The organism is Methylomonas sp. BW4-1, from assembly GCF_052474385.1.
Genome location: NZ_CP184125.1, coordinates 4,196,046 through 4,253,716 on the forward strand (window position 1 = coordinate 4,196,046; position 57,671 = coordinate 4,253,716).

General features: G+C 47.5%; 52 protein-coding genes (2 of these 52 cut by a window edge). 26 read left to right on the forward strand and 26 right to left on the reverse strand.

The genetic code is table 11. From position 1 onward, the window contains the following. The 3 genes from hemW to ACH5Y9_RS19475 form a co-directional block, all read left to right on the forward strand. Positions 1–881, forward strand: partial view of a radical SAM family heme chaperone HemW gene (hemW, locus tag ACH5Y9_RS19465; RefSeq protein WP_445367248.1) — the 3' portion only. Its footprint begins 295 nt before the window's first position; the window shows 881 of its 1,176 coding nt (coding positions 296–1,176); its start codon lies off the left edge, out of view; it ends in the stop codon at positions 879–881. 48 nt (positions 882–929) lie between these two features. After that, on the forward strand, positions 930–1,568 hold the full coding sequence (gene pyrE / locus ACH5Y9_RS19470; RefSeq protein ID WP_445367249.1) for an orotate phosphoribosyltransferase: 639 nt from the start codon (positions 930–932) through the stop codon (positions 1,566–1,568). A gap of 102 nt (positions 1,569–1,670) precedes the next feature. Further along, on the forward strand, positions 1,671–3,602 hold the full coding sequence (locus tag ACH5Y9_RS19475; protein ID WP_101054061.1) for a dynamin family protein: 1,932 nt from the start codon (positions 1,671–1,673) through the stop codon (positions 3,600–3,602). 63 nt (positions 3,603–3,665) lie between these two features. Here ACH5Y9_RS19475 and ampD read toward each other — a convergent pair whose 3' ends face one another. Next, the gene (ampD, locus tag ACH5Y9_RS19480; RefSeq protein ID WP_205452727.1) at positions 3,666–4,217 is read right to left on the reverse strand and encodes a 1,6-anhydro-N-acetylmuramyl-L-alanine amidase AmpD; all 552 of its coding nucleotides are present in this window, start codon (positions 4,215–4,217) and stop codon (positions 3,666–3,668) included. Positions 4,218–4,368: 151 nt separating this feature from the next. On the opposite strand from ampD, the gene nadC reads away from it, so the two are divergent. Then, positions 4,369–5,196: a carboxylating nicotinate-nucleotide diphosphorylase gene (gene nadC / locus ACH5Y9_RS19485; RefSeq protein WP_205452726.1), complete on the forward strand. Its 828-nt coding sequence runs from the start codon at positions 4,369–4,371 to the stop codon at positions 5,194–5,196. A gap of 16 nt (positions 5,197–5,212) precedes the next feature. Here nadC and ACH5Y9_RS19490 read toward each other — a convergent pair whose 3' ends face one another. Next, positions 5,213–5,725: a hypothetical protein gene (locus tag ACH5Y9_RS19490; protein WP_020484362.1), complete on the reverse strand. Its 513-nt coding sequence runs from the start codon at positions 5,723–5,725 to the stop codon at positions 5,213–5,215. Positions 5,726–5,976: 251 nt separating this feature from the next. Between ACH5Y9_RS19490 and ACH5Y9_RS19495 the strand changes: the two genes are divergently transcribed. Next, complete coding sequence (locus ACH5Y9_RS19495) at positions 5,977–6,579, forward strand: peroxiredoxin (RefSeq protein WP_033158174.1); 603 nt, start codon at positions 5,977–5,979, stop codon at positions 6,577–6,579. 158 nt (positions 6,580–6,737) lie between these two features. On the opposite strand, the gene ACH5Y9_RS19500 is transcribed toward ACH5Y9_RS19495, so the two are convergent. After that, positions 6,738–6,857: an integrase core domain-containing protein gene (locus ACH5Y9_RS19500; protein ID WP_445369909.1), complete on the reverse strand. Its 120-nt coding sequence runs from the start codon at positions 6,855–6,857 to the stop codon at positions 6,738–6,740. Between ACH5Y9_RS19500 and ACH5Y9_RS19505 the strand changes: the two genes are divergently transcribed. Continuing rightward, complete coding sequence (locus ACH5Y9_RS19505) at positions 6,822–7,019, forward strand: hypothetical protein (RefSeq protein WP_445367250.1); 198 nt, start codon at positions 6,822–6,824, stop codon at positions 7,017–7,019. The genes ACH5Y9_RS19500 and ACH5Y9_RS19505 overlap by 36 nt on opposite strands. 18 nt (positions 7,020–7,037) lie before the next feature. On the opposite strand, the gene ACH5Y9_RS19510 is transcribed toward ACH5Y9_RS19505, so the two are convergent. The 6 genes from ACH5Y9_RS19510 to ACH5Y9_RS19535 form a co-directional block, all read right to left on the reverse strand. Further along, positions 7,038–8,546 (reverse strand): YifB family Mg chelatase-like AAA ATPase, encoded by a 1,509-nt coding sequence (locus ACH5Y9_RS19510; RefSeq protein ID WP_445367251.1) that lies wholly within the window; start codon positions 8,544–8,546, stop codon positions 7,038–7,040. 6 nt (positions 8,547–8,552) lie between these two features. Continuing rightward, the gene (ubiK, locus tag ACH5Y9_RS19515) at positions 8,553–8,804 is read right to left on the reverse strand and encodes a ubiquinone biosynthesis accessory factor UbiK (protein ID WP_033158177.1); all 252 of its coding nucleotides are present in this window, start codon (positions 8,802–8,804) and stop codon (positions 8,553–8,555) included. A gap of 5 nt (positions 8,805–8,809) precedes the next feature. Next, complete coding sequence (locus ACH5Y9_RS19520) at positions 8,810–9,394, reverse strand: MarR family winged helix-turn-helix transcriptional regulator (RefSeq protein ID WP_033158178.1); 585 nt, start codon at positions 9,392–9,394, stop codon at positions 8,810–8,812. Positions 9,395–9,477: 83 nt separating this feature from the next. Continuing rightward, entirely contained in the window at positions 9,478–11,052 is a 1,575-nt protein-coding gene (locus ACH5Y9_RS19525) for a hypothetical protein (protein ID WP_445367252.1), read from the reverse strand. 11 nt (positions 11,053–11,063) lie between these two features. Continuing rightward, positions 11,064–12,803, reverse strand: a complete 1,740-nt coding sequence (locus tag ACH5Y9_RS19530; RefSeq protein ID WP_445367253.1) for an alpha/beta hydrolase — start codon at positions 12,801–12,803, stop codon at positions 11,064–11,066. 23 nt (positions 12,804–12,826) lie between these two features. Then, entirely contained in the window at positions 12,827–14,584 is a 1,758-nt protein-coding gene (locus ACH5Y9_RS19535) for a GMC oxidoreductase (RefSeq protein ID WP_445367254.1), read from the reverse strand. 291 nt (positions 14,585–14,875) lie between these two features. On the opposite strand from ACH5Y9_RS19535, the gene ACH5Y9_RS19540 reads away from it, so the two are divergent. The 3 genes from ACH5Y9_RS19540 to ACH5Y9_RS19550 all read left to right on the forward strand — a co-directional run bounded on the left by ACH5Y9_RS19540 (position 14,876) and on the right by ACH5Y9_RS19550 (position 18,314). Beyond that, the gene (locus tag ACH5Y9_RS19540; RefSeq protein ID WP_319961151.1) at positions 14,876–16,108 is read left to right on the forward strand and encodes an NADP-dependent isocitrate dehydrogenase; all 1,233 of its coding nucleotides are present in this window, start codon (positions 14,876–14,878) and stop codon (positions 16,106–16,108) included. 134 nt (positions 16,109–16,242) lie between these two features. After that, positions 16,243–16,902 (forward strand): response regulator, encoded by a 660-nt coding sequence (locus tag ACH5Y9_RS19545; protein WP_319961150.1) that lies wholly within the window; start codon positions 16,243–16,245, stop codon positions 16,900–16,902. After that, entirely contained in the window at positions 16,902–18,314 is a 1,413-nt protein-coding gene (locus tag ACH5Y9_RS19550; RefSeq protein WP_445367255.1) for an ATP-binding protein, read from the forward strand. Before ACH5Y9_RS19545 ends, ACH5Y9_RS19550 begins: the two co-directional genes overlap by 1 nt. A 156-nt stretch (positions 18,315–18,470) precedes the next feature. On the opposite strand, the gene ACH5Y9_RS19555 is transcribed toward ACH5Y9_RS19550, so the two are convergent. After that, entirely contained in the window at positions 18,471–19,067 is a 597-nt protein-coding gene (locus tag ACH5Y9_RS19555) for a CHRD domain-containing protein (protein ID WP_033158184.1), read from the reverse strand. A 357-nt stretch (positions 19,068–19,424) separates the two neighbouring features. On the opposite strand from ACH5Y9_RS19555, the gene ACH5Y9_RS19560 reads away from it, so the two are divergent. From ACH5Y9_RS19560 to gltA, 5 genes are all read left to right on the forward strand, one after another. Further along, positions 19,425–20,645 carry a sialidase family protein gene (locus ACH5Y9_RS19560; RefSeq protein WP_033158185.1) on the forward strand — a complete coding sequence of 407 codons (1,221 nt, stop codon included), beginning with the start codon at positions 19,425–19,427 and terminating at the stop codon, positions 20,643–20,645. A 116-nt stretch (positions 20,646–20,761) separates the two neighbouring features. Continuing rightward, positions 20,762–21,046: a copper resistance CopC family protein gene (locus tag ACH5Y9_RS19565; protein ID WP_336643870.1), complete on the forward strand. Its 285-nt coding sequence runs from the start codon at positions 20,762–20,764 to the stop codon at positions 21,044–21,046. A 27-nt stretch (positions 21,047–21,073) separates the two neighbouring features. Then, on the forward strand, positions 21,074–21,742 hold the full coding sequence (locus tag ACH5Y9_RS19570; RefSeq protein WP_033158187.1) for a hypothetical protein: 669 nt from the start codon (positions 21,074–21,076) through the stop codon (positions 21,740–21,742). Positions 21,743–21,759: 17 nt separating this feature from the next. Further along, on the forward strand, positions 21,760–22,866 hold the full coding sequence (locus ACH5Y9_RS19575; protein WP_225892970.1) for a HupE/UreJ family protein: 1,107 nt from the start codon (positions 21,760–21,762) through the stop codon (positions 22,864–22,866). A 348-nt stretch (positions 22,867–23,214) separates the two neighbouring features. Beyond that, positions 23,215–24,510 (forward strand): citrate synthase, encoded by a 1,296-nt coding sequence (gltA, locus tag ACH5Y9_RS19580; protein WP_033158189.1) that lies wholly within the window; start codon positions 23,215–23,217, stop codon positions 24,508–24,510. Between the two features lie 262 nt (positions 24,511–24,772). Here gltA and ACH5Y9_RS19585 read toward each other — a convergent pair whose 3' ends face one another. Then, positions 24,773–25,552 carry a WecB/TagA/CpsF family glycosyltransferase gene (locus ACH5Y9_RS19585; protein ID WP_445367256.1) on the reverse strand — a complete coding sequence of 260 codons (780 nt, stop codon included), beginning with the start codon at positions 25,550–25,552 and terminating at the stop codon, positions 24,773–24,775. Positions 25,553–26,077: 525 nt separating this feature from the next. After that, on the reverse strand, positions 26,078–26,698 hold the full coding sequence (locus ACH5Y9_RS19590; RefSeq protein ID WP_033158191.1) for a hypothetical protein: 621 nt from the start codon (positions 26,696–26,698) through the stop codon (positions 26,078–26,080). 397 nt (positions 26,699–27,095) lie between these two features. Here ACH5Y9_RS19590 and ACH5Y9_RS19595 point away from each other — a divergent pair, with 397 nt between their 5' ends. The 4 genes from ACH5Y9_RS19595 (at position 27,096) to ACH5Y9_RS19610 (ending at position 32,447) form a co-directional block, all read left to right on the forward strand. Continuing rightward, positions 27,096–27,266: a hypothetical protein gene (locus ACH5Y9_RS19595; protein ID WP_445367257.1), complete on the forward strand. Its 171-nt coding sequence runs from the start codon at positions 27,096–27,098 to the stop codon at positions 27,264–27,266. A gap of 813 nt (positions 27,267–28,079) precedes the next feature. Then, positions 28,080–30,188, forward strand: a complete 2,109-nt coding sequence (locus ACH5Y9_RS19600) for a right-handed parallel beta-helix repeat-containing protein (RefSeq protein WP_445367258.1) — start codon at positions 28,080–28,082, stop codon at positions 30,186–30,188. 161 nt (positions 30,189–30,349) lie between these two features. Further along, the gene (locus tag ACH5Y9_RS19605) at positions 30,350–32,095 is read left to right on the forward strand and encodes a right-handed parallel beta-helix repeat-containing protein (RefSeq protein WP_445367259.1); all 1,746 of its coding nucleotides are present in this window, start codon (positions 30,350–30,352) and stop codon (positions 32,093–32,095) included. Then, complete coding sequence (locus tag ACH5Y9_RS19610; protein WP_445367260.1) at positions 32,085–32,447, forward strand: hypothetical protein; 363 nt, start codon at positions 32,085–32,087, stop codon at positions 32,445–32,447. Before ACH5Y9_RS19605 ends, ACH5Y9_RS19610 begins: the two co-directional genes overlap by 11 nt. A 965-nt stretch (positions 32,448–33,412) precedes the next feature. Here ACH5Y9_RS19610 and ACH5Y9_RS19615 read toward each other — a convergent pair. The 14 genes from ACH5Y9_RS19615 to ACH5Y9_RS19680 form a co-directional block, all read right to left on the reverse strand. Continuing rightward, positions 33,413–34,573, reverse strand: coding sequence for a glycosyltransferase (locus ACH5Y9_RS19615; protein ID WP_445367261.1), 1,161 nt, complete (start codon positions 34,571–34,573; stop codon positions 33,413–33,415). Positions 34,574–35,026: 453 nt separating this feature from the next. Beyond that, the gene (locus ACH5Y9_RS19620; protein ID WP_445367262.1) at positions 35,027–36,133 is read right to left on the reverse strand and encodes an acyltransferase family protein; all 1,107 of its coding nucleotides are present in this window, start codon (positions 36,131–36,133) and stop codon (positions 35,027–35,029) included. An 83-nt stretch (positions 36,134–36,216) separates the two neighbouring features. Beyond that, the gene (locus tag ACH5Y9_RS19625; RefSeq protein WP_445367263.1) at positions 36,217–36,921 is read right to left on the reverse strand and encodes a class I SAM-dependent methyltransferase; all 705 of its coding nucleotides are present in this window, start codon (positions 36,919–36,921) and stop codon (positions 36,217–36,219) included. 73 nt (positions 36,922–36,994) lie between these two features. Then, positions 36,995–38,128 (reverse strand): glycosyltransferase family 4 protein, encoded by a 1,134-nt coding sequence (locus ACH5Y9_RS19630; RefSeq protein WP_445367264.1) that lies wholly within the window; start codon positions 38,126–38,128, stop codon positions 36,995–36,997. A gap of 163 nt (positions 38,129–38,291) precedes the next feature. Next, positions 38,292–39,362, reverse strand: coding sequence for an acyltransferase family protein (locus ACH5Y9_RS19635; protein ID WP_445367265.1), 1,071 nt, complete (start codon positions 39,360–39,362; stop codon positions 38,292–38,294). A 193-nt stretch (positions 39,363–39,555) separates the two neighbouring features. Continuing rightward, positions 39,556–40,449 carry a beta-1,6-N-acetylglucosaminyltransferase gene (locus ACH5Y9_RS19640; protein ID WP_445367266.1) on the reverse strand — a complete coding sequence of 298 codons (894 nt, stop codon included), beginning with the start codon at positions 40,447–40,449 and terminating at the stop codon, positions 39,556–39,558. An 83-nt stretch (positions 40,450–40,532) separates the two neighbouring features. Beyond that, positions 40,533–41,420, reverse strand: a complete 888-nt coding sequence (locus ACH5Y9_RS19645; protein ID WP_445367267.1) for a glycosyltransferase family 2 protein — start codon at positions 41,418–41,420, stop codon at positions 40,533–40,535. Continuing rightward, the gene (locus ACH5Y9_RS19650; protein WP_445367268.1) at positions 41,417–42,184 is read right to left on the reverse strand and encodes a glycosyltransferase family 2 protein; all 768 of its coding nucleotides are present in this window, start codon (positions 42,182–42,184) and stop codon (positions 41,417–41,419) included. Before ACH5Y9_RS19650 ends, ACH5Y9_RS19645 begins: the two co-directional genes overlap by 4 nt. Positions 42,185–42,237: 53 nt before the next feature. Beyond that, positions 42,238–43,059 carry a beta-1,6-N-acetylglucosaminyltransferase gene (locus ACH5Y9_RS19655; protein ID WP_445367269.1) on the reverse strand — a complete coding sequence of 274 codons (822 nt, stop codon included), beginning with the start codon at positions 43,057–43,059 and terminating at the stop codon, positions 42,238–42,240. Positions 43,060–43,088: 29 nt separating this feature from the next. After that, positions 43,089–44,318, reverse strand: coding sequence for a glycosyltransferase family 4 protein (locus ACH5Y9_RS19660; protein ID WP_445367270.1), 1,230 nt, complete (start codon positions 44,316–44,318; stop codon positions 43,089–43,091). A gap of 22 nt (positions 44,319–44,340) precedes the next feature. Then, entirely contained in the window at positions 44,341–45,837 is a 1,497-nt protein-coding gene (locus ACH5Y9_RS19665; protein WP_445367271.1) for an oligosaccharide flippase family protein, read from the reverse strand. Then, a complete protein-coding gene (locus tag ACH5Y9_RS19670) occupies positions 45,827–47,185 on the reverse strand; it encodes an O-antigen ligase family protein (RefSeq protein ID WP_445367272.1) in 1,359 nt (452 codons plus the stop codon). Before ACH5Y9_RS19670 ends, ACH5Y9_RS19665 begins: the two co-directional genes overlap by 11 nt. A gap of 219 nt (positions 47,186–47,404) precedes the next feature. Next, the gene (locus ACH5Y9_RS19675) at positions 47,405–47,806 is read right to left on the reverse strand and encodes a VanZ family protein (protein WP_445367273.1); all 402 of its coding nucleotides are present in this window, start codon (positions 47,804–47,806) and stop codon (positions 47,405–47,407) included. A 974-nt stretch (positions 47,807–48,780) separates the two neighbouring features. Continuing rightward, on the reverse strand, positions 48,781–50,202 hold the full coding sequence (locus ACH5Y9_RS19680; RefSeq protein ID WP_445367274.1) for an undecaprenyl-phosphate glucose phosphotransferase: 1,422 nt from the start codon (positions 50,200–50,202) through the stop codon (positions 48,781–48,783). Positions 50,203–50,503: 301 nt separating this feature from the next. Between ACH5Y9_RS19680 and pyrF the strand changes: the two genes are divergently transcribed. The 8 genes from pyrF to ACH5Y9_RS19720 all read left to right on the forward strand — a co-directional run. Continuing rightward, the gene (gene pyrF / locus ACH5Y9_RS19685; RefSeq protein ID WP_445367275.1) at positions 50,504–51,229 is read left to right on the forward strand and encodes an orotidine-5'-phosphate decarboxylase; all 726 of its coding nucleotides are present in this window, start codon (positions 50,504–50,506) and stop codon (positions 51,227–51,229) included. 240 nt (positions 51,230–51,469) lie between these two features. Continuing rightward, positions 51,470–51,838: an endonuclease domain-containing protein gene (locus tag ACH5Y9_RS19690; RefSeq protein ID WP_445367276.1), complete on the forward strand. Its 369-nt coding sequence runs from the start codon at positions 51,470–51,472 to the stop codon at positions 51,836–51,838. A gap of 345 nt (positions 51,839–52,183) precedes the next feature. Then, complete coding sequence (locus ACH5Y9_RS19695) at positions 52,184–52,738, forward strand: shikimate kinase (RefSeq protein WP_445367277.1); 555 nt, start codon at positions 52,184–52,186, stop codon at positions 52,736–52,738. Further along, positions 52,710–53,792, forward strand: a complete 1,083-nt coding sequence (gene aroB, locus ACH5Y9_RS19700; RefSeq protein WP_445367278.1) for a 3-dehydroquinate synthase — start codon at positions 52,710–52,712, stop codon at positions 53,790–53,792. Before ACH5Y9_RS19695 ends, aroB begins: the two co-directional genes overlap by 29 nt. Further along, entirely contained in the window at positions 53,782–55,422 is a 1,641-nt protein-coding gene (locus tag ACH5Y9_RS19705; RefSeq protein WP_445367279.1) for an AAA family ATPase, read from the forward strand. The genes aroB and ACH5Y9_RS19705 overlap by 11 nt, the downstream gene beginning before the upstream one ends. 21 nt (positions 55,423–55,443) lie before the next feature. Beyond that, positions 55,444–56,508, forward strand: coding sequence for a uroporphyrinogen decarboxylase (hemE, locus tag ACH5Y9_RS19710; RefSeq protein ID WP_445367280.1), 1,065 nt, complete (start codon positions 55,444–55,446; stop codon positions 56,506–56,508). 275 nt (positions 56,509–56,783) lie between these two features. Beyond that, the gene (locus ACH5Y9_RS19715) at positions 56,784–57,203 is read left to right on the forward strand and encodes a secondary thiamine-phosphate synthase enzyme YjbQ (RefSeq protein ID WP_033158212.1); all 420 of its coding nucleotides are present in this window, start codon (positions 56,784–56,786) and stop codon (positions 57,201–57,203) included. A gap of 10 nt (positions 57,204–57,213) precedes the next feature. After that, positions 57,214–57,671, forward strand: partial view of a DUF411 domain-containing protein gene (locus ACH5Y9_RS19720; RefSeq protein WP_033158213.1) — the 5' portion only. The gene runs 1 nt beyond the window's last position; only the first 458 of its 459 coding nucleotides appear in the window; it begins with the start codon at positions 57,214–57,216; only part of the stop codon is in view: it crosses the right edge, with 2 bases visible at positions 57,670–57,671.

Genomic DNA, 57,671 nt, shown 5'->3' on the forward strand with positions numbered 1-57,671 from the left:
AGTCAGTGCCTGTTGCCGAACATTGCGAAATCACTTTGGAAGCCAATCCCGGCACCTTCGAAAGCGCAAAATTTCATGAGTTTCGGGCATTGGGGATTAATCGCCTGTCGATAGGCATTCAAAGCTTTCAGGACCGGCATTTGCGGACATTAGGGCGGGTGCATTCCGCCGCCGAAGCCAAGGCCGCGGTGGAAATTGCCGTTACGGCCGGGTTCGATAATTTCAACCTGGATTTGATGTTTGGTTTGCCGAATCAGAGCGAGCGCGAGGCCTTAGATGATGTGGAAACAGCAATCAGCTTGGCCCCAACCCATATTTCCTTTTACCAACTGACGCTGGAACCCAATACATATTTTTATAAGTTTCCGCCGAAATTGCCGGAAGACGACCTGATATTTGCCGCTCAAAAGCGCTGTCAGCGGCTATTGGCGGAGAACGGCTTTCAGCAGTACGAAGTGTCTGCGTATGCAAAACCCGGCAAGCAATCCCGGCATAATCGCAATTACTGGCAATTTGGCGATTATCTGGGGATAGGCGCTGGCGCGCACGGCAAAATCAGCCTTGCCTTGCCGGATAAGATTATGCGCACGGTCAAGCCGAGAAGCCCGGAACAATATTTATCCCAACCCGGTCGATCACAATGTGAAGCGATTGAGGTCGGACAATTGCCGTTAGAGTTTCTGATGAACCAGTTGCGACTAAAAACGGGCTTTAGCCTGAAGGATTTTGAACTGGCTACCGGATTAGCGGCAGACAGCTTGGAGCCGAATTTATCGCGCTGTCTGGCTGAAGGCCTGTTGTGTCGGGATGGCTTGGTCTATCGCTGTAGCGAAAAAGGTTGGGATTTTCTGGACGTGGTCCTAGAAAAATTCATCGATTAAATACGCGCGGGTATAATTGCTTTCATTTTAGATTTGTAACACTCCACGATGCTCGATTACCAAAAACAGTTTATTCAGTACGCTTTGGATTGCGGCGTATTAAAATTTGGCGAATTTCATTTAAAGTCCGGACGTGTCAGTCCTTATTTCTTTAATACCGGCCTATTCAACAGCGGCGCTCAGTTGGATAAATTGGGGCAATTTTATGCGCAGACGCTGATTAGCGCCGGTGTCGAGGTCGATATATTGTACGGGCCGGCCTATAAAGGCATCCCGTTGGTCAGCACCACCTCGATTGCCTATTCCCGCTTGCAACGCGATATTCCGTTTGCGTTTAACCGCAAAGAAGCCAAGGATCATGGCGAGGGCGGCGTATTGGTCGGCGCGCCCTTGCAAGGCAAAGTCTGGATTTTGGATGATGTGATTACCGCCGGTACGTCGGTGCGCGAGTCGGTAGAGATTATCAATGCCGCCGGCGCGACAGTCGCTGGTGTCGTGATAGCGCTGGACCGCCAAGAAAAAGGTCAGAACGAATTGTCGGCCGTGCAGGAAGTGTCGGCACAATTCGGTATTCCGGTGCTGGCGATAATCTGCTTGGCGGATATCATCGAATTTATTTCCCAACAGAGCGGTTCGGCGGATAAGTTGGCCATTATTCAAGCCTATCGACAGCAGTACGGAATTTGAGTATCCATGCGTGCCCGAGGCTTTTGCTTATGGATTATTGGTCTACACTTAGCCGTTACAATTTGCCCCTTATATTGAGTACAGTCGGAACAAAGGCGAGCCATGAGAAATCTGGAATTTAAAGAACAGTTGCACGAATACACGCAGTGGCGCGAACAACTGATTCAGGGTATCGAATTGTATCGGGACTGGCGTAACCGTTATCGCTTCAGTGACCCGCAAAGCACAGATACCTTGCTGAATATATTGCAAGGCTTGCAAAATGATCGCGTCACCTTGGCGTTTGTAGCGGAGTTTTCCCGAGGTAAAACCGAACTGATCAACTCGCTGTTTTTTGCGGAAACCGGCGTGCGCTTGTTGCCTTCTTCGCCGGGCCGGACCACGATGTCGCCCACCGAGCTATTCTGGGATGAAAAAGGCGGCAGTTACATTCGGCTACTCAACATTGAGAGCCGCCTGGAAGATATATCCTTGATGGATTACAAGCGCAATCCGGATCGTTGGACGCAAATCGAGCTGAATTGCGAATCGCCTACGCAAATGCAGGAAGCGTTTAGAGAGTTGGTTGCCACGAAGAAGGTTTCTCGGGAAATGGCCGATAAACTGGGACTGTGGAACGAACGCGAAGCGGCCGAGCAAGGCATTATCAATCCGGAAACCGTGGAAGTGCCATGTTGGCGACATGCGATGATCAGCTTTCCGCATCCTTTGTTAAAAGAAGGTTTGTGCATTCTGGATACGCCGGGCCTAAATGCCTTGGGTACCGAGCCGGAGTTAACCTTGAGCATGTTGCCCAGCGCTCAAGCCATTATTTTCGTGTTGGCGGCCGATACCGGCGTGACCAAAAGCGACCTCGAAATGTGGAAAAGCCACGTTTGTAGCTCCAGAGGTAACCGCCGCCAGGGCTTAGCCGTGGTGATGAATAAAATCGACTCGATGTGGGACGATTTGGCCGGCGAGACTGGGTACGAAGCTTCGATCCAAAAGCAAATCGACACCTGCGCCATGATTCTGAATCTGGAGAAGGAAGTTATTTTCCCGGTCTCCGCGAAGCAAGCTTTACTGGCCAAGGTGAAGGGCGACGATGCTTTACTGCAAAAAAGCCGTCTCAATCTGTTGGAAAGCTATCTGTCGGACGACATTCTCGATCAGCGCCGCGATATTCTAAAGGGTGTTGTCGATAAAGAAATCGGGTTTTTAGTTAGCGAGTCGGTCAAGTTGATGGAATCAAAAATCGCTAACGCCCAAAAGCAGCTCGACGAATTCAAACAAGTCGATTTCGAGAACCAGGAATTGACCGGCAAATTGATGGCCGAAACCCGCGACCGGCAAAATGCCTATATGGCTAATATCGAAAACTTTCAGGCCAGCCGTAAAGTGTTTGCGGTGCAGGCCAAGATGTTGATCGATTCGTTTGCCAAAGAAAAAATCGACGACATTATCCGCCGTACCAAGGAGGATATGAGCAAAAGCCTGACGACTTACGGCATGAAACAGAATATGCGTAGGTTGTTTGACGAGTTGCGGGATCTGCTGCAAGACTCGGTGGATATGACCGAAGAAACCCGGCGCTTGATTAAAGCGATTCATAAGAAGTTTCAGGATGAATACGGTTTTAAGGAAATCGAGCCACAGTTGTTTTCTATAAAACAACACCAGTTTGAGCTGGAGCAGATTTTTGAAGAAGGCGAAGCGTTTCGCAATAGCGCTAAAACCACGATGACTGAGCAAAGCATAGTGGTTAACAAGCTCTATGGTACGTTGATAGCCAAAGCAAGGAATATTCTGCAGCAAGCCCAACGGGATGCGGTTACCTGGAGTAATAGCGTACTGTCGCCGCTTATGCACCAGATCAAAGATCACAAAAAGCAAATCGAAAGCCGCTTGATCATGCTCAGGAAGATCAATGAATCCAAAGGTAATGTCAATGAAAGCATTGCGCAGTTGGAGGGCGAATTGGGACCACTACAAGTCCAGTATCAAGAGTTGCTAGAGATACTTAAAGCCGTGCATCTTGAAATTAAAACCGATTAGTGCCGATTTTTGCTCCGTTGTCGCAGGTTACGGCAACCCTTTTGTTGTTTGCCCCGCAGGACTTTAAGCGCTAGAACTCAGCAATTCGTTAAAGCGGCACCAGTCAAAAAATGGCCCGGGGTCGGTTTTTCGGCCTGGGGCAATATCGCTATGACCGGCAATACGCTGGCTCGACAGTTTCGGATAATTTGCCAGTAGTGCTCTACACACATCGTTAAGGCACTGATATTGCGCGTCAGTGTAAGCCACATTGATGGCTCCCTCGAGTTCAATGCCAATAGAAAAATCGTTACAACGTTCCCTGTCTTGATATTTTGACACGCCTGCATGCCAAGCCCTGCGATTGAACGGCACATATTGCCGAATGCTGCCATCCCGGCGAATCAGTAAATGCGCGGACACCTTAAGTTGGTGTATGTCTTGGAAGTAAGGATGGTCGTTTGGGTCGAGGCAGTTGCAAAACAATTGGTCGATATAGTCGCCCGCGAATTGCTCAGGCGGCAGGCTGATGCAATGGATAACCAATAGCGAAACATCTTCGGGGTCCGGTCTGTCGTCGCAGTTCGGCGAAGCGACCTGGCAGGCGCTAGTCAAGTAGTGATCGCGAATTATCATGATTTTCAAGCTTTGTCAGTGATGCGGTATTTTATAAGCTTTGCCAACCACCCCTATACTTTTACTTGCCTCACATTGGTCAGAGTTTGGCACGGCTGTCACCGCATGCGGTTTATAATTACTCTCCCTGTTCATCGTCCATCACACGCCCATGCAACCAAATTCCACAGAAATCTCGCTTTATCTGGCTGAAGATATCGGTAGCGGCGATATTACCGCCAGCATCGTTTCAGCCGAGACTCAAGCCAATGCCGCAGTGATAACTCGCGAACCCATAGTGCTGTGCGGTAGAGCTTGGTTCGATGAGGTGTTTCGACAATTAAGCCCCCAGGTAATGGTCGATTGGCAATGCAATGAGGGCGAACGTGTCGCAGCGAACACCGTACTTTGCAAGTTGCGCGGTCCCGCTCGGGCCTTGCTGACGGGCGAGCGCACGGCGTTGAATCTGCTGCAAACCTTATCCGCGACGGCGACCATCGCCCGCCGCTATGCGGATGCCGTGGCGGGTACCGGCTGCAAGGTGTTGGATACCCGTAAAACCCTACCCGGTTTACGTTTGGCGCAAAAATATGCAGTCAAATGCGGAGGTTGTTTCAATCATCGCATCGGTTTATTCGACGCCATGTTGATCAAGGAAAACCATATTATCGCGGCAGGCTCAATTGCCAATGCAGTCAAGCTGGCTAGAGACTATGGGAATGTGACGGTCGAAGTGGAGGTGGAAACTCTTGACGAGTTTGCCCAAGCATTTGCCGCGCAGCCGGATCGCATCATGCTGGATAATTTTTCACTCACCGATATGCGCACAGCGGTACAACAAAACCAGGGACTACTCGAACTGGAAGCATCGGGCAATATTACTTTGGACAATATCCGAACCGTGGCCGAAACCGGGGTGGACTTTATCTCGATAGGCGCGTTAACGAAGAATGTTGCTGCAGTCGATCTGTCGATGCGCATTGAGATGCGCATCGATTAAGCTCATGCTGGTACGCTCAGTTGACAGCGTTCAGCATCTCGTTTTCGTATAAGCGTAGTTTTTTCCAGTTGGCGAATTTGCTGTCGTCGAACGGCGCATCGTGGTCGATGGCATGCTCGTAGCAGCTCCGAAATAGGCGCGCAGTGCGAAAGGCATGCAATTCGTCGTCGGCGGTTACCGTGTCTACATTGCCCACTTGGAAGGTTTTATTCCGGGACTTTCCATCTTTCACCCAAAACACCGTGTAGCAAAGATAGCTTTTGTCTTTGCGGTGATCAAACTTGATGGTTCTGGACACACCGGTTACGCCGGTAGTCGTTTTGTTTTTGGGTGGTTTCAGGAAGCGAGTCTTGCTGCCTTTTAATACCACCAGCATCTGATCGCGCCAAGTAATCGCGGCTTTCAGCGACTTGGTTTTGCTGCCCCAGAGCTTGTGAGAAAAATAACGGCTGCTCTCCTTGCCCCGCCGAACAATACGAACTTGAAAACCGAAAGTATCGGGTTCTGTAATGTGTTTTACTTTTGCCATTTGACGTACCCTAAAAAATTCACCAAAGGTCTGCATAGTGAATTTAAGCATCGCGAAGCACGCAGACCGCCTGTTAATTGTGTAAGCTATGGATTACAAATTAGCGCGAAATCAGCCGTCTTGCAAGCGGAATTTAAGGGGATTATTGGGCAAATACCAACTAAATTCGTGTAGAATAAGCGCCAGCCTTCTCGCAGAGGCGCAAACATGCTCTTAACCTTTTGTTTTATAAAAAATTTTGGAGAAAATTGATGAGCGTTTTAGTAGGTAAGCAAGCCCCTGACTTTACAGTTCCTGCGGTATTAGGCGATGGCCAAATTGTTGATTCATTCAGTTTCTCAGCGGCCACTAGCGGCAAATACGCAGTACTTTTCTTTTATCCATTGGATTTTACATTCGTTTGCCCGAGCGAATTGATTGCCTTGGATCATCGGATCGACGAATTTAAAAGCCGCGGCGTTGAAGTGATTGGTGTTTCTATTGACTCACACTTTACCCACAACGCTTGGCGTAACACGCCTGTCAACCAAGGCGGTATCGGTCCTGTCCGTTATACTCTGGCTGCCGACCTGAAACACACTATTGCCCAAGATTACGACGTAGAGTCCGCTGGTGGCGTAGCTTTCCGCGGTAGTTTCTTGATCGACAAAGCCGGTGTCGTCCGCCATCAAGTTGTCAACGACTTGCCACTGGGTCGTAACTTTGACGAAATGCTGCGCATGGTCGACGCACTGCAATTCCACGAAGAGCATGGTGAAGTTTGCCCAGCCGGTTGGAACAAAGGTGATGCGGGTATGAATGCCAACCCAGCGGGCGTGGCTGAATATCTGAGCAAAAATGCTGACAAACTGTAAGCATTAGCTTTACTCTGAGACAAGGCGCATTGTCTAGACAATGCGCCTTTTTTATTGCCTGAATTTTCTCTGTTTCTCGCCCCATGACTGCGAATTCAGTGTGGCGCTAATTCCATTAATCGCCGCTCGGCATTTTTTATATCCGTTACCGCTATGGTTTAGGCGGCCAACTTGAGTGTTGGCAGCCCCTCGTTATACGCCTGATGCGGCGTTTTGCGTTTCAGACTGGAATGTGGTCGTTCGTGGTTGTACCACTCGAAATTGCCGAAGATGCCTATCGTTTAGGGCAAACCGGTCTGATTGAATTATTGGATTCATCGCGCACCCGTACCGAAATCAAGTTGAATCATTTGGAGTTGATTCAAAATGAAATCGAAGCGGAATTGGATGTCATGAATGCCTCGGGATTGTTGGCGGTTTATTTCGAAAACCCGGCATGACGCGGCCGGTTTTGCATGCTATCGGGTTCTATCAAGCTTGCGGTAGCCTATGGCTTCGCTGAGGTGGGAGATTTCGATATTCTTTGAATTCGCCAGATCGGCAATCGTGCGCGCCAGTTTCAAAATACGGTGGTAAGCCCGGTGCGACAGGCCGAATTTTTCCAGCGCTTGTTCCAGTAACTGATGGCCGGCTTCGGACAAAGTGCAAATAACCTTCACCTCGGCGGCGGTTAACGCAGCATTGGCTTTGCCTTGGCGGCGGTAAGCAATGTCGCGGGCTACGACGACGCGCTGCCGAATCGTTTCGCTGGTTTCTTCACCCGCCGCCGAGCCCTTGCGCAATACTTCCAGGGCGACGCGCGGCACTTCCATATGCATGTCTATTCTGTCCAGCAAAGGCCCGGAAACTCTGGCCCGATAGCGGGCCACTTGTTCGGAGGTGCAGCGGCAACGGCCGGAAGCATCGCCCAGGTAACCACAGGGACACGGATTCATCGCCGCGATCAACTGAAAACTGGCCGGAAAATCGGCTTGGCGGTTGGCCCGGGAAATGGTGATGTGGCCGGTTTCCAAGGGTTCGCGCAACACTTCCAGGACTTTTCTATCGAACTCTGGCAGTTCGTCCAAAAATAGCGCACCGTTGTGCGACAGGGATATTTCGCCAGGTTTTGGATTGCTGCCGCCGCCAACCAAGGCAGCAGCTGAGGCGGTATGATGCGGTGCTCTGTAAGGTGGCTGCCGCCAGCGGCTGACGTCCAGGCCGTGATCGCTGATCGAGGCCAGCGCGGCTGTTTCCTGGGCTTGTTGTTCGCTGAGTTCCGGCAGAATCGTCGGCAAACGTGCCGCCAACATCGATTTGCCGGTGCCGGGCGGACCCAGCATCAGTAGATTATGCTTCCCGGCGGCGGCGATTTCCATGGCCCGTTTGACGTGAAATTGGCCGTGCACATCGGCAAAATCGACCGTGTGAACCGCTTGTTCGAAGCTGAGATCAATGTCGGGTGGCGCGATGGCTTGCCGGCCCGCCAAATGGGCACAGACTTCCAGCAGTGTCCTGGCCGGCAGCAGTTGCGCATCTTTGATCAACGACGCCTCCGCCGCGCAACCAGCAGGCAGAATCAGTTGCCTAAAAGCATTGCGGCAATGAATCGCTACCGGCAACGCGCCGGGAATCGGCCGCAACTCACCGCCTAGCGATAACTCGCCGATGCATTCGTACTCGTGCAAGGCATCCTTGGGGATTTGCCCGGAGGCGGCCAGGATGCCTAATGCAATCGCCAAATCGAAGCGGCCGCCTTCCTTGGGCAGGTCGGCTGGGGCCAGATTGATGGTAATGCGCTGGAACGGAAATTCGAAGTGCGAATTAATGATCGCCCCGCGCACCCTATCCTTGCTTTCCTTCACCGCCGTCTCGGGCAGACCGACGATATTTAAAGCCGGTAGGCCGCTACTGACATGCACTTCCACCGTCACTTGCGGGGCGTCTATGCCGGAGCGGCCCCGGCTGTAAACGACGGCCAGCGACATGGCTTTTTAGGCTTGCGGAATCCGTTGTTCCAGTTCGGCGACGCGCTTTTCCAGTTCTTCCAAACGGGCGCGAGTTTTCGCCAATACGGCTTTTTGCACTTCAAATTCTTCGCGGCTAACCAGATCCAGTTTGGACAGGCCGCTTTGCAGCAAGGCGTGGACGTTCTTTTCCACATCGTCTTTCAGATTGGTCAAACCGGGAGGGATTGCGCCGGCGATACGCTCGGCAAGATTGTCTATGGCTTTGGGATCAAACATGGTGGCTACTCTTGGTCTATGAATGAATTGGGAACGGGTAAATGGTCACGACATATTTTATCAGTATCCTCGCGATCCAAGGGTTGTTCGGTTAAGCCGCATTGATAGTGATGCTGTTCCACCGAAAAATAATGGCAGGAACGACACAAACCAAAACTCTTCGAGTCATTGACTTTTTGCAGCACGCCCAACGTGGTTTGCAGCGCCTGGCCTATGGTATCGAACTCCTGGCGGCTGACTTTGGATTCGGCCTGCTTAAAAACATCCAGCGGCTTTAACTCTTCGATCAACCGCTTGCCGGCCTCGGTCAGGCTCAGATGGACCACCCGGCCGTCCAAAATGGACGTGGTCTTATCCAGATAGTGCTTACGCTCCAAAATCTGGATAGTCTGGGACACCGTGCCTTTGGTCAAACCCAGATACTCGGCCACCGCTGCATGGGTGTTGCTGTATTTATTACACTTGGCCAGATACTCCAGCACCTGACCATGTACCGGTTGCAAACCGATTGCTGCGTATTTTTTGCGTTCTTCCGAACGTAGCAAGGCGCTGATCCGCTCGATCAGCTTGAATGTGTCTAGTTCATGCATTGGACCGATTCTACCACAGGCCGGCCAATTCCAAGCGTGGCGGCTGCCGGACGCAACTATCCGGCCACCGTCGCCAAAAAAAGCTACAGTCGATCCATGTTGTCGCTCCAGGACAAATTATCGTTTACGAAAAAACGATAGCCCGGCTGTGGGCCCGTAACCTTGTTCAGCACATACAGACTACGGCCGACGCCGCGACGGCGGTAGCCTTTTTTCTCTTTGCTTACCAACTGGTCGCGCCAGGTGCCGAAGTTGATGTAGGTAAAGTTTCGGCTTGGTGCGCCGTCCTCGGTGTGCTTGATATCCGCTTCGGTTTGCAGCGGGATATGGGTATGGCCTTCGCCGTGCAGCCGAAATCCTTGTTGCAGGAATAAATCCTGAAATGTCGGAAACACCTGCAAATTTTTGAAACTGGCACCGTCTTCTCGATACACCGAACTGGGTCCCAGCAAGTCAAGCAGTGTTTGTACTTGGTCATAAAGCCATAACACGCCGCGTACCAAGTGCAATTGCACCCGGAACATATGCAGCGGGCCGGTGACCATCAACCACACCCTGGCAACGCGAAACGCCAAGCGCCGCCAAGCCGGAGAGCTGCTCAGCGTGTAATCCCAACTCAGCCACAGGCACAGGGTTTCGTATAACTCGTTCTCGATAATGTCCCGCAGTTCGTTGCCGGTTTTTTTGTCACGGGTTTCTTGCAGAATCCGGGCAATTGCCGCCGAGGTGGGCCGGTACAAATCCAATTCGTCCAGAATGCGTTTGATACGGCTGACATTGGCTTGATCCGGGTCCTGATCGTTCAGCTTGAGTTTGCAACGGTAGATAAACGTGGACAGCGCACCGGCCGCAACCGTATCGCCGAAACAGGCCTCGATGAACGGCGCGTAATGGAGTTGCTGCCAAACCTTAGCTCGCCAACCGTCCCCTGTACTCCAGCCCGGTAAATTGCTGCCCGGCGTAAATACCAAGCTGTTTTCCCGATCCCGCCATTGGCCGTGGGTAATAAACACCCGCAGTTCGGCATCTCCCCAATAAAACGGCAGCCACGGTACGCTGTTTCGGTCGGCAAAATGTTGTTCGTCATCGAAATACATCTTGCCGACCCACTGCCGATACTCGGCTGACAAATTAGCCAGCTTAGGCCCCAAGCACTCGTCGTAATACATCCGCAGGGTGACCGGATCGGTGAAAATTTCCTTATCGTGATTGCCCAGCAAGGTAATCACTTCCAGCCGGGTATTTTTCAGATCGTCGGGAAGCCGTTGTAGATGATTGAAAAAACCGTCCGCGTTGGTGGCGTGCAAGCTCACAATCTCGGCCATGATTTCACGCAGGCATAAGACAAATTCCGGTTTGTCGCGCTCCCACGGATAGACACCGTGCTTGGCCCACACCGCGCTTCGAATCATATCCACGACGTCGCCGTCCAGGATCAGCGTCAATTCGTCGACTTGCTGAGTTTTGCAAGTACTGGCGATGTCGGCGAAGAATTCGGCCCAGACAATTTCCTCACTGCTTTGATTGCCGACCGTGTTATCGGTGAAATGCAGGTCGCTGATACTGATGCACAGCCGGTTCAACCCGGTGGTTGGTCGGGTTTTGGTCGGTTGCAGCGTATCCAGCGTTAGTTGTAAATCTTCTTGGGTACTTGTCATGACTGCATTCCTCAATTGCGATGTTTATTCAAAAATTCCACGAAACGCGGAAAGATGTCCTGCGCGGCATTTTTGCCCATGATCACGTCCGCATGCCCGTAATCCGGAATCACCGCCAGTTCATGGCGGCCGGGGACGATTTGTTCCAGGCGTTGGTGGCAGACGATATTGGAGTTGCGGAACAAGGCATTGTCCTGGCCGGCGACGAATAGGCACGGCGTGTCAATTTCGGCGGCATGTTGGAAATAATTGTCCGGCAAGCTGCGGTAACGCGGTTCGTTGGGCTGATATTTCACGGCGGTGTTATTAGCATTGACCATTTTCAACACATGCCGGTAGTAATTGACGCTACAGCCGCCGAACAAATCGCCGCAGCGGCGATGTGTCACATCGTGCAGATTCTCGTGTTTGTACAGCACCGGAAAACCCCAGCCCCACATGAAACTGAGCATATGGCATTCCGGCGAGTCGCACTCATGATGAAACGCCGAAATCGCCGTCGCCAGCAATTTACCCGCCCCCCAACCCGGCTCGCGCCGCCAATAAGGGTTCAGATAATCCACGCCCAAAATATAATCGGCGGCCAGCGGGCCCAGATATAGCTTGATCTTGGCCGGCAGCGGCACGCAAGGCGTCAGCGCCACGCCGTTGGCGATCAAACTGCGCACGCCGGTCACCGCTTTGCCGAACAAACCCATGGTAAACGCCAACGCCCCAAAGCAGTGGCTGATGACATGAATGCGGGCGGAAGGGCCGACCGCCGCGCGCACGGTGGCGATGGCCGCCGGCATGTCGTATAGCGCCAGATCGTCAACATTGAAGTTGTGTCTGTGCAGATTATAGGAATAGCGGTTACTGATCCGACCGTCCAGCGTCCAGACGTCGCCAAAACCGTGATCCAGCAGATAACTGGTCAGGTTGTAATGCTCCGGCATGATGAACATATCGCTGGCTGCAGTCAGGCCCGGCACCAGCACTACCACATCGTCGCTAACCGCGCGCTTGAAGCGCAATAAGCTCAGGCCCAGCCGGTCGGCGGTCGTGAACTGATGGGTGCTGACCTCCGCATCCTTGACGCCTTCCAAGGTATACAGTGGGATTTCCCGCTCGAAGCTGCCCATCTTTGGCAACATGGATGGTTTGTAGACTTCCCACAACGCGCCTAAAAAGAAGCCGCCGAAGCGTTCGATGGCATGCAGACGGTCTTTCAAGGTGTCGCCGCTGGCTTTGATCGTCGTCAGCTGTTTGGCAAAGTCCATCACTTCGATATATAACAAGCCGGTGGCATAAACCTTGGCTTTGGCTTCCTTGTCGGCTTCCACATGGCCCTTGAACAAATTGGTGAACAAGGTGGTAGTGTCGGCCCACAGGTCCGGGCCGACGTTGTTTTGAATCTGTTTGCGACCGCTCAAGGTCATGGCCTGACCATTAGCATCGGTAAAAAACAGCCGGTAGAGCATTTGTTTGCGGTCGGCGTCGGCGCTGTCGACGAACAGATTGAACACGCCTTTATCGACGTTACGCCGGCCACCGATCAAATCGCCTTCCACATAGCCGATGGCCGCCGATTGGTGCGCTTCGGACTCCAAAAAGGTATCCAGATCGTCGCTTTGGATAGTCAGATGAAACATGAAGTAATGGTTATCTTCTTTGCCTTGCTTATAGCCGTCTTCGAAAGCGGTTTGGCCCAGGCTGAGATAGCCTTTCATTTCTTCGGTAAATTCGAACGAGGTTTTGTTGGTATTTGTCATGACATTATTCCTGTGAATTAGGTTTACACGCCCAGGCTGGCGTCGGGTTTGATACCGGTGATACCTTCGGCTATCCATTCCGCGGTCGCGGAAATGGTGGCCACCGGGTTGGCACCGACCGCGCTCGGCAAGATCGAGCCGTCCACCACATATAAGCCTTGGTAACCGAAGGCTTGGCCGCGCTGCTCGGGATGTCCGCTGACCACGCCTTTGTCCGGCGAGTCGGCCAGAATGCAGCCGCCCAGAGGATGCACGGTCACGTTGTGGCGGATCGGCAAGTCCCAGGTCGGCAGCGGGAAAAACCAATTGGATTTGACAAATTTTTTGAAGCGCTCGCCAACCGCGAGTATGGCTTGATACAAGCTCATGCTGGTATCTTGCGGCCAATCCAAATCGATGCGGCCATCCCTATTCAAGGTCAGCGTGCCGTCGCCATGATCCAGGCCCATGCACAACATCACCACGGATTTGGAAGATAAATCGTCCTTTAATATTTCGTGTAGCGAGAACCCCAACGTGCCGTTCCAGACGCCGTTGCTCACGTATTTCTTCAGCCACTCGATTAACGCTTTCACGGCGCGAATCAGTTTGCGCAAAGTGCTGGTCGGGAAAACGCCTTCGATATACCAGGCCAGTGAAGCCGGATAAGAAGCGTCTTCCAGCACAAAGGCTTGCTGTCTGTTGAAGCGGTCGAACAGGTTGTAATCGGTGTATTGGGTGATTACCGGGCCGTAGTTGGGGTCGGCGTCTTTTTTGCCTTCAATCGCGAACGATAAAAAGTCGCCGTTGCCGGAGAACCAGCGTCCCAGTTGCTCGCTGAGTTTGGGCAGGCTGCGATGCACATCGCGGCAGCGCAGCAATAGCTCGTTGCTGCCGAAGGTGCCGGCCGACACCACGACGCGGCGGGTTTTCAGGCTTTCCAGTTTTCCCGTGGCAAAGTTTTGAAATTCAACCCGATAACCGAATTCGCCGCTGGCGGAGCTGTCGTCGTCGCCATGCTGATTGAGCGGGATGATATTTTCGGCTTGGCAGTCGGTAAATACCTGGCCGCCATGCTGGTGTTGGCCGGCGTGAATGTAGTTCAGATCCAGCGTGTTTTTCGAGTGAGTGTTACAGCCGATATCGCATTCTCCGCAATAGGTACACGAGGTTTGCGTGGCGCCGTAACGGTTTTTTTCCTGCAAACCGATGGGGATCGGCGAATCCGAAGCGTTATAGTTGTAATCGTTACCAAAGAACACGCAGATGTCGGCCAGCTTGCTGCTGCGGTTTTCGTGGGCGGCAAACTCTTGAAACAGTTCGGTGCGGACGATTTTTCGGCGCTCTTCGTTTTGCCAGGATGGAACCGGGCGGGCGCCCAATACTTGTTTGGCAACTTGATAATACGGGGCCAGGGTGGCTTTATCCAGGCCGGTTGGCCAGCCCTGCTCGAAGACCTGTTCGGGCGGTTCGAGGAAGACGTTGGCGTAAATCAACGATCCGCCGCCCAGGCCCGCCGAAATCACTGCATCCATTTTTTTGTAATTGCGGACGTCAAACAAGCCGCGCAGTTTTTTGTTTTGAATGTGGCGTGGTCGGTCTATCGCCACGCCTTCCACGCTCCAAAAACTGTCGGAAATTTGTTTGGGCGAGCGGGCGAAAGAGCCCATTGGATAATGCCTCCCGCGTTCCAACAGCAAGACTTTGGAACCCCACTTCTGCGCGAGCCGGCAAAAGCTGATGGAACCGCCGAAACCGCTACCGATGACTATCGCTTCGTAATCGAAGTGCTGACTAGCCATTTACACCTCCTCAAGAATGATTTTTTATTATTATTGGCTCATTGTCCTGCTATCGGATGTTGAAGAAAAACGGTGTTGCCGGGTAAAGGCTATTGCTAAAACCCTGTACAGAACAATGTCTTACGGCAGCATGCGTAGACGCCGCCTGGGCAGTATAGCCTAGTTTTTGCCGTGATTCGATTAATGCGAGACGCGCTGCAGACAGAGCCGAGCAAGCCGTTAAACATTCCGTGTTTCAGGGGTAGGCAGGCTATACTGAAGGCCTCTTTTAGCGATAGGTGAGGAGCCGTTATGAAGAAAATATCCGTCAAAAATCCGGTGGTGGAGATCGACGGCGATGAAATGACCCGCATTATCTGGCATTTCATTAAAGACAAATTGATTCTGCCTTACCTGGATCTGCAAATCGATTATTACGACTTAGGCATCGAGCAGCGCGACGCCACCGACGACCAAGTTACCATCGATGCGGCCCACGCCATTCAAAAGCACGGCGTTGGCATCAAATGCGCGACCATCACCCCGGACGAAGCGCGGGTGGTAGAGTTTGGATTGAAAAAAATGTACAAATCACCGAACGGCACGATTCGTAACATCCTGGACGGCACCGTGTTCCGCGAACCGATCATTTGCAAAAACGTGCCGCGCTTGGTGCCGAATTGGACCCAGCCGATCTGCATCGGCCGGCATGCCTTCGGCGACCAGTACCGGGCCACCGACTTCGTCACCAAAGGCAAGGGCAAATTGAAGATCAGCTTCACGCCCGACGATGGCGGTCCGGAGCAAAGCTTCGAGGTTTATCACTTCGACGGCGACGGCGTGGCTTTGGCGATGTACAACACCGACGAATCGATCGCCGGTTTTGCCCGCAGTTGCTTTAACGTAGCGCTGGATAGAGGCTGGCCGCTGTATCTGTCCACCAAAAACACCATCCTGAAAAAATACGATGGCCGCTTCAAAGACATCTTCGAAGAAATCTACCAAGTGGAATACAAAGCTTTATACGAGGCCAAAGGCATTGTCTACGAACATAAACTGATCGACGACATGGTGGCCTCGGCTCTGAAATGGAACGGTGCCTTTGTCTGGGCTTGCAAAAACTACGATGGCGATGTGCAATCCGACACGGTGGCCCAAGGTTTTGGTTCACTGGGTTTGATGACCTCCACCTTAGTCACGCCAGATGGCAAAACCATGGAAGCCGAAGCAGCTCACGGCACCGTCACCCGGCATTACCGGATGCACCAGCAAGGTAAAAAGACCTCCACCAATCCGATTGCCTCGATCTTTGCCTGGACGCGCGGTTTGGCGTTTCGCGGCAAACTGGACGGCAACGCCGAGTTGATCAACTTCTGCGAAACCTTGGAAAAAGTCTGTGTCGATACCGTCGAGGCCGGGCAAATGACCAAGGATTTGGCCTTGTGTATCTACGGCGACGATTTAAACGACTCGCATTATTTAACGACCGAGGATTTTCTGGAGGCACTGCGAGCCAATCTGGAACGCAGCCTTTCGGCGTCATGAGGCTTTTGCCGTTCGCTGGGTTTACTCGCAATTCCAGCGAACTTTTAAGTTGCTTACTCGCTCACAGAACACTGAGAAATCATTGCTACAATCCAGGCTAAGTTAATCACTCAGCCCATAGGTACACAAACATCATGCGCTTATTATTGGTAGAAGATGACGCCATCCTTGGTGATGGTTTAAAAGCCGGCTTGACGATGGAAGGTTATGCGGTGGATTGGTTAATCGACGGCGCCCAGGCCGACGAAGCGCTGAAACTGAACCACTATGATCTGGTGGTGTTGGACCTGAACTTACCGCGCATGGACGGGATGAGCGTGTTGAAGAATCTGCGCCGCCGCAAGGACAGCACCCCGGTTTTGGTCTTAACCGCGCGTGAAGGTGTCGCCGAAAGAGTGGCCGGTCTGGACAATGGCGCCGACGACTTTGTCACCAAACCTTTCGACCTAGCGGAAATTTGCGCCCGTTTGCGCGCGTTGGCCCGCCGCCACGATGGTCATAGCCTGCCAGTGATCGAACATAAAGGCGTTACCATCGATCCCGCCGCACACCAAGTGTATTTCAATGGCAAACCGGTTGATCTGGCGCAAAAAGAATTTGAAGTGCTGAGTTATTTAATGGGACATATCGGCCAGGTTATTTCCCGGGCTCGTCTGGAAGAGTCGCTCTACGCCTGGGGCTCAGAAGTGGAGAGCAATGCGGTGGAAGTACATATTCATCACCTGCGTAAAAAACTGGATAGCAACCTGATTCGCACCATCCGCGGGGTTGGTTACATCATCGACGAGAACTGATGGCCAAACATTTTCGTCTGGCGCCACGCTCCCTGAAAAAGCAGCTGCTGCTGTCGCTCCTAACCTCGCTGTTGTTGGTTTGGGGCGTTACCGCCTATTTCAGTTACAAACAAACCCGCGACGAAGTCACCGAACTATTCAACGCTGAATTAGCTCAATCGGCACGGGTGGTACACGCCTTTGTCGAGAATATGGTCCGGCAACGAGCACTGACCAAGCTTTGGGAACGCGATAAAGCTCCAGAGCTGTTCGACACGCCCATCCTCGGCCACAAATACGAACGCAAAATTGCCTTTCAGTTACGCTCAGTCAAAGAGGGACTGGTGTTGCGCTCGGAAAGCGCGCCTGAATTCGCTTTGTCCTTGACGCGAAATGGCTACAGCGAAACCATGCTGGATGGTCAGCTTTGGCATGTATTTAGTCTGAGTACCGAAAACGGCAACTATGTAATTCATGTCGGTCAGCGTGACGACATCCGCCGGGAATTGGTGGAAGGCATCGCCGGCCAGCAAGTGATTGGTTTCCTGATAGCCTTGCCAATATTGGGCATGATGATTTGGTGGATTGTCAGCCGCACCTTGTCGCCGGTCAACCAGGTCAAGGAGCAATTGGCCAGCCGGGCAGCCGGCTTTCTGCAACCGCTGTCGGTGGATAATCTGCCGGACGAAGTATTACCGGTGGTCACGCAAATCAACAGCTTGTTTGCGATGCTGGAACAGGCTTTTGCCAACGAGCGCAATTTTACCTCCGACGCTTCCCACGAACTGCGCACGCCCTTGGCTGGTCTGTTGACGCAAATTCAAGTGGCGCAAAAAACCACCGATACACAGATGCGCGATCAGGCTTTGCAAAAAGCCCAGCAAGCGGTATCGCGGATGACGCATACGGTGCAACAATTGCTGACTTTGTCGCGAGTGCAGCATCAGCAGGCCGGGATTGCCAAGCAGTCCGTTGATGTTAACCAGGCCTTGATAGAGGTGATTTCCGATCTGGATCACGCCGCCCGCGATAAGCGTATCGATATTGAATTGCAAGGAGAGCCGGCTCTAGTGATCGTCGCCAATCCTCAGTTATTTCAAGTGTTGTTACGCAACTTGATCGATAACGCCATTAAATATTCTCCGATTGAAGGGCATATCAAAGTAGCTTGTCGCCGCGAAAACAAGCGCTTGCAGCTGACTGTGGACGACAGCGGCCCCGGTGTTGCCGACGACGATTATCAGCGCATCACGCAGCGCTTTTACCGTTGCGTGGAAACCGCCAATAGCGTTGAAGGCAGCGGCTTGGGTTTGTCCATCGTGCAGCGGATTGTGGCGTTACATGCGGCGGATATTGATTTTGCCAAGTCGGAGCTGGGTGGTTTGCAAGCACGGTTACACATGGATTTGGCCGGTTCTGCGCCTGTGAAATAGAGGCAAATTTATTCGAATCAACTGACGCCCAAGAATATGCTTGCAGCAAGACGAATGCAGTTTTGAAGAGCCAGCAGATTATCTTGCGGTCTCGTAAGTCGGGTTAGCTCGATAGCGCGTAACCCGACATTTCAACTAATGCCTAATCGGTTGCTTTTAAACTTGTCTACGACAGCGGCTTAACGAGAACACACCGACTACGCTGCCAAATAACCAAATTGCAGCCGGCAACGGTACTGCGGCCGGTTGCAAAAATCCGCGAATCTCGCCGCCGGGAAATAACGAAGTATGAATGTTGAGATAGGCTTTGCCCGCCTCCGCGCCAACTAGTAGCGCATTCAGGGCACTGCTGACGGTACCGCCGTTATTGGTGATGAATGTCGCGTTATAGCTGCTGGCAAGGCTAAGATCGAATGTTTGGTCCATACTGCCGGATGTTACGCCCAAAGGAAATCCAACAAAGCTTGGCGTTTGACTAGCGACCCCGGCAGTCGCCGCGCCCGCAACGGAAGTGCAGCAATGAATGTGAGCGGCTGTGGTATTGCCCTGCAACCCACTGAAAGAAAAATTAACCCGCATGGTGACCAAGTCCAGATCGAAAGTGACTGTACCGCTGCCAAAACCTAAAGAGCTATTGGGCGGCGCTTCGTTTGGCCCGGATAAAACGACGGCATAACTAAGTTCGTGAGCTGCCACGCCAATACTGGTTAAACTTGCCGATAGTAACGCTAGTAACAACATAATGCTTTTCATGTAAATCTCCCTAAATACCAATGCAAAATTAAAAGATTTTGTGTCAAAAAAACGTCTGCCAAATATCTCAGCCCGCTACCTTCCCCCGACAAGGCGATGGGATTGTCACTTGCTTTAATAGGTACGGTCAATCATACAATTTTTAAGTTTTTCAATGGCTAGCCATTAAACCAAGTGGGCTGGCGGCAATGCCGGGATAGGGCGATTTGGCCTTCAAACGGCGGACCGAAATTTGATCGACGCGGCTGCTATCCATTGGACTCCTGCATTGCTCGAAGTTGCGGGTGTTTCCCGGTTCTGATTTGCGCGCCAATATGATCTAATCATCGCCTTTTTTGTCAGAGAGGCGTCATACCCATGCCGAACTTGAAGGCTATATACTTGAGCGTTGCCGTGCTCACCAGCTTGGCGTCGTTTGGTTGTGGCGAGCAAAAACTTGTTACGGCGAAGCTGGCTTTAGATCAAAGTGTTCTCAGTCCTATCGACGCCAAAACGCTAGGTTTACAAAATTTGGTCAGTTTCGATGTGTATGTCGACAGGCAGACCGTGCATGCCGCCTTCGTCGCGACACCAACCGGCAGTAAGCAACCTTATATAGGCTATCTGCATTCCGAAGACGGCGGATTGCATTGGTCGCAGCCCAGCGCTTTGAGTCCGCAATTTAACCAGCCCGTAGAGGCGAAAGTCGGTAACGATATACAAATTGCTGCCGCCGGCGACAAATTGCTAATCGTCTGGCAAACTACCGGCGAATTGCCGGGCATGGGGCCGTTATTTGCGATTTATTCCAATGACGCCGGCAAAACTTGGCAGCAAGGTGTCAAGCCGACCGGCAGCGATGCGGATCAGTCCCATCATGAATTGCTGGCAGATCAGGAAGGTCGTTTTCATGCTGTCTGGTTGGATGATAGGGACGAAAACGGTTATCAGGGGGTGCGGTATGCGCGCAGTAGCGATGTCGGTAAGAGTTGGGAATTGGCACAGACTATCGACGATTCCAGTTGCTCGTGCTGTTGGAACCGCATGATTCTGGGTGCAGACGGTAAATTGAATACGTTGTATCGGGATATGAAGCCGCGCGACATGGCGCTGGCGCAAAGCGCCGATGGCGGCGCCAGCTGGCAACGGCTGAGCACCGTGGGTGAGTTCAACTGGATTTTCGACGGTTGTCCGCATAACGGTGGCGGCCTGGCTGTGGCCGGCGATGGTTCCTTGCATAGCCTGGTGTGGACCGGCGCGGAAAATCAGGTGGGGCTGTATCATATGCAGTCCGCCGATGGCGGCAAAAGCTGGGCGCCACCGCAACGCTTAGGCGAGGCCGGCGCGTTTCATGCGGACATCGCGTTCGGCGCCGGGCGCTTAGTCGCGGTGTGGGATGCACTGGGGCCGGAAGGCTCTAAAGTGTTTGTCTCGGAATCCGTCGATAATGGCGAACATTGGTCGGCAAGTAAGTTGCTATCATCCGCCGGCGCTTCGGCGACCTTCCCGCGCATCGTCGCCACGCCGACGGGCTTGTTGGCAATGTGGTTAGAGCAAACGCCCACCGGCAAGCAATGGTCGGCGGCGGTTTTACAATGATTTTTATACTTTAAGAGGTGGTCATGCCCAAGTTAGACATAACAAAAATAATAAAACCCGGCTTGTTGGCGCTCGCGTTATTCAGCCCGGTCTCAGTATTTGCGCACGCGATTCTAGTGAAATCGCAACCCGCCAAGGACGAGACCGTCACCGAATCGCCCAAGCAAATCGACCTGTGGTTTAACGACGCAGTCCGCAGCGAATACAAAGCCCTGGCCGTCATCGACAGCACCGGCAAGCGGGTGGATAACCACGACGTCGCGCAAAGTCTGACCAATGGTGCCAATATCTACGCCACTGTGCCAACACTGGCGCCGGGCACCTACACTATTCGCTACCGCGTGGTTTCCGAGGACACTCACATAGTCACCGGTAAATTCGAATTTACCGTCAAACCCTAGTCTGCATTCTTCCATCGGTTTATTTCTATGAATATTCAGCGACTTCCCGTCTTTTTTATCGCCGGGCTCGTGGCCTGCGTGGTTTTACTCAGCGGTTGCGACAAACTTGGCTTCGGTACCAAACAATCTAATGCACTGGGCAATCGTCCGGATTTGGATTGCATCATCGCCAACGATTTTTACGCGGTGCACTTCAGCGCTTATCTGCAGCCGGATAAAAACGATAAAAATCCTGATCCTAAAGCTGCTTTTGTGCCGTTTTGTCAGAAAATCCCCAGAGCCGGCAAGATGTTTTTCACCGCCGATTTGATCGACCGCGATATTCGCGCCACGCCGATTGGCATTAAATTGGTGGAAGTGGAAAAAACCGGCCAGAAAGCGCCGGATGATGTGCGCGAAATCCGCACAGTCGCCGAAATCCCGTCCAAACTTTATCCGAAAGGCGCGGTAGAAGCGCAAGCCGATGTGGATAAAACCGGCGATTATGTGCTGTATCTGTTGATCGGCGAAGCGATGGAAGACGATGATAAATTCCGCATTGCGCTGGAAGTGGGTGTCGATCCCCAGGGCGCCGATTTACCACTAGTGGCAATAGGTGGCGTGGTGGCCTTGGTGCTGCTGGTGCTGGGATTTTTGGTTTACCTGCACAAACGTAGAAAAGCCGCGCAAATCAATGGTAATGGGGAACAGCCCTAATGACGAGCGGATGGAAAATGCTTAGGCTGTTTGCCTGCTGGCAATGCCTGCTGCTGGTTTGTTTGCTGCTGCCATCGGGCTGGGCAGCGGCGCACGCCCCTGGCCTTAGCTCAATCGATGTGACTGTCAAATCCGACCAAGTTATCGCTAAATTGACCTTTGCCCTGCAAGACATCGAAGCCTTTGCGCCGATGGACAGCGACCTGGATGCGGAAGTCAGCGCCGCGGAGCGCGAAGCGGCCAAGCCGGACATCGCCAAAATGCTGGCTGCGCAGTTGCGGGTTAATATTGATAGCGTTGATGTGCAAGCCGTGGCGCCGGGGGCTGTCGTTTACGACGAACAGAACAACGCCCATGTCGAATTTATTTTTCAATCTGTGCCGCACCAACAGTTACAGGTGCAATCCAAGTTATTGGCCTGGCTACCTGACGGGCATCAGCAGTATGTCACGGTGCGCGACGCCGCCGGTAAAACGCTAAGCGAGAAAATGCTAAGCAGGGCCGACGACCAGTTGCAATGGGCATTGTCTCCTGCCGATCAATCCGTGGCGCAAAACGATTCCCGATTTTCCGCGTTTGCCGATTTTTTGAAGCTGGGCATCGAGCACATCCTCACCGGTTACGACCACCTGTTATTCCTGTTTGCCTTGCTGGCAGTCACGCATAGTTTCTGGCCGGCGATCAAGATCGTCACCTTCTTTACCATCGCCCATTCCATCACCTTGGCGTGTGCAGGGCTGAACATCATTGAGCTACCCAGCAGCTTCGTCGAACCGGTGATTGCGTTGACCATTATTTACGTGGCAGTGGAAAACATCATGCGCGGCGACCACCCCAAGGGCCGGCAATGGCTGACCTTCGGCTTTGGCTTGATCCATGGCTTTGGCTTTGCCAGTGTGCTGCGGGAAATGAATATTTCCAGCGGCGACACCGGCATCTTATTGCCCTTGCTGTCGTTTAACCTAGGCATAGAAACCGGCCAAATCGCGGTGGCATCGGTGGTGTTGCCTATCATCTGGTGGCTAAACAACAAGCCTGCATTTGCCGAGAAATTCTTGAAAGGTTGTTCGGCCATGGTAGCCTTGATGGGGGCCTATTGGCTGTTGGAGCGGACGGTTTTGTAAACCGCCCTTGAGGGGGGGGGCCTAGCATCAGAAGAGGCAAACACCGAGTTGCCCCAGAATTTTAGCGATTCCGGGACGTCTTGAATAGCCAAGACCATTGACGTCTGCAAAGACGCCTGCGCCCTCAACTGTGACAGCGCAGGCAACGGGTTTCGCATTGCGCTACCCATCCTCGAAATTTGCCATCCCAGTCCCTTAGGCCGGGTAGCGCAACGCGAAATCCATCAATCAGGCCCTCGTTTTTCGTTAAATTGTAAACAATCCCGATCTAAAGCTGTGTTTATTCGCTATTTGCAATAGAATACAAACCATCCCCTTCTCAACAGCTAGCTCTCCGGAGAATTTGACATGACTGATAAAAAAGTGACGTTAAAACAGGAAGACCAAGACCGCGTAATCGAATTACCGGTCACACCCGGCACCATGGGTCCGTCCGTCATCGATATTCGGTCTTTATACGCACAGACCGGCCATTTTACTTACGACCCCGGCTTTACCTCCACCGCCAGCTGTACGTCAAAAATCACCTTCATCGACGGCGACGCCGGCGTACTGTTGTATCGGGGCTATCCCATCGAACAACTGGCGGAAAAATGCGATTTTTTGGAAGTCTGTTATCTGCTGCTGAACGGCGACCTGCCCAACGGCTCGGAAATGAAAGGCTTCGTCACTACCATTAGCCAGCATGTGATGGTGCACGAACAGCTGATCAAATTCTACAGCGGCTTCCGCCGTGACGCACACCCGATGGCGGTATTGGTGGGTGTAGTCGGCGCACTGTCGGCGTTCTATCACGAAGTGATGGACATCAACTGCAAGGAAGACCGGTACATCTCCGCCATCCGCCTGATCGCAAAAATGCCGACCATGGTAGCGATGTGCTACAAATACAGCATCGGCATGCCGTTTATCTATCCCAAACGCAAACTGGGCTATGCGGAAAACTTTATGCGCATGATGCACGGCGACCCCGGCGAAGATTATCTGGCCAATCCGGTGTTGGTCAGAGCGTTGGATAGAATCCTGATCCTGCACGCCGACCACGAACAAAACGCATCTACCTCCACCGTGCGACTGGCCGGCTCCAGCGGCGCCAATCCTTACGCTTGCGTCGCGGCCGGTATAGCTTGCCTGTGGGGTGCGGCACACGGCGGCGCTAACGAGGCGGTGTTGAATATGCTGGAAGAAATCGGCGATGTGTCGAAAATTGGCGAATATGTCGCCAGAGCCAAGGACAAAAACGACCCATTCCGCTTGATGGGTTTTGGTCACCGGGTTTACAAAAACTACGACCCGCGCGCCAAACTGATGCGGCAAACCTGCCACGAAGTGCTGGACGAATTGAATCTGAACGACGACCGGCTGTTCAAACTGGCGATGGAACTGGAACGGATTGCCCTGGAAGACCCTTACTTTGTAGAGAAAAAACTCTACCCCAACGTGGATTTTTATTCCGGCATCGTGTTGCGGGCCTTGGGCATCCCCACCGAGATGTTTACCGCCATCTTCGCCTTGGCCCGCTCGGTGGGTTGGATCGCGCAATGGGACGAAATGATCTCCGATCCCGAATTGAAAATCGGCCGCCCGCGCCAGTTATATAAAGGCGTGACAACTAGGGATGTGAAATCGATTTCTAATCGGTGATAAAACAAATAGTTAAGTCCCCTATCCTTCTGGACGACTGCACCTAACTTAAAGACGGGCAGCCCCTTCTCCCTCAGTACCCACTGGGCATAAAGGAGAAGGCTGGAATGAGGGGATCAATAAAGTTCTTTGCCTTATTTATTCTCCTCACCCCAACCCTCTCCAGCAGGAGAGGGGGCTTAACTTAACGGTATTAACTCTAGCTCTCTCCCTTAGTAAGGGGGATTTTTGGGAGGTTATTTAGCGCATTGGTTGATGACCTTTAAGAAGTAACCGCCGAACGCTTCAACACTCTAATCTGCAAAAAATCCCAGGCAAAACGTAGTAGAAACACCGGGTTGGTGGAAAAATAACGTTTAACCAGCCGCCTATCCTTAGCCATCCGATAGCACCATTCCAACCCACTTTTTTGCATCCACAGCGGCGCCCGCTTGATGTGTCCGGAGTGAAAATCAAAAGCCGCGCCCACCCCCAATTGCACCGGCGCATGCACTCTATCCAGATGCGCCGCAATCCATTTTTCCTGCTTGGGCGCGCCTAAGCCTACCCAGAGAAAATCCGGCTTGGCAGCATTGATCAAATCGACCAGTTGTTGATCTTCTTCTGCGGACAAGGGCCGAAACGGCGGAGAATGCCAGCCCACAAGCTCGGCTTGCGGATAGCGCTTTTGAATATTGGTAACCAAATCTGCCAACACCTCATCCTTGCCGCCCAGAAAAAAATGCCGCCAGCCCAACTGCTGCCCTTGATCCAGACATTTCAACATCAAGTCCGGCCCGCAAACCCGCGTCTTAATCTCTGCTTGATGCACCAGTTTGGCGTACCAAACCAAAGGCAGACCATCCATGGTGGACAAGGCTCTATTGGAAATATCACGTAACTCATGATCGGTAAGACAGGCCACGGTGGTATGCACATTGGCGATACAGACCTGATGAGCTTGGCCGCTGGCGATCCACTCTTGAAATAGTTGTAACGTAAGCTCGTAATCCAGGATAGGGAAGCGAATTCCGAAAATATCTACTGACTTGATTGACTGCATTCCGTGCTCCATCGGGCGGTTAATTGAAAAGTGATGTTTTTAATTTTGTCACCCCTAGCATCGCTATATTTGCCTCCGGAGTCAATTCAGAGCAGACCAATTCGACTAAATAAAGGGATACCAATCAAGCGTGCTCGCATTCCCGCCTGCGTGCAATACCGTTAAGTTAAGGATAACCAACTCCTTCTCCCTCAGCACCCGGGGTATAAAGGAGAACGCTGGGATAAGTATTCTCCTCACCCCTATCCTCTACAGTAGGATAGGGGGGCTTAACTTAACGATATTGACCAACCCTATGGTTTAGCCCAGTAGATACGCGAGAACTTCCGATAGCTATAGGGAACCTCTAAAAATCCCCTCTCCCTATGGGAGAGGGCTAGGGTGAGGGGGTAAATAATGATTTTAACCCCCTCATCCCAACTTTCTCCTTTGTGCCCTGCTGATAAGAGATTTTTAAATTTTTAGCAGTCTCCTATAAGTTTAAGGAGCGCTGCCATAGCTAAAGCGTTCAGAAAACCAGCGCGGTCAAGGTGCACAATTAACCACCAGCTCATCACTATATTGACCAACCTCGGCGTCCTTCAAGATATAAACCGCTGTATAGCGGCGCAGTTCCGGCTTGCCGGCAACCAGTAAAGGCCGGTTATCGATATAAGGCGGTATCGTATCCCTGGCTAAAAACACAAACTCCGCCTCCCCCTCGCGCTGACAATAGATATTGATACCGTCGCTCTTGGATTTAACAAAATTGAGAACCACCACGCCGCCCGTTTGATCTACACCGGTCAAAACCGGTTTAGCGTCGTTAAGCTTGGTGGTATCTTCCGAGCCTATAATGCCGAGCAAATTACCCAAAGCATCGGAATAAGCCGGATGCGCCTTGATGCGTCTGACTAGGGCTCTCACTCGGCTTTCGATATTATTGCGACTGGCAGTTTTAGCCGCCGTGGCATGCCTTGCTGCCGCAGAAGCGGCATTTACTTCGCTGATCTTGGTATGTAACTCCTGATTATCGCTATCGACACTAGCAATATCCTCGGCGGATAAACCAAATTCCGCCTGACGCGCGGCGAGATTGACCTTAAAACGATCATGCCAAATCAATAAATCGCTATCAGGGTGCGGAAAATAATCGGATTTAGCCATTTTGAATTCTCCATATTGTTATCAGAGGAAACCTCAAAAAATTAAGAAACCGCCTTCTCACTCTGGGGTATGTCGTAAAAAACGAAATAGTCCCTTCTCCCCAGTACCCGCAGCTCATAAAGGAGAAGGTTAGGATGAGGGTATATAAAACACTAGTTTATTGCCTTCTCACTCTAGCCCGCTCCGTTATGCCCAGTGGGAGCAGGAGGAGAAGGGATTTTTAGACGCTTAAAATACGCAATACCGCACAGACATCGGCGCGGCAGACTTCACCGTAGAGCTAACCAAAATCGACGGCGAAACTCTAACGGCTTAATTAATTCTATATACATTATAAGAAGCTCTACAAGCCTTTGGTGGTGCGGCTAAATGTCGCGTCCCCACCCACGACTAGCTCATGGTTGCCGACAAACTAATTGGCGGCAACCATAAAAAGTTCATCGGCACCCACAAAACACCTGGAGGTACCCACAGAAGGCTCAGCGGCGCCAACCACGCTCCTGGCGGTAACCCCAGACGCTTCATCAGTGCCGATAAAGCCTCCGGCGTTGCCAATCAAGGCCTGTAGCGTGCCTCCTAGCCCCTGTGAATACTCCCAAGTCGTCCAGATCAGACCAGAAAGCAGGCTTCGGCACACCATTAAGATTTAATTAAAATTAAAAAATGGCTTGGTTATCAAGCCATTATGTTTTAGCCTTTACCTAACCCCCAATATCATCCGCTTATAATTCGACACACCAGGCAAGGCTAGAACAGTTAGCTTGATGCACGCATCAACAACGTCACTCTCGCCAAACCTGACGAATGTACTCATTGGTGGCACATAGTTATAGGGAACCTTTAAAAATTAAAAAAGCTCCTTCTTCCATCGGGAGAAGGTTGGGATGAGGGAATTAAATATGAAATATGTTCATCCCTCACCCTCTCCTTTATGCCCTGCGGTTAAGTAGGAAAAGGGATTTTTAGAGGCTGCCGATATAAGCTTGGATGGGCACATAAAAAGCCATTATCGACACATGCAATCGAGATAGGCTGTTACCAACACATTTCAACAGCATGTCAGAACGGTGCGCTTTAGTTCAGATGCTAGCCCAGCGCACCAATTTGGCTCGTCAAAATTTATTACACCCTGACTGCGGTTGAAAAAGCGGTATTCGTGAGGTTACGTATTTCGTTATTGAAAAGAGCTGCTAGTATTGATTCCGTGTTGGCGATGCAGACTGAATGGACTAGCCCGCAGTTGACCCAATTCTGAAACAATTTCCAAGTATCTTCGTAACCAAGGACCGGAACACTACCCCTCAAATATTAACTGAATTAGCTGACTGTATTCCGTGGTCTGTCAGGCTATTGGAGCATGAGTTAATAAAAGGAGAAAACTATGTTTATTAAACTTGTCATTACCCTAACCTTAGCGGCGTTCTGCTCGGCAGCGGCGGCAAAGGATTTCTACGTATCACCCTCGGGCAGCGACAGCCTGAATGGCCTGTCCCCCAGCGTCAATTTCTGGACCAAAACCGGCCCTTTCAAAACCCTAACCCGTGCAAGAAACGCAATTCGGCAATTAAAAGCAACTGGGAAATTTAATGAAGCGATTACGGTCCATGTCGGCAAGGGAACTTACCAACTTCAGTCTGCGCTGGAATTCGACGAAAGAGACTCAGGCTTACCTGGCCAGGAAATTATCTGGCAAGGGGAAAATGGTATTAGCACTATTTCTGGCGGCCTTACAATTAAAAATTGCCAAAAATACGGAAGTATCAATTCTAACCAAATTTTAAGTTGCGTTCTAAGCGCCGATACCGTAGCTAATATCGAAGGCGAGACAAATGGTCGTATTTTAGGCAACACACCAGCGCTAGATGTTTTTGTCGATGAACGCCGCATGCATATGGCCCGATGGCCAAATTCTGACTGGGCTCATATAAAAACCCCCCTCGATAAATACACTCAATTTAGTGTATTTGAAAAAATGCCATCATTTTCAGGTGATGTAAGCGACGCCCAAGTTCATATTTTTCCAGGCAATGATATTTTTGACCAATATCTAGGCGCATCCGCAATCGATCTAGCTAACAATCGAATCACTGTGTCGGATAAAACTTTCTATCCGCTTGATGGCGGCAGACGTTTTTATTTACAAAATATCGAATCGGCACTTGATGCCCCAGAAGAATGGTATTACGACAAGACCAATAACAGATTATTATTGATACCCCCTAAAGGCATAATTCCAACCAATATTTTAATTTCTTCGGCTAAGAATCTAATTACTATCAAAGATGCTAGCCACATTGACATTAATAACCTAGTTCTTAGATATAGTGCGGGAGATGCAATCAAAATCGACGGGGGCGATTCCTTAGTACTAGACAATTTGGAATTAAACAATATTGGTGGTAAAGCGGTACGTGTTCTAAATAGCACTAATATAACCACTTCAAATAGTCACATCCACGACACCGGCCAAGGTGGTATTTTATTTTCTGGAGGGGATAGACCAACACTGACGGCGTCTGGAAATATCGTCGAAAACAACCATATCCACCACTATGACAACATTTTATTCAATTACTCCCCTGCAATAGAGACTGAAGGTGTTGCATCAATAGTCACTCACAATCTTATTGAAAATGGCAACGGCAAAGCCATCACACTTTATGGAAATGATCATGTAATTGAGAAAAACGAAATATCGCAGATTTGTCAACAATCCGGTGATTGTGGCGCAATCTATTCAGGAAGAGACTGGACTTATCGCGGCAATATTATTCGTTATAATTATATTCATGATTTTTATGGCTATGAGCTTGACACTACCTTATATAGCACCAAAGGGACTATATTATATAAACCCATAGGCGCTCGCGGCATTTATCTCGACGATGCCGTTAGTGGTTTTCTCGTATTCGGCAATATATTGGACAATATAGGCACTTTTTCAATTCAGATCGGTGGCGGACGTGACAATCGCATAGAAAACAATATTATCAAAACCAATGACCGGGCAATATGGTTGGACCAGCGATTTCCCGGCTTCAATTGGGATTACTTGAGAAGCACATTAAAGAGCATGCCCATAACCAGCAGTCTTTGGCTGAAAAAATACCCTGAGCTGGGCACACCCATGACGAATGACACTTGGCCCGAAGGTACTAAAATTCAGCGAAATATAATAATTTCTACCGAACCACGTGGCAATGCATTTCGCTATATATTGCCTAGGGAAACCAGCATTATAGGAAATAATATAGTTTGGAATGCAACTACCAATATTAGAGTTGATTACAAGTTTCTGGATTTAGTATCAAATGAGCCGCCCAAAAACCTATGGAGCGAATGGGTTGACAAAAAAGTAGAACAAAACAGTTTTTTTGCAGATCCGTGCCTAAGAATATCTGGGGGCAAAATCAGCTTAACTTGTTCAAACTCCCCAATCTCTAAAATAAGCTTCCAAACCTTGCCAACTGATATTGGACTTATCAAATAGTAAAGTACACGCCCTATAATCCAGCCGATTGATACCAACCTATTTCGGCTGGACTATAATTACCTCTCCACAAATAAATATATTTATTATTTCGAAATAATCAACAACGAAATAATTTAATATTATCCATTAAAATTTATTAATTATTATTTAAAATTAATATGTTATGCAATAATTTTTCAAAAATTGCCTTGCTTTGCTTCTCTACAACAGCGATGAGCCAGGATTTTTACATTGATCCTGCGGGTAGCGATCAGGCAAATGGCTTATCCCCCGAACTTTCTCATTCGGAAGCATCAGGTCCTTTTCTGACCTTTAGCCGCGCGCAACAAGCTATCCGGGACTTAAAAAAAGATGGGTTATTCAGAGAACCGGTTACTGTTCATATTCAAACCGGCGACTACACGTTACAAAAACCGTTAGAGTTTGACCTTAGAGATTCGGGCTTTACTGACCGTAAAATCCGTTGGCAAGCTGAAAACGGTCCAGTGTTAATTAGTGGGGGTACTACTCTACAAAACTGCAAACAAGGAAATAATAAAATTTGGGACTGCCCTACTTCGACACTAAAACTGGATGGCATTAAATATTCCAATACATACCGAAAAAAAGGCAATATTCCAGGATTTCAGCTATTTGTGGACCAACAATCCATGCATCTCGCTCGCTGGCCAAATACGGATTGGGCTCATATTAAACTACCTATTAATGAAAACACTAAGTTCAGCAGCATGGAAAACTTACCGACATTGGGTAACGAGACAAATCATGCACAAATACACATAATGGCGGGAAATGACTGGTTCGATGAATATATAGGAATAGCTATGTTAGATCAAGGCCAAAATAATATTAGCCTTTCCAGCAATACAAAATATCCGCTAACTAGCGGACGAAGATTCTACCTGCAAAATATTCAATCAGAGCTAGACGCGCCAGGCGAATGGTTTTACGACCAAACAAATAATAAAATATTATTTATTCCACACGACAGCTCAAAACCAAATAAAGCCATTGTCTCGCAACTGAAAAACATCTTATCCATAAATGGAGCAAACTATATAAGTTTCAATAACTTAGTATTTAGACACAGCACTGAGACGGCAATTAATATAGACAAGGCCAGCCATATCTTATTTGATGGAATTGAAATTAGTCATATAGGCGGAACAGCAATAGAAGTAAAAAATTGCGACCATATCAATATTTCAAACAGCCAAATAAACGATACCGGCGAAGCGGGAGTCTTAATTAGCGGTGGAGATAGAGCTACATTGGTGCCGGCCAACAATATTGTCCACAACAACCACATTTATAATTTCGGTGTAATACTCATGACCTATACACCCGGGATCGAAGTATCTGGGGTGGGCACACACATTACGCATAATCTTATTGAGCATAGCCCTGGAGCAGGCATATTAATAAATGGGAATGACCATTTAATTGAGAAAAATGAAGTACAGCATGTCTGCGAACAAGCATCCGATTGCGGAGCAATTTATTCCGGCCGAAACTGGACCTTTCATGGAAATGTTATCCGTTATAACAGTATTCACGATTTGCTAGGCTATGGCCTAAAAAGTGTCGATATTGCTAATAACAAAGTTGTGTATGCCAAACCTGACGGTGCTCGTGGAGTATATCTTGACGATGCAGTGAGTGGCTTCAGCATAATCGGTAACATCTTCAACAAGGCTGGTTCTATGGCGATCCAACTGGGTGGCGGGCGAGACAATATTATAGAAAACAATGTTATTCTCACCGACAGTAATGCATTGTGGATTGACAATCGCTGGCCAGGCTATTCTTGGTCGGAAAATAAAAAAGGACTATTACAAGTGCCGTACCAAAGTGCAATTTGGCGGACTAAATACCCGAAACTAAGCGAGACCTATGTTCAATGAAACCTGGCCCGAAGGCAACAGTTTGCAACGCAATATTATTGTTACCAGCAATCCAGGAGGCTCATCCTTACGCTACTTCATGCCCAAACAAAGTAACATCTTGGCTAATAGTTTAGTATGGAGTACCAATGGCCAATTTAAGCTCGACTTTAATGTGCTGGACGGCTTAGCAAAACGTAGCAACGCCTCCTGGCAAGAATGGCTTGACGCCGGGGTGGAACACGGAAGTAATTATGCTGACCCATGTGTCACGATAGCCGGCAATCAGGTTTCATTCTGCCCCCAATCTCCCGCCGAAAAAATCGGGTTTCAAAACATACCCGCAGATATAGGCCTAATTTATCCCCACTGAGAAAATCAGGCCATTTAATTAATAGCGATACTAGCCGCAGAATGTTTAAACTTAATCGCAATCTTACACCAGCTGTTGCAATAGTTTTAAGTACCAGTCTAAGTTCTCCTGCCGATGCTGAGTTGATAAGATATAGTTACGTCGGAAATCCGTTTACTAATATTTCTTCAGGCTTTCCAGTATTTCGTGTATCAATATGGTTTACGGTCGACAGCAGTATAATATTCGAAAACAGCCATATAGTTCTCGACAGCTATAATTCGAAAACAATAAACGACTTTTACTTTAGCAATGGTTACCAAAACCTTTCCAACAACCCTAATCTGGAGCCAAATTTTTGGATTTACACGTCCTCAAACATATCATTCGATACCGATAGTAGCGGCAATATCAGTGGAAATTGGGCGGCAAATAGCTCGCGCGCGCATGGCAATCAATATGGACTTTCATTATACGATGCTATAAGTTCGACAAACTCGCTGGACGGGACATCGTCACTGGGAGGCTACGAGGCTATTGTCTCTAACAACCCAGGCACGTGGACCCGCAGTACTAGCAGTGTAATACCGCTCCCTGGCGGCTTTACATTATTTGGTAGCGCTTTTGGAGGATTACTATTTAGCGCTTTATGCAGCAGAGGTAAAAGGCGCTTACATGAAAATACAGTTTAAATCGGAGCCGCTTACCATGCGTCGAAGCGGGATGTTTTTAGGAAACCCCTAAAAATTCCCTCTCCCACCCGGAGAGAGCTAGGGTGAGGGATGTAAATAATTGATTTTAACACCCTCATCCCCCAACCTCCTCCTTTATGCCCTACGGGTACGGAGGAAGAAGGAATTTGTTTTATTTATAGAGCCCCCCTTAAATAATAAACTTTTCTTCCAGGGCCGCTAAGTCAAGGCGCCTTCTTTTCCACCGACTCCGTAGCCAAAGGACTTTAAAGTGAACGGCCAGAATAATATTAATTATTTAGCGGATTCGTAAATTGCCATAAGTTCCGCATAATTTCGCTCCGCTGTATATTTTTCAAGAAACGCTCTTCTGGCATTTTCACCGAGTTTTTGCGTATGCTGGGGATTTTCCAGCAACCATCTGGCTTTAATGGCCAAATCATTTGCATCGCCGGGATTAAATAACAAACCGGTTTCCCCATCTTGAATAATATCGGCCATACTGCCTAATCTTGATGCCAACACCGGCAAGCCATGAGCGAACGCTTCCACTAGTACAAGCGGGAATCCTTCGTACCATACGGAAGGCAAAATCAGAAAGCTTGCCTTCCGCATCAAATCACTAACCTCTACGGCATTTTGTATCCCTAATGCAGCGATATTAGCTGTATTTTGTAGTAAACCTTCAAGTGGTCCAGAGCCTGCAACTTTCAGCAAGGCTATACCCCCTAAGTTTGACCAGGCGTGTAGCATGGTTTTGATTCCCTTTTCAGCGCTAATACGACCGACAAACAACCCAAACCCGGCTCCTTCCCGATCAGCGCAAGGCGCGCCCTTTAGAGGATCTTCCAGAAAATTAGATTTAACCGAAATTTTGTCCGCCGGGAATCCAGCCTGAACAAACTTGCTCTTGGCGAAATCGGTCAAGGCTATAAAGCGGTTGACCTTATGCCGCCAAGTGTCCTTTCGGCGAAGTTCAGCGACCATATGTGCAACTACCAAACTGCCTAATTTGGAATCGCGATAACAACCATATAAGACAGCGTGATAAGGCGAACCTGTAATGCACTGCTCGCAGACCATACCATCCCGCATCAGCATAGCCCCAGGACATATCAACCGATAATTGTGCAATGTCTGGACCACCGGCACTCCTTCATCCAGACAGGCATCGTAAATAGAAGGGCTGATTTGTGGGAAAAAATTATGTACGTGTACAACATCAGGCTTAAAACTTCTGAGCTTCTCGGAAGCAACTGCTCGACTATTTGAAGAGTAACGGGTTGCTAGAGCAGTTTTAATTTTACCGACGCTCCCTTTTAGAATATCTTTATTATCGACACACCATAATTCAACATCATTACCGTGTTCTGTAAGCAACTTGATTTCGGCATTAACGACGCCATCTTCCCCACCTGCTTGTTGATAGCGATTATGTGCAAACAAGACTTTCATTACATTACCCAATGTACTTCAAATAATAGCTAGATATAACAAAGAAAGCTTAAGTTTCGAACCTCATATATAGCTGATTCATATTCCATCCTAAAAAAGTAGTACATATCAGAAATAAGCAATAAATCACAATATAGAAAAACACCGGGGAGTCGCGATTTTTGCCGAAAGATTTTTTCGGGCATCCTGCTGAAAAAAATCGGCAAAAATTACGCGACCGCTTATGCCTTCGGCGCCCCGATTCGTCCGCGTCACCTCGTTCCGACCCAACAAGGGGTCGAAACATCGGCTCTCGCATGACTTAACGCCGTGTCGCGATGCCTTGCAGGTTTTCTCCGCTTCGCTGCGAAAACCCGCCCGGCGCTACGGCTATCGGGGACTAAAAATCTTCACTTCGCTGGCGCTCCGTTTCCAAGATTTTCAGCGTAGGCTAGGCAAAAAAAAGCATATTTACTACCTAGAAGAATACGAAGGAAATATCTTCTCGCGCAAAGCTAAAAATGGGTGTTCTATTATTTTTGTGAGCATAACAGCCAAGACAATTGTACCAACATATCTTACAAATAAATCAAACACCACTGACTCATACGTTATGTGATATTTTTTGAAAAAAGCCTCTACCAGTCTCATCATAACAAACTGATAAACATACATAGCATATGAATACACTCCAATCCATGCAACCCATCGAACCACAAAGTTTCGAGCTGTAATAATTTCATTGCCATAACAGCATAATAGCAGTAGCGCTCCAGCCAAATAACTTGCGGAGTATCCAATGGTCGCTTTAAAAAACTTATATTCTTGAAAAGAAATAAGCATAGCTACTAAAAAAGCAAATAAAATCAACATAAGCTTCTTTTTACTCGCAATATCTTGAAATTTATCTTGATAAAAAGTCTTCAGATAAGCCAAACAGACACCAGAAGCTAGGGCATCAATCCTGAATTGTGTCTGAATCTGAATATGATGCAAATCTACCGAATAAAAATAAGCAAATATTCTAAATAAAAATGCAGCCACCAGAACAATAGGCAAGATTATTTCTAATACCTTGATGTCTGTGTTTTTTGACCTTTTTAGTAACACAAGGCCAATAGCGAAGACTAAATAGAAATGCTCCTCTACCGCCAAACTCCAAAGATGAGAAAGTGGCGTCAAGAAATAGTTTTGGATATGCAGAAGGTTTTGCCATAGAAAGACTTCCCACTGATACCGACCAGAAACTATCAATAGAAATAAATACAAATATAAAATAGGCCATATTTTAAAGACTCGCCTTATTAAAAAACGACCTACTTTAAAGCCACCGGTTTTTTTATATTCACCAAATATTAGCCCACCTATAAGAAAACCACTGAGCACAAAAAATAAATCAACACCCGCCCACCCAAGCATCCGCCCAGGTATCAACAAAAAATCTAAAACCAGAATGCCTGTATCAGAACCGTTAAAATGCCATCCCATAGCAAGTAAGATGGCAATACCTCTAACAAAATCAAGATAAATCTCACGAGGTTTTATGGATGCCGAAGGACTTTCTTTATGTTTTGTTATCATAATTAATCAAAACTTTAATATTCGATCATTGCCAGAAACTAGTCTAAATGATATTTAAGACACCCATTTATCATATAACACAATCAAATTCTCTGTGGCTTCCTGGCAACCCACTGAACTCCTTCACTTAATAACGATGGATATATATTATGTATTTTACCGAACCTTCCATAGCCTATTTTATTAACCATTTCAAATCCCACTCGCTCTAATATTATTCGAAGCGATCTATAAGTAAAATAGTGCAAATGCCCACCATCGAAGAGTATGTCATCACCAACCCCTTCGTTAGGCTGTGACGTAGAGGGAAAACGGCCTAACATCAATAAAACTCTTTTTTTAATAAATGCAATATTCGGTGTATTTACAATCAGATCGCCCCCCGGCCTAAGAACTCTAAACATTTCAGCGCAGGTCGCATAGACATCGGGAATATGCTCAATGGTATCTGCGGAAACAATCCTGTCTATACTTCCCGAATCTATACTACTCATATCCTCAGCACTTCCCTGCAACCCTAAAAAGTTTAAATCCTGTAAATTGATTTTTGCTTGCCGCAAACGATGCGCTGAAAACTCCAGACCGATTAACTGCGCATAAGAGTCTTTAAATTGATAAATTAAATAACCATTACCACAACCTATATCCAGAACTCTGGTTCCAGCACCCTTGACAGCAACAATTGCCTCGGCTCTGTTTCTCGGCCAACCCCCATATGAGTTTATTTTGAGCTGTTCCTTGGCTAAATCTGATGCATAAAACTGGTCATATTTATTACTAGCCTTCACAATCGCCAACCTATGTAATTTATTTAAATAAAATAGTTCCGGTCAAACGTACTCAACCTTATTAATTAGAATATTAATAACCTGAATTAAAATAATTTAGTATACCTTCCACAAAATTCTGCGCCATGTTTTCTATAGAAAACATATTACCACTTGCTAAAGCATTATTTTGTAATTTTTCTAGTTCACTTGGTTTGTCTAAAACGTCAACAATGGCCTGAGCGTATTCTTCTTGAATCGGCGCAGTCATCACCCCATTTAATCCTTGTTTTAGATATTCGATTTCAGGACTATGATTTTGAATATCACTAGTAAACAATGGTAAAGCGGCAGTAAAAGCGTCCAAAATAGCCAAGCCAACTAATCCAGGACATAGAAACAACTCTGCCGACTTAAATGCCAAGGCTTTTTTCTCACCAAACAAGGCCCCCAGATATTTAATAAATAGATGCTGTTTGGCAAAATCCTCAACCATTTTTTGATCTTTGCCATTACCCACTATCAACAGCACAAACTTCGAATTCTTCTTGTGTATACTCAGAGCCGTTTCCAGTAAAAAATCAATTTTCTTCTCAGAATACAGACTTCCGCAAAAAAGCCCAATTCTGGCATCTGAATCAATCCCTTCCTGTCGTTTAAATTCGGCCACGTTATCTGGAGTTTGTTTACTGAGAAGTCGTTTAAACTCAGAAGTATCAATGCTATTATTAAGTACAGTTATTCTTGAACTCGGATACCCCAAACTAACTATGTAGTCAGCCACACCTTGCGTATACGCAAACCACCAACTACATTGCAGCGAAAGTTTCCTTTTGAATTTTTCTCGAAAACTATGCCGGTAGCCTTGTCTATTCTTGCCATGCCCCCAATAAGCAAATGGCTTAAACCCGGCCATTCGAAAAATCATTAATATATAATTATGCACATGTTTATTGGCTTGCTCAGTAACGATCAGATCAGCCCAAAAAACATGCGAAATCGCATTGCGTAAAAAATGTACTTTTCCATCGAGAAGCCAAATGCTTTTCTCAACAATACAATAACCAGTACTTGAAATAACATTATCACCTTTACTTAACTCGTTAGGCGGTGGATAGCCACAAACCACCCGCAGTTGATGCCCTTGTTTTTCTAAAAGCCCTCCCATCATCTCAAATAATGGCACACGGTACTGTTTCAGCATGGGCTGGAAAATAACTATTTTCATATTCTTCCACTAAGCCATTTTTACAATTTTGGCCAACATTAATTTCTTGCAAATATAATTGAAATACAAAAGTTTTATTTATATCGCCATATAAATACATGAACAGCATATTCGAATAAATAATCCAGTATTTTTCATTATCAATCGCACCTAATAGATAGTCCTAGGCAACTCTTTTCTGCAATGCTCTTAGCAAGGGCTTTTCAAAGTGATCATAGAACCAAATAGCACCTATAATCACCGTCAAAACAGTTGTTATCCTAACTCCTTCGGCAGCAAACCATGGCATATCTGGATAACGACTTAAGATTTGCCTGAAACCTACAAAAAATAATTGATGTGACAAATAAATTGTAAACGAGGCGTCACCCACTTTAATAAGAAACTTGGAAAGGTATGACGTGAAATATCCAAGCCCTTCAAGTTGCAAAGCAGCAACTAACAACATCCCGCATGAAATAGCTGTTCCAAAAATATCAACAAATGATGAAATATCCCCAGCTATATAAATTGACCCAACACCCTCCGGAAAAACAAATTTATACCATTTGGTAAGTGATAATAAAGCTACCGCCACAATCAATAGTATAATAGGTAAAAAGACCGTCTTCGCTCTCCATAGTAGCTTGTATTGATATACAAATATTCCTATTAAGAACTGAAAATGAAGTAGTGAAAAAACATGATAATCCCAAAACTCAATTGGCCCATTCCATCGGCACCACATACCAACTAAGCCCAACGCACCGATCAGCCAAAATATTTTCTGTTGGAGACGCAGGGACAACATGATTGCAAAAAGACCATAAAATATAATCTCATGCTCAAGCGTCCACCCCACCCCAAGGACTGGAAATCCAGCTTGCGGGAGTATTAAAAAAGACTGTATTACCGTATTTAGATCACTCGATTGCTTAGCAATTGCAGAGCTAGGCTTTATAACAAACAATAAAATTATCGCAATGGTAAACACCCAGTAAATAGGTACAATGCGAACAACCCTGCGCATGATGAATTTTTTGACGGTCATCCCGTCGGCTAATCCAATATAACAAATAATAAATCCACTGATAGCAAAAAAAAGACTAACTCCCGGAAATTCAAAATTTGTAAAATCCAAACGGTCTTTAACCGAAAATATTACTGCGTCAGAATGCCAAAAAACTACTGCCAATACAGCTATAGCACGTAATATTTGTATAGCGTCTAATTTTGCATGTTGTATCTGTTTCATAAAACGCTCCATCTTAGCCCAAAGGCAATCCTACATAGCAGGCAATAAACAACTATTATCAGTTAACTTAAGATATTTAGCTTAGCAAGCGATAACTACCAACCGACTTATTCGCATAAAAAACTGCAAACTACTATATAGCTTGGCGCATAAATCAAAAATAATGCTTATCACAACTTTAAAAGCAGGAGCTTTAATTTAATAGCTCCCTATCAATTCTATCTAGCAATTCTTTGCTTTTTGAAGAATTTACTTTCCTGACGAATAATTTATCTGAAGCGGCAACTTCATCCCAATCGGCTAAGTCATACCATTTAGCTAATGATGGATGAATAATATGGAAATTAGCTAGTTTTGACGTACCTCTACCTTCATAAGTTTGCAACCCATCCGACTTTAGCGCATAGACAGAGTTGCCAACCAAGGTATGAAAAAAGTGCTCGTCGGGTGCAAAACTAAATTTGTTGATCTCATAATATGTTCTGTTATTGTTTATGTATTCCAATATAAATTTGCAGCACTCAGGAGTCAAAGCCCACCAATTTGAGCCATAATATGGAACAAGTGTCTCATCCCAACTATTCTGCAGCCTTAAAGAGTTGGCGAATCTACGAATTACCTTATCTAATAATACCATTGCCTTATAAGATCCTCGATAAAACGGCTCTTTAAACCATTTAAATTTTAATTGCTTCATATAATGTTGCGGGCTTTCTCGCATATCAATAAAACGGATAATTTCCCGCCCAGAGTTCTGATTAAAAAAACCATTGATATATTCAATTTTTTTTATAGGGTAATCGGTACCTGACAACAAAACCAAATGGCTGTAATCATTTCCACTATTCAGCGCAACTTTTATTAATCGCAATGTCGCATCCACTTGCGATATTCCAGCCCAGGAAACTATGACTCTATTTTCTAAAAACACTACACTTTTAGATGTTACCGCCTGCTTAAATTGCTGTATATCTGATTTTGCATCTATATGGATATAGATGTCGGAATTGTAGTCTATTGCGTTAACTAGCCTATTCAACTGCTGGGGGTCCGCATGAGCCGCTATTAAATATCCTATTTTCTTCATAAAATTTTATTTTCTGGCGGGCATTAAGTAATTTTTAAAATTTCAAGATTTTATTAAACAATTCAAACTAAAACCATCAACCTTTAATCAAACAAATTATTATCGAGATGACTACTCCATGAATTTATACCGCTCCCATATTTTCTCCGCCATTCCAGCCATCCCTCGAACCTACCTATTGATTGCTGCACCCCTCTAAGCGTATTTGATGCTGAATAAGGTGGTAAAATACTTTTAATTATAGGAGCTATAAATCCGCGCAATATAGTTTTTGTAGGCAATTTAAGCTTCGCATATAAGGCTCCAGTACCTCTAGAATATGATCTAACCCTATGAGCAGGCTGTTTCGTAGTATTGAAATAAGGATGATGTATTTTGATTTCAGGAAAATAATAAATCTGTTTATTTTTTATTGCTAAGCGAAAAACAAAGTCAGTTTCCTCTCCCGCACCAAACCACTGCCCGGTTCCTAGCCTAGGATCAAAACCTCCCAACTCATGGAGCGTTCTACGCCTGACAAACAATGTATTAGAGTTGATTCTTGCACCTTTAAAATCTAATAACTCCTTTGGCAATATAATACCCTCAGGTAGGTTTTGAGCAGGGGCCTCTAGCCATAAGCCACTTATAGCATCAATACTAGGATTTTTAGTAAAACACTCCTCCACCAACTCTATTACCTCAGGTTCGTACCAACAATCATCGTCTGGAAAACCAATAATTTCGCCTGTGGATTTATAAATACCTATATTCCGAGCATGCGCCAAGTTTTTAATTGACTCTTTAATTCTATGCGTTGGAATATTTAACTCTGTAGCCTTTGTGTCGACAGGGGCAAGACGTTCATCCTCATTTTGATCAATGATCAACAACTCGAGTGCAGGTACGCTCTGCCGAGATAAGCTTTCGATAAATCTTATCGGTTCTTCCGCACGGCCCATTGTGCCCATGACTAGAGATACTTTACTCATGATTCCGCTCTTAGCCGTTTATGAATTCTACGTTTCCTTACGATATGACGCGCATGATGAAGTAACCAATCTATTGTCGAAATTCCGGATTGGCTCATACGTATTTTAAACCCCTCCTCCAAGCCCGCTAACGGATTAGCTGTCGATAAACTTCCAGTATGGCGTCTGAATGCTGCAAACGGGGTATCCAATTGAATTGGCTCCGAGAGCTTAGCCAATCTTAGCCACAAATCATAATCCATGGCATAGCGATAGTTGGTGTCAAATAATCCCGACTTTTCTAGTAATGTACGCTTAATAAAAGTTGCAGGATGAGAAATAAAATTACCTTGAACCAAGCGCTTATAAGAATACACTGGCATTTTGTAATTTAATGGCTCAAGCTTTCCATTTACTTCATTCATATGGCTACCAAATAGCCAGTCCACACCTGTATCGACGAATGTCTGTGCAACTTCATTAAGCACGTTTGGCGTTAGGTAATAGTCGTCTGAATGTAAATGCGCAATAACATCGCCAGCAGCTACTTCTATCCCAGCGTTCATCGCACGACTAATACCACCGCGAATATTATTTAAGACTTTTATATTCCCAGGAACCTTACTAATTAATTCCAGCGTACCATCAGTTGAGCCACCATCAACAAATATAATTTCTACAGGCGCATAAGTTTGACTAAGAATAGAGTCAATACACTGCGGCAAATACTCTATACTATTCCACGTACATGTTATAATTGAGATACTAGGAAAGGGGTTGGACATATTTATTCCTAAAAAATTTAATTAGATTGATAATAAAACTAAAAGACGGTTAGCTACTGTCTCAACTCCGAATCAATTGCATCCAAAAAAGCATCATCCCCATTATTAAATTTCCTCGCAAACAGCGAGGCACTGACTTTCAATGATTCAAAATCCTCACTATAAATCAATGTTTTTGGGTGACTCCCCCCCTTGGACCAATCAAGATACCTAAACTCTTTTTGTATTTTTTCAAAGAAACTGGAGTTACATAAAATTGTTTGAAACATCATTTCATCCGGTGATGAACAATATCTAAAAAAGCTTACCAAGCTAGGGTCGCTATTCAGCACATTTAATATGTACTCAATTGCGTAATTGCTTAAAGTCCACCAACTTGACCCCCAATGCGGTGCGTATCCGGCTGGAAACCTTCTATCAGGGAGTATCTTTCTAACGCCAACATCTAAAATTCTTTTTATAGGATAGCATTCATAATAATAGTATTTCTTATACCTATCGTGCCATTTGCTATCATCACTTTTAAAGAAATCAAGGTATTCAAAATTGCCATCTTGAGTTATATAATTAAATATATCTTTATTACTCTTGATCGGATAATCCGTACCACTCAACAGACAATAATATTGATATTTTCCGCCATCATATGCATAACTAACAAGATTAAGCGTAGCCTGTACCATAGAAAAGCCACCCCAGGATACAGAAACCCTTTCATCAATAAAATTAGCTTTAGGATGCAAAAACTCGGTTATATTTGATTTTTTATCAATGTGCACATAAATATCAAAGAGATCGAATGAAAGCGCATCTATCAATCTTTTCAGTTGACGAGGATTTGTATGGGCTAATATCAAAAAACAAATTTTATTCATGCTTTAACTATGTATATTAAAGGCCAGAACTATATTGGATGGGATGGAGCCTGATAAATACTCAAAAGGTGGCGAATAGCTTGGTCTACACCACCACGCTCATCTAACTCAAAACAAGTAATTTTATTAGGCTTGAAACCTATTAGCGAGTTGACTAGCGAATCTATATCCTTATGCAAGCGCAATTGCCCTGGATACCTCTCGTATACTTTAAGTTCTGGAGTACCACCTCTTTCCAACGCATAGGTAGGCTTACCCAGCAGTAGCCCTTCTAATGTAGTTGCACCAAAAGGCTCTTCCCAAATTGATGGAACAATCATTGCATCGCACAAAGCCGCCTTTTGTAACACGGTGGGGTAATCGCACCAACCTAAGAAGATTACTCGATCACTTTCAAATTGCTCTCTAAATACCGCTTCAATGGGGCTGGTTCCGGCAATGATCAAAGACATGTTTTCTGGCATCACAGGTACCAGTTTTTGCAAGAACGAATCTATTCCTTTGTGTGGATATAATGTACCAGCAAAGAATAATTTGATCGACTGGTTTCCTTTATCTGCCGGTATTGATTTATCATTCGATATTGCTTTGAGTTTGTCGAGATCGATAAAATGATGCAATACAACTCCCCAATCCTCATTTCCCGCAACTCTGGAAAAATTGCGCCTTAACATATCCGAAACAAAAATAGTCTTATGTCGCCGAAAAGCCTCCGCAACATCACGCCGATAATTGCGCACAGCAAATTTAGAAATTAAGCGCTGTAAACCATTCGGTCGTGCTGTAATACACCCTGCACAGTCTGCTGGATCGAGAAAATTACACATTGCGCCGTTACGAAAACGGGTGTTCTTAACACAATCTCCGCCCTGATCATGGCGTGTTTGAACAAAATTGATATTTAAGGGAATGTATTTAGCAATATTGGGGTAGTGTCCGTGATAATGAACGACATCATAATCTGCGGCATAATTCATAATGCGTTGCGCCAATTTTTTTGCTATCCAACCTCTTTTGGGTGGCAAGAACAAGCCAAGTTTACTTTCTTTCCATCCAACGGTATGTGCATATAATTCCGCAAAGAATTGACCTCCAAATTGTCCCTCATCACCAACAACCCCAAGTGGATATTCGTTGTTGCCAATAATATCAACATGGTGTCCAGCTTTAATCAGGGCCGAGGCCAATGTCAACACATGTTTTGCCAACCCCCCCATACTGGGGTGAGGTACATGTTCACTAACAAGTAAAATACGCATCGCTTTATTAATAAAAATACATTTATCGAATTGATAATCGAATGAAAACAGTTTGTTTATGCTCAGGTGTTAGAATAAAAAAAACTGCAGATAATATATAAAGTGCTAATATCAAAAGCCCATGAATTAATAGATCAAAAAAATGTGCTGGGTAGACGGGCTTGGTGAACCAGGCGGCAGAAAATGTGAAAACTGCGACAAGCAAGACCGGGATATAGGCCTTACGGATCAGCTCAAATAACGATGCAGGTACTGAACGCCCATGCACATAAAACATAAATGCTGAAGTTGCTAGAACAGATGCAACTAAATGTGATAGAGCAGTGCCAATAATACCTCCTTTTTGAGTTCCAACAATAAGCGCTCCTATGCCAAACACCGCTCTAGCAACTGCGAATAATCCGGTTGTCTTGGGATGTCCAATAGCATTGTTTACTAATGAAGGCAAGTTGGTCATGGAATCGATGAATATTCCAAGTGCGATTATCACCAACACAGGGTAGCCCTGCTCAACAAATTGTGGTCCGACCCATAAATTCAGCAAGTCTTGGCCATAAACAGTAAGCATCAAAATTAACAGGCTGTTTATTGCGGTCATATATCGAGATGTCAGCAAATAAACACTCCTTACACCATCCCGATCTCCCAAAGCCGCGAGCTTGCTTGCCGCAGGATAAATTACACTCCCCAAACGGTAAGTCATGCCGAACAATCGGTTGACCAAAGTTGTTGGTACTGTATATAACGTAATCTCCCCAAGCCCTAACAGTATGCCCAATATCAGGCGATCGGATTGAGCATAAGAAATTCCAGTTATGGTACTTAAATAAGAAAAGGCACTAAATGACAGGAGACGTCTACGAATGCTTTTGCCTGCTTTCGAAATTTTAAAATCAGGTCTTATTCTTAGGATACAAATTGACAATACGCCAACGTTAATTACACTTAGTCCAAGGCGTGCTGCGACAACGTCTTCGATACTACCCGTTAAAAGAGCAACACCCATACTTATTATCGGGGCTGCAGAACCAAAAATAGCCTCTGTGGTTGCCGATATCGCATAACGCTGCATCGCTTGAGGCACACTGATTAAATAAGATTGCACTTGCGAAAAAAGAAATGCCACCGCTGCCAATTTAAGTGTAGCTAATGCAGTGTCTATATTTTCCGCAGGTATTTCAAATACATTTTTTATCAGCAGAGGAGCTCCAAAATAAATCAGAGTCATGCCACATAGCCCTATTACCAAATAAATGATGAGGCCAAAACTAATGACCTCATTGGCTTGCCTTGGCTGTCCAAGGCTATCATATTCAGCAATAAACCGGGTAGAGCCTTGAGTGGCACTTATGTCCAACAATCCAAAATAACCTACTACCGCCAAAACAAGCGATAGCAAACCATAATTTGCATCTCCCAAGCTATTAACAAGAACAGGCACAGCAATAAGGTTTGCTAGAGCGGGCGTAGCAGCCCCCATAAAGTTGAAAATTGAGTTTCGAGCAAATTTATGCTGCATTGGACATGGATTTTGTCATTGACGAAGGTGACTTTAAAGCAAAAGGAGATCGTTTAGGCTCCGCTATTACCGCCTTAATTCCGTAGACTATATATGGCAAAATTAACAATACTCCCAATAACTGTGTTGTTCTGAATTCAATAAAAGGGGTACCAAATAAAATGTTTGGCATACTGAATAGCAGTCCCGCGAATGCTGCTTCCGCCAAGCCTCGATCTTGCGCCGGAATCTCTCGCCTTACTTTTCTAGTAAAAAGAACATAATTCCATAAGATTAAACAGAAAAGCACTAACGCAAATATCCCACCTTTTAACCACAAATGTACCAAACCACTATGCACAAAATCATGGGTACCCCCTAGTCCAATTCCACCCCAAGGCATAACGCCGGTAAAGGGACTTTCTGAAATATAGTGCCAAGCTAGATTGAGTTCAGAAAACCGCCCTTCAGATGTGGCTATATCACCTTTTTTTGAGGTGATGTCGTACAGAAGTCCTCCATGCCCTCCACTACCCTTGAGATTTGCAAAGCGTTCCGCAATCAAGACTGGCAGAGCTAAGGTACCAATTAGCCCGATTATTAGGCCTACTTGCAGACGCTTTCTAAGGGGTTGTAGCCAAACAAGCCAAGATCCTGCCAAAACTAATCCACCCCAAGCAGTACGACGGTACGATAAAAGAACAACAGCAAGCCCAATTCCAATAGTTAGGTAGTAAAACAATTTACGAGATGCCGTTAGGCCTGGCTTTTGATATAGCAAGTACCACGCAGCCAAAAAAACACCTATCGTTGCGATAAGGCTATCGTTAATATCAAAAAATGTAAGCCTGACTGCAATTTTTTGAGAGGTTGCATAGATATTAGCTGGGTCACCTCCTAAAAATGCCCATCGAATCAATCCCCAGATGCCCCTGGTTAACGCGCAAAAAACAATCAAATCAGTTAACTTTTCAAGTTTATTTGGCGTAGAAATTATTTTTAATAAAACCAACATAAGCAAATACATGTTAACAACAGGAATCAAACCTCTTGTAGTAATAACTTTTTGATAAGGCTCGCCTATAACAACACCAAAAAATACAAATACAAAAAATAAGAAAACAAACCCCAAAAAATAAGGCCTTAGATTAAAATAAACAGAAGGATTACGCTGCTGATAACCTAGAAATGCAGTACATAAATACAGAAAGTATAATACGGCTGTTATAAGTGAAAATGGAAGAACACCAGTACCTCTATCATAAATATTGCTTACATCGACACCTGCTGCAAGCCCCCATGTAGAGCTTTGAAAGTAAAGAAGCACTCCGAGATAACAGGTAACAATAAAAGAAAGGATTTTTCTCATAACTTATAATATGACGCTATCGTAAAAATATAATCTTTAATAGATTTATCCATAGCGGCCGAGTCTATTTTTACCAAACAGCTACGCAAAATTAAGCAACACTCTGAAGCTTCACTGGAACACGTCAAGCTAGTTTTATACTAAACATTCTTAGCTTTAAAGCGAATTTACCAATGCCTTTAACTGCTACAATTGAGAGCTTTCTAATTATTACAGACATCATTGCTGCGACTTGGTTTTATGCAAAAGTAGTAGTCGATTAGCTACGGCTATAGCAAAAAAAGCCCCACAAATATCGATTAAAAGATCCAGCAAACTTGCAGTTCTACCAGGAATCGTCATCTGGTAACCTTCTTCAATTATGCCGAACAAGATCGTAAATAACAAAGGCATTGATAGTATCGGAATATAGGGCTTTCCACTGAAACCAAAAGCCGCAGCACAAATTAGCAACGCCAGCACGCTAAACGCAACAAAGTGAGCCACTTTATCCAGCCCGAAAATCTCACTCATAATTTTAGCAGGAGGCTGTGATGATTCCATTAATAGGATTCCTATCCAAACAATACTCAATAACACAAATAGTATTGCCACCTTGCGATTTCCTTTAGAATTAACCATCGATTCATTGTTTTAGGGTAAATATTTTTGCACTATCTGTTTATATCACAAGATGCCGGAGATTGAAGGTTAGCATTTCGCGGGCTTATGGAAGCTTCGTGCGCTGTTGATTAAGTAATTTTTCAAGAACAACCAATCCTTCAAGGTAAGAGGGACACCGATTTTTTGTGCCTTATCATCATGTCAGATAAAGCCTCACTTTCGCGCCATTCTCTTGATATTTGCCGAATAGCCGGCAGTTGCGTTAATCGCATGGTTCATGTCCGTGTGTTGCGGCGCCGTAACTTGGCCTTGGATGTCCTTGGTTCATTATTTGGCCCCCACACTCCAGCTACCGATTTCTGTTGGGCGCTCTTAATTCTACTTGGTCAGAGTCCGTCATATCCGCCGGGACACCAAAAGGTCACAAGAGCTGGTGTCCAGTGCCATGAATGGCGGGCTTCTAACCATCCATGAAGCCTAGGTTCCGGCAATCCATGCCGGAATAACGACCTTCGGCAATGTGATACCCCAAATCTGACAAAGTCGAATTAAAGCTTATGAAAAGGTCCGCTTAAAAATTAAAGTAACCTTTTCTCCCTTCATACTAAATGCCGCTAAGTTAAAACTTGTAGGTGCCAATTTATTCTCGCTATGGGCGCCAAAGGGCGAATAAATTCGACCCTACAGCATATTCAACTCTTAACTTAACTACATTGCCTTCATACATACCCAAAGGGCACAAAATGGAAATTGGGGTTAGGGAATCAAAACGAGTAATTCGCCTTAGGACGCTCTAAACAAGTTGGTTCCGATCAGACCCTCAGAGTACAGGTGGTTCGACAGGCTACCCCGACCGGAATTAATAAAATACTGTTCGTGATTAGCCTGTCTAAGGACTTAGTCATAGCTTCCTTTTTAATTCCCCTCGCCCCAAGCAAGGAGAGGGGGCTAAACTTAATAGCTTTCTTTTTTCAAAAGAGAGGAGCTTTTAGTCAGTAAGCCTGCTGCCCCACAAACCCTTTAAAAACAGTCAATACCACAATCTTTAAATCTAAAATGACTGACCACTGGCGAATGTATTCCAGGTCGTGATGAATCCGCCTTTCCATTTTGTCGATGGTTTCGGTTTCGCCTCGGCAACCGCTGATTTGCGCCAGACCGGTGATGCCGGGTTTCATTTTGTGCCGCAGCATGTAGCCCTGGATCTGCTTGCGGTAGTATTCATTGTGCGCCACTGCATGGGGCCTTGGGCCGACCACGGACATAGTGCCGCTCAGTACGTTTAGAAACTGCGGCAATTCATCTAACGAGGTACGCCGCAAAAAGTTGCCTAGCGGCGTCACCCGGCTGTCGTTGGCGGTGGCTTGTTTGATGCTGTCGCCATTTTCACACACCGACATCGACCGAAATTTCCAAACTTCAATCTGCTCACCCTTCACGCCATAACGCATCTGTTTAAAAATGACCGGCCCCGGCGAGGTAAGCTTGATCGCAATGGCAATGATCAGCATCGGGATAGCGATAATCGGCAAAATGATCGCACACAGCAACAGATCCTCAAGGCGTTTGGCGAAGCCATCCAGTGACGAGTTTAAGGGCGTATCGAAGACGCTGACCACCGGGATGCCCTTTACGCTGCTGAGCTTGGACTGCATCAGGTTAAAGGTAAAAAAATCGGGGACTATGTTTACCGACACCGTACTATCAGCCAATTCTCGGATCAGTTGGTTAATCCGCTTTTCTGCACGTAACGGCAATGTAATGTAGATATGATCGATTTCTCCGCGCTGCGCTCTTTCCAGTAGCTCTTTAAAGTCGCCAACTATGACATCGACCATGTCTTCATCCTGCCTGCGCTGCTTGTTCTCGATGCGGTCGTCAAAAAAACCAACAAAGCTATAGCCCAGCCAAGGCATTTCAGTCAGCGCGGCATTTAGGCGTTTGCCTAGCGAATTGCCGCCCAAAATCGCGTAGTTACGGGTGTTAAGGCCGTGCATCCGCAAATAAGACAATGTCGAGCGGCGAAGCGAGTGCAGCATGATGATGCTGAGCGGCGCCAGCGGCAGCCACAATTCCAACACTTGCCGCGAATATTCAAAGCCAAGGTCAAATACGAAAAAACTGCTGGCAATCAGTGCAAAGGCCACTATCCACGATAATAATATCCGCACTGCATCGTCAAATAAGGGATCACCGCGCCAGCCGTGATAGATCTCTTGATGCTCGGCAAAAATACCGAACAACACGGTACAGACAATAAATAAGCCCAGGTATTCACGGTCGAACGGCTCGCCATAGATGTGTAGCGAGACATATAGCGTGATAAAAATCAACGCGGTATCCATGGCCCGCTTAATGCTCTGCAATTCCGGCTGTAGCGGCCTGATAAATCCTTTTGGGCGAAACTGATTCATATCAAATATACTGGTTAGCTTAATGAGTTGATCATTTGCCTGCCTGATTATAGGACTTTAAGCCAAGATTATTTCAGCTTAATGAAAGTTTAATGCTACACCGGCGGTGGCATGTAATCCGTTCGGCGCCTACAAGTTTTTCACGCATGCCGCTTCTTAGTGACATCGCAGGCGCAACAATTGTTAATTAAACACCAACTGAAAAATCAACGTTGCTTGTAAACCACTTTAGCAGGTCTTGCCAAGCTCACCAATAAAAACGCTACCCTTAACCCAGTAAACAGACTATTTCATAATCCTTATGACAGAATCTTTCATATCAAATAAAGCCATTCCCGTCCGCGAACGCCTGATCATGGCGCTGGATGTTTCCAGCATTGCAGAAGCGCAAGCTTTGGTTGAAGAACTAGGTGAAGCTGTGATTTTTTACAAAGTGGGCATGGAGCTATTCATGTCGGGTGATTATTTCGGATTTATCGAATGGCTGAAGGCCCGTGACAAAAAAGTGTTTGTCGATCTTAAATTCTTCGACATTCCAGCCACGGTGGGCAGGGCAATTAAAGCGCTGAGTAACAAAGGCGTGGATCTGGCCACTATCCACGGTAACGATTCCATTATGGAAGCAGCGGCAGCAGCGAAAGGCGACTTAAAAGTGTTGGCCGTCACCGCATTAACCAGCCTGGATCGCGGCGATTTGGACGACTTGGGCTTTCAATGCGATGTGCGCGAGTTGGTGTTGTCCCGCGCTAAGCGGGCGTTGCAAATTGGTTGCGACGGTATCGTCTCATCAGGCCTGGAAGTAGCAATGATTAGGCAACAACTGGGCGAAAAACTGCTGGTAATCACTCCCGGTATCCGGCCGGTGGATAACCGCGAAGACGATGATCAAAAACGCGCGGTCAGTGTCGAGCAAGCGATTCAAAACGGCGCGGATTACATAGTAGTCGGCAGGCCTATCCGCGACGCGACTGACCGTAAAGCCATGGCGGAAAACATCCAGGGACAGATTGCGGCGCAGTTTGCTTGAGTATTTGCGCCAAAGCTTTCTGGAATTTTATTCTCGGTATTTTTGCTTGAAGGGCAAAAAATTAAATTTGCCAGGGCTTTTAACTCCCCTCACCCCAGCCCTCTCCCAAGGGGAGAGGGGGGAATACCGGTATTTTTGTTAGCTAGACTAAATTAGGATCGCCTCATCTAGCTCGGAAATATAACTCCCTCTCCCCCCGGGAGAGGGCAGGGGTGAGGGAATCCAAAAAAGGCTTTTGCAATGAAAGATTTGGCCCGTTCATTACGCAAAAATCAAACCGAAGCAGAACGAGTGATTTGGCAACAGCTGAGGAATCGGCAATTGTTGGGCTGTAAATTTCGTAGACAGCAGGTTATCGGCCCATTCATCGTTGATTTTGTTTGCCTGGAACCCAAGTTGATAATTGAAGTTGATGGCGGGCAGCATGCCGAGCAACAAGAATACGATCAAAACAGAAGCCAATATTTACAGCGGCTGGGGTATCGGGTGCTGCGATTTTGGAATCATGAGGTTTTACAAAACACGCCTGCCGTGATGGAAGCCATTCATCTGATTATTCTTCAGTTAAAAACTGAGCCCCCTCTCCCTCAGGGAGAAGACTGGGATTAGGGAGTTAAAATAGTTGATACCCCCTCACCCTAGCCCTCTCCCTGATGGAGAGGGGATACTCCAAAGTTAATAGCACTCGCCTGTGGAAAGTAATAACTCCCTCTCCTAATGGAGAGGGTTGGGGTGAGGAGAATTCAATAAGGGAGCGCTCTAAAAGCCTCTTGGGGCGAGGGATGTAAATAATGGGTTTTACCCCCACTCATCCCAACCTTCTCCCTCAGGGAGAAGGGGACTTGTGTAATTTTTATAGCCCCTCAAAAGCTAACGCCCAACATCTAAAATTTAACTCCCTGCAAAAAGTGGGCATAATGCTTCGGTTTTTAATGCGCGCAACCAGCCAATGCAATGAAACCAGCGGCAAACATCTACTTGATCGGCCTGATGGGTGTGGGTAAAACCACGATAGGCAAACAGCTTGCTAAAGCCTTGCAATGGCCGTTCTACGACAGCGATAGAGTCATTGAGGAATGCACGGGCGTGGACATTCCGACTATCTTCTCCTACGAAGGCGAAGAGGGCTTCCGGATGCGCGAGCAAACCGTGATCCGTCATTTATCGGCATTGCAAGGCGTAGTGATGGCTACCGGCGGCGGCGCCGTACTAAAGCCGGAGAATCGGGCCGCATTAAAGGAAAACGGTTTTGTGGTTTATCTGCATTGCTCTATCGACAAAATCCTGCACCGCACCAAACACGATACGCAACGCCCGCTATTGCGTACCGACAACCCCAGGCAACGCCTGCAAACCTTGCTGGCGCAGCGCGACCCGCTGTATACGGAATGCGCCGATTTTAAAATCGACTCCGGCGTCCTGCCCACTAAAACCGTGGTTAAAACCATTTTGCAGCAATATCAGGCTGCTTTAGAAGATCATGAAAGAATTGCAAGTTGCACTAAATAACGACAGAAGTTACCCGATTTACATTGGCGCCGGCTTACTGGCCCAAGCGGCACTGTTGGCCAAGCATATTCGCTCCAAGCAGGTATTGATCGTTACCAACGAGACTATCGCCCCGCTTTACTTAGCCCAATTGCAAACGGCATTGGGCGATTATCAAGTCGAAACGGTGATCCTGCCGGACGGCGAGCAATACAAAACGCTCCAATATTTGGAGAAAGTCTTCGATCAATTGCTCGCCAAAAAATTTAGCCGCAACGCCACTTTGATTGCATTGGGCGGAGGTGTGATCGGCGACATGGGCGGCTTTGCGGCGGCTTGCTATCAACGCGGCATCGCCTTTATCCAGATCCCCACGACTTTATTGGCCCAAGTCGATTCCTCCGTCGGCGGCAAAACCGGCGTGAACCATCCGTTGGGTAAAAACATGATAGGTGCGTTTTATCAACCGCAATGCGTCATCGCCGACGCCGATGTGCTGGATACTCTTGACGACAGGCAGTTGTCGGCTGGCCTAGCGGAAGTCATTAAATACGGTCTGATCCGCGACCCCGGCTTTTTAGAATGGCTGGAAGCGAATATGCCGAAATTGCTGGCGCGCGATAAAGATGCCTTGGCTTATGCCATAGAGCGTTCCTGCATCAATAAAGCCGAAGTGGTCGGCGAAGACGAGTTCGAATCCGGCGTGCGCGCTACGCTAAATCTCGGTCACACCTTCGGCCACGCCATCGAAACCGGCAGCGGCTACGGCCACTATCTGCACGGCGAGGCGGTAGCTATCGGCACCTGCTTTGCAGCCGATTTATCGCGGCGCCTGGGCTGGCTGAACGATGCCGACGTTAAGCGAATTATCGACGTTTTCCAGGCCGCCAATTTGCCTGTCACTCCGCCTAAGGAAATGACGACCGAGCAATATGTGGATTTGATGGCCGTGGATAAGAAAAATGTCGACGGCAAAATTCGGGTCATTTTATTGGAAGCGGTCGGCAAAGCCTCTCTCCCCGTCAACGTCGATCTGGCGCAATTGCAGGCAACTTTGAACGGCTATGTTGGATAACGACGACCTGACTTATAGTTACCAAAAACGCTCGGTGGCCAACAACGCCGAACGGACCTTGATTACGCTGGAGCGCTCGCAGAAACTGGATTTGCTGCTGCACTTGCTGGCCAATTTGCAGCAATCGCTGATCGTCTGCGGCCCGGAAGGCATCGGTAAAACCACCTTATTGGAAACTGTCCGGCAAAATCGCAAAGATATGTGGGAAGTCGTGTTGTTGCCGGCTTCACCAGACTCCAGCTTCGAAAGCCTGATCAACGATTTGTTGCGCGGCCTGAACATCGCCAAAGGTTCCGCTTTCGATTTAAGCGCACTACGCGACAAATGCGCCAGACAAAAGGTAGTGCTGCTGATTGATGATGCCGGTAATTTGGTACCTGGCCTGATGACGATGCTGATCGAATTTGCCGACTCGCTACTGGGCTTGCGGCTGGTGTTGGCGATGAATCACGATCAATTCCACATCAAAAGCGGTACCGACAAATTGGTGGAGGAGTGCCATTTCATCGAACTGCCGCCGCTCAGCAAAAAACAATGTGGCGAATATTTACAAAATCTGTCGGCGCAACCGGGCGCAGTGGTGTCGTTTAACGCCATCAGCGACAGCCTGATCGAGGATTTATATCGCGCCAGCAACGGCATCCCCGGCAAAATACTCGCGCAATTGCCTAAATTCGCTCATTCCCAAAGCCATAAACGCAGCAAACTGGGCTTATGGCTCGCAATCGCCGGTGTGCTAACCGGAGCCGGCTATGCGCTGAAATCTTTATTACCGCCGGATCTTGTCACAGGGCAAATCGCCGGCAACCTGCCTATTGCGGTTACAACCGAAAAGGCCGACAAAGCTGCCACCGAAAACACAAGCGCTCCGCAGCCGACACCCACTCCGACAGTCGGAACCGTCCTGGCACCGCCGCAGATCGCTCCACCACCCGAGCCCAAAGCGCCGGAACCGTCACCGACAATCGTGTCTGCCGCCCTCAGCCCGGCAAACAATACAGTGGAGTCAAGCCATGCACTGATCGAAGCCGAAGCGACCGGCCAAGCTCCGCTCCGCTCTGCCGACGCTGAATCGATAAATAGTTCAACAACACCCAGCCCGAAATTACCGAACAAACCGTCGCCCGAGACCCTAAGCACGCAGCCAAGCACTCAGAGCATTGCTGCCGACAAGCAGACGGCGCCCGCGAAAGCACCAAACCCTGAGCAAGCCAAGCCCGAGCAGCAAGCTGAAAAACCGTCGCCAGCCAACTCTGCGCCGACCGAGGAGATAGCGCCGGTTGCTGTGCCAACCCCGGCTAAACCCGTCGAACACAAACCCGCCAAACCCGCCTTCGAAGGCAGCGATCAGGACTGGATCATGGCGCAACCAGCCAACAACTTCACGCTGCAAGTCATGGTGCTGTCCACTAAAGATGCGGCACTACGTTTTCAAAAAAAATACGCCGATTACCGCGACGGCCTGAAGTTCTACCCCATCAAACAGGGCGAACAGGAAAAATACGTGGTAATTTACGGCTCTTTTCAATCTGCCGCCGAAGCGATACAGCTTAAAGCCGTTATGCCCGGCGAGTTTAAGCAGGCCATGGAAAAACGCTTCCGGGCCGTGCAAAAAGAAAGCCGCCGCTGATTCTCATCCCAATCGAAACGAATGACCAACTTACAAAACGATTTATTCTTAAAAGCCCTGTTAAGACAGCCCGTCGACCGCACCCCCGTCTGGATGATGCGCCAAGCCGGACGTTATTTACCCGAGTATCGGGAAGTGCGCGCCAAGGCCGGCAGCTTCATGCAACTCTGCACCAATCCGGAACTGGCCTGCGAAGTGACGCTGCAACCGCTGGAGCGTTTTAACTTCGACGCGGCCATCTTGTTTTCCGATATTTTGACCATCCCCGACGCGATGGGCTTAGGGCTATCGTTTGCCGAAGGCGAAGGCCCCCAATTCGCCAATCCGGTCAGAACCGCAGCCGACATTGCCAAATTACCGATTCCCGATCCGGAAACCGAATTGCGTTATGTGATCGACGCCGTGCGCTTGATCAAAACCAATCTGCACGGCAAGGTACCCTTGATTGGCTTTTCCGGCAGTCCCTGGACGTTGGCGACTTACATGGTGGAAGGCAAAAGCAGCAAGAGCTTTCAAAAAGTGAAAAGCCTAATGTTCGAACAGCCGCAACTGATGCATCAAATGCTGGATAAGCTGGCGCAGTCGGTAGCCGCCTATTTGAATGCGCAAATTGCCGCCGGCGCTGACGCGGTCATGGTGTTCGATACCTGGGGCGGCATGCTCAGCCATAACGATTATCTGGAGTTTTCGTTGCGCTATGCGCGGCAAGTGCGCGAGCTATTGAACACGCGTCGCGACGGCCGGCAAATTCCGACCATATTATTTACCAAGGGCGGCGGTCTATGGCTGGAAGCGATGGCCGACACCGGCTACGACGCGCTGGGCCTGGACTGGCAAACCGACATCGGCCAAGCCCGCACCCGCGTCGGCGACCGGGTAGCGTTGCAGGGCAACATGGATCCGATTACTTTGTACGCGCAACCGGAAGTGATCCGCGAAAAAGTCGGCAAAGTGCTGCAAGGTTTCGGTAATGGCTCAGGACATGTGTTTAATCTGGGCCACGGCATTTTGCCGGACATTAATCCGGAACACGTCAAAGCCATGGTCGATGCGGTGCGGGAATTGAGTCCGCAATATCATCGCTAAATAAGGGCGTTTATACTTGAGGGCAATGCCGCTAAGTTACGCCTACCTCTCCCTTGCACCCACAGGGCATAAAGGAGAGGGCTGGGGTGAGGGGTGTAAATAATTGATTTTAATCTCCCTCATCCTAACCTTCTCCCGGCGGGAGAAGGAATTATCTACCTCAACTTTGCGGTATTGCTCCGGGATTAGAGGACCAATTGCGGAGTTTTACGATTCGCTGAATAATTTGCAGCCATCCAAATTTCCAGCATTTATCAATTTGTAACATTCTCGACATGTGGATTCAAAAACGCATCCAGCTAGCCGCGAAACCGCGTGGCTTTCATTTGATCACCCGGGAAATCGTCAGTCAGCTAGCCGAACTGGATAAAATTGAAATAGGCTTGGCCCATGTGTTTTTGCAACACACCTCGGCATCGCTGGCCATCAACGAAAATGCGGATGCGGATGTACGCCGGGACCTGGAAAGTTATTTCTCCCGGGCGGTAGCGGAAAATGAACCATACTACCGGCACACACTCGAAGGGCCGGACGACATGCCTGCCCATATAAAAACCGTTATATTGGGCAGCTCGCTAAGCATCCCGATCAGCGACGGCCAATTGGCCTTGGGAATTTGGCAAGGCATTTACTTATGCGAGCATCGCAATCGTGCCGGCAATCGCACCATCATCGTAACGCTACACGGCGAATAAAGAGGTATTTATGAACGCATCGAAATCAATCATGTTATTACTGGCGGCTCTCAGCCAAAACCTTTCCGCTGAAGAAGCAGGCAAGCCGCTGGAAATGACAGTCTATCGCAGCCCCACTTGCGGCTGCTGCGGTAAATGGCTGGAACATGCCAAACAAAACGGCTTTAAAATCAACGATGTGGTTAGCGACGACATGGAAACCATCAAAGCCCGTTTCGGTGTCCCCGAGAAGCTGGCGTCCTGCCATACTGCTGTCGTGGACGGCCACGTGATCGAAGGCCATGTGCCTGCTACCGATATTCAAAAGCTTTTGCAAAGCAAATCCAACATAGTCGGTATCGCCGCGCCGGGCATGCCGATGGGCAGCCCCGGCATGGAAATGGGCGGGCAGCAAGATGCGTACAAGGTGGTTTCCTTCGATAAAGAAGGTAAGTATGAAGTGTTTGCAGAGCATGGCAGCAAGCAATA

What these genes read in the sequence shown, in the direction of transcription:
- ACH5Y9_RS19570 (WP_033158187.1), top strand. Translation starts at nt 21,074, where the DNA reads ATGAATATTCAGCGACTTCCCGTCTTTTTTATCGCCGGGCTCGTGGCC.
- ACH5Y9_RS19655 (WP_445367269.1), bottom strand. Translation starts at nt 43,059, where the DNA reads ATGAATAAAATTTGTTTTTTGATATTAGCCCATACAAATCCTCGTCAA.
- ACH5Y9_RS19640 (WP_445367266.1), bottom strand. Translation starts at nt 40,449, where the DNA reads ATGAAGAAAATAGGATATTTAATAGCGGCTCATGCGGACCCCCAGCAG.
- ACH5Y9_RS19670 (WP_445367272.1), bottom strand. Translation starts at nt 47,185, where the DNA reads ATGAGAAAAATCCTTTCTTTTATTGTTACCTGTTATCTCGGAGTGCTT.
- ACH5Y9_RS19665 (WP_445367271.1), bottom strand. Translation starts at nt 45,837, where the DNA reads ATGCAGCATAAATTTGCTCGAAACTCAATTTTCAACTTTATGGGGGCT.
- ubiK (WP_033158177.1), bottom strand. Translation starts at nt 8,804, where the DNA reads ATGTTTGATCCCAAAGCCATAGACAATCTTGCCGAGCGTATCGCCGGC.
- ACH5Y9_RS19595 (WP_445367257.1), top strand. Translation starts at nt 27,096, where the DNA reads ATGGTTGCCGACAAACTAATTGGCGGCAACCATAAAAAGTTCATCGGC.
- gltA (WP_033158189.1), top strand. Translation starts at nt 23,215, where the DNA reads ATGACTGATAAAAAAGTGACGTTAAAACAGGAAGACCAAGACCGCGTA.
- ACH5Y9_RS19585 (WP_445367256.1), bottom strand. Translation starts at nt 25,552, where the DNA reads ATGCAGTCAATCAAGTCAGTAGATATTTTCGGAATTCGCTTCCCTATC.
- ACH5Y9_RS19615 (WP_445367261.1), bottom strand. Translation starts at nt 34,573, where the DNA reads ATGAAAGTCTTGTTTGCACATAATCGCTATCAACAAGCAGGTGGGGAA.
- ACH5Y9_RS19650 (WP_445367268.1), bottom strand. Translation starts at nt 42,184, where the DNA reads ATGTCCAACCCCTTTCCTAGTATCTCAATTATAACATGTACGTGGAAT.
- ACH5Y9_RS19635 (WP_445367265.1), bottom strand. Translation starts at nt 39,362, where the DNA reads ATGAAACAGATACAACATGCAAAATTAGACGCTATACAAATATTACGT.
- ACH5Y9_RS19715 (WP_033158212.1), top strand. Translation starts at nt 56,784, where the DNA reads ATGTGGATTCAAAAACGCATCCAGCTAGCCGCGAAACCGCGTGGCTTT.
- aroB (WP_445367278.1), top strand. Translation starts at nt 52,710, where the DNA reads ATGAAAGAATTGCAAGTTGCACTAAATAACGACAGAAGTTACCCGATT.
- ACH5Y9_RS19610 (WP_445367260.1), top strand. Translation starts at nt 32,085, where the DNA reads ATGTTCAATGAAACCTGGCCCGAAGGCAACAGTTTGCAACGCAATATT.
- ACH5Y9_RS19695 (WP_445367277.1), top strand. Translation starts at nt 52,184, where the DNA reads ATGAAACCAGCGGCAAACATCTACTTGATCGGCCTGATGGGTGTGGGT.
- ACH5Y9_RS19530 (WP_445367253.1), bottom strand. Translation starts at nt 12,803, where the DNA reads ATGACAAATACCAACAAAACCTCGTTCGAATTTACCGAAGAAATGAAA.
- ACH5Y9_RS19630 (WP_445367264.1), bottom strand. Translation starts at nt 38,128, where the DNA reads ATGAAAATAGTTATTTTCCAGCCCATGCTGAAACAGTACCGTGTGCCA.
- pyrF (WP_445367275.1), top strand. Translation starts at nt 50,504, where the DNA reads ATGACAGAATCTTTCATATCAAATAAAGCCATTCCCGTCCGCGAACGC.
- ACH5Y9_RS19660 (WP_445367270.1), bottom strand. Translation starts at nt 44,318, where the DNA reads ATGCGTATTTTACTTGTTAGTGAACATGTACCTCACCCCAGTATGGGG.
- ACH5Y9_RS19600 (WP_445367258.1), top strand. Translation starts at nt 28,080, where the DNA reads ATGTTTATTAAACTTGTCATTACCCTAACCTTAGCGGCGTTCTGCTCG.
- ACH5Y9_RS19575 (WP_225892970.1), top strand. Translation starts at nt 21,760, where the DNA reads ATGCTTAGGCTGTTTGCCTGCTGGCAATGCCTGCTGCTGGTTTGTTTG.
- ACH5Y9_RS19705 (WP_445367279.1), top strand. Translation starts at nt 53,782, where the DNA reads ATGTTGGATAACGACGACCTGACTTATAGTTACCAAAAACGCTCGGTG.
- ACH5Y9_RS19525 (WP_445367252.1), bottom strand. Translation starts at nt 11,052, where the DNA reads ATGACAAGTACCCAAGAAGATTTACAACTAACGCTGGATACGCTGCAA.
- ACH5Y9_RS19475 (WP_101054061.1), top strand. Translation starts at nt 1,671, where the DNA reads ATGAGAAATCTGGAATTTAAAGAACAGTTGCACGAATACACGCAGTGG.
- ACH5Y9_RS19645 (WP_445367267.1), bottom strand. Translation starts at nt 41,420, where the DNA reads ATGAGTAAAGTATCTCTAGTCATGGGCACAATGGGCCGTGCGGAAGAA.
- ACH5Y9_RS19490 (WP_020484362.1), bottom strand. Translation starts at nt 5,725, where the DNA reads ATGGCAAAAGTAAAACACATTACAGAACCCGATACTTTCGGTTTTCAA.
- ACH5Y9_RS19560 (WP_033158185.1), top strand. Translation starts at nt 19,425, where the DNA reads ATGCCGAACTTGAAGGCTATATACTTGAGCGTTGCCGTGCTCACCAGC.
- ACH5Y9_RS19540 (WP_319961151.1), top strand. Translation starts at nt 14,876, where the DNA reads ATGAAGAAAATATCCGTCAAAAATCCGGTGGTGGAGATCGACGGCGAT.
- ACH5Y9_RS19675 (WP_445367273.1), bottom strand. Translation starts at nt 47,806, where the DNA reads ATGGTTAATTCTAAAGGAAATCGCAAGGTGGCAATACTATTTGTGTTA.
- ACH5Y9_RS19590 (WP_033158191.1), bottom strand. Translation starts at nt 26,698, where the DNA reads ATGGCTAAATCCGATTATTTTCCGCACCCTGATAGCGATTTATTGATT.
- ACH5Y9_RS19620 (WP_445367262.1), bottom strand. Translation starts at nt 36,133, where the DNA reads ATGATAACAAAACATAAAGAAAGTCCTTCGGCATCCATAAAACCTCGT.
- ACH5Y9_RS19605 (WP_445367259.1), top strand. Translation starts at nt 30,350, where the DNA reads ATGTTATGCAATAATTTTTCAAAAATTGCCTTGCTTTGCTTCTCTACA.
- ACH5Y9_RS19520 (WP_033158178.1), bottom strand. Translation starts at nt 9,394, where the DNA reads ATGCATGAACTAGACACATTCAAGCTGATCGAGCGGATCAGCGCCTTG.
- hemE (WP_445367280.1), top strand. Translation starts at nt 55,444, where the DNA reads ATGACCAACTTACAAAACGATTTATTCTTAAAAGCCCTGTTAAGACAG.
- nadC (WP_205452726.1), top strand. Translation starts at nt 4,369, where the DNA reads ATGCAACCAAATTCCACAGAAATCTCGCTTTATCTGGCTGAAGATATC.
- ACH5Y9_RS19535 (WP_445367254.1), bottom strand. Translation starts at nt 14,584, where the DNA reads ATGGCTAGTCAGCACTTCGATTACGAAGCGATAGTCATCGGTAGCGGT.
- ACH5Y9_RS19545 (WP_319961150.1), top strand. Translation starts at nt 16,243, where the DNA reads ATGCGCTTATTATTGGTAGAAGATGACGCCATCCTTGGTGATGGTTTA.
- ACH5Y9_RS19550 (WP_445367255.1), top strand. Translation starts at nt 16,902, where the DNA reads ATGGCCAAACATTTTCGTCTGGCGCCACGCTCCCTGAAAAAGCAGCTG.
- ACH5Y9_RS19510 (WP_445367251.1), bottom strand. Translation starts at nt 8,546, where the DNA reads ATGTCGCTGGCCGTCGTTTACAGCCGGGGCCGCTCCGGCATAGACGCC.
- pyrE (WP_445367249.1), top strand. Translation starts at nt 930, where the DNA reads ATGCTCGATTACCAAAAACAGTTTATTCAGTACGCTTTGGATTGCGGC.
- ampD (WP_205452727.1), bottom strand. Translation starts at nt 4,217, where the DNA reads ATGATAATTCGCGATCACTACTTGACTAGCGCCTGCCAGGTCGCTTCG.
- ACH5Y9_RS19680 (WP_445367274.1), bottom strand. Translation starts at nt 50,202, where the DNA reads ATGAATCAGTTTCGCCCAAAAGGATTTATCAGGCCGCTACAGCCGGAA.
- ACH5Y9_RS19555 (WP_033158184.1), bottom strand. Translation starts at nt 19,067, where the DNA reads ATGAAAAGCATTATGTTGTTACTAGCGTTACTATCGGCAAGTTTAACC.
- ACH5Y9_RS19495 (WP_033158174.1), top strand. Translation starts at nt 5,977, where the DNA reads ATGAGCGTTTTAGTAGGTAAGCAAGCCCCTGACTTTACAGTTCCTGCG.
- ACH5Y9_RS19690 (WP_445367276.1), top strand. Translation starts at nt 51,470, where the DNA reads ATGAAAGATTTGGCCCGTTCATTACGCAAAAATCAAACCGAAGCAGAA.